The following is a 54864-nucleotide window of genomic DNA, read 5'->3' as shown; positions in this document are numbered from 1 at the left end:
GGAGCATCGGTAGGGAGGTGGAAAAGGGCCCCGGAGAGGCCCTTTTCATACATGATCGGGTCAGGCCGGATCAGTGCGCCCGGCGATAAGGCCGCGCGCTGTAGCGCTGCTGTTGACGGTGGTCATAGGCGCGCCGCTCGGACCGGCGGTCGCGCATGGCGTTGCGATGATCGTTATAGCCCTTGTGGTAAGCACGCTCGACAGCGCGTTGGCGGGGTCTCTGATAACGGGGTTTCTGATACCGAGGCTGCTGATATCGGGGCTGCTGATATCGAGGCTGGTAGACATGCTTGCGCTGGGGCTGATAATAGCGCGCCGCGCCGCGGCGCTTGTCCTTTTGCGCGTCATGGATAACGGCGCCGACGATGGCCACACCCGCGATGGCCGCAAGGGCGCGGGCAAGGTCCCGGTCGCCAGCTTGGGCAGGGGCGGCGGTCAGGCCGGTGACGGCGATCGAGGCCGCGATGATCATGGATACGAATTTGCGTGACATGGGGGCGATCCTTTCAGTGGATGATATGCAGTACCTCATCACGCTCGCCCGGCCCGACCGCGCATCGCAATATCGCCCTACTGCTATCCGATATCAGTCCCACGGCATGCGGTGGGATATTGTATAGCCGCACGGGCTTCGCCATGGTTGGCCCATGATGAAAATCCTGGTCCCCTTGGCCCTTGCGGTCCTGATCGCGGCTCCCGCCAGTGCAGCCTGTGTCGCTGAATACAAGGCCAAGCGGGACAACCCGCTTGAGCTGTTCTACGGCACCCACCGCTTTGACGGGCCGTGCACCCTGTCCGCGGCGCGGTCGCAGCTGCGCGGGCAACTGGCATCGCAGGGCATGACCCTGCTCAAGGTGCTTTCGGTGCGCCAACAATGAGGGGCGCTACCATCCTTGCCTCGGATGCACGGCGCTCGGGCGGCCGGGTGGTTCTTTTTGGCGTGGTGGCGATCGTCGCTATCCTCACGCTGGCAGCGGTTCTTCTGTTCATTTCCCTACCCGACGCCGGGGCATTCAACGCGCGCGTCGAGCAAATCTTTGTCGAGAATGATGCCCTGACCAGCGATGCCGAGATCAAGTTGCTCGAGATCCTCGCGCTCTCAGGCACCGCCTTCAGCGAGACGCTGGTCAGCTACCGCATGGTGATCTTCGTGCTGTTGGTCTTCAGTACCGCCCTTCTGATCGCCGCGCTGACCTTTCTGATCATGCTGACCCTGCTCAACCGGCGCATGGCCCAGATCGAGCGGTCGGGCATTCAGGTCAGCTCGCTCCTGATCAGCCGCGCGGAAAAGTCGGTCTATCTGAACAATATGGGGTTCAAGCTGACCGATGCCGCGATGGAGACCCTGTCGGTTCTGGCCGAGGCACGGCTTGACGGGGATATCCTGACCGGCGCCGAGATCGAAGGCATCGTCTCGGGACGGCCTGCCACAGACTGCGAAGAGGCAGCGGGAGCTACCCGTATCAAGCGCCTGCGCGACACGCTGGGCAACCAGATGGTCAGCGAACTTCTGGTGCGCAACATCGCGCGGCAGGGCTATGTGCTGGCCATCGACAAGGATGTCATCCGCGTCATCTAAAACGTGGTCGACCGGCGCCATAAACCCGCCCGCCGGCCATTGGCCGCGAACTGACAAATGACCCGGGCGCGGGGCCTATTTTGGCATCATGAAGAATTCTTCACGCACGATCTTGCGATTCTCGACAGTATATACAGCGATCTCGCGTAAGTTCATCTTCTTGCCGGTTTCCTTTTGCGTCACCTCGGCGTCGAAGCGCACTGCGAACCGGTTGGGCGGATGCACATAGGGCCCATCGGCCTCGATCTTGTGGATCTCGTGCGTCGACGACCAATCCTCACGTTTTGCCTTGATCGCGCCGCGGCCCTTCGCGATTCGCACATCGCGCCCTGGCGGAATAACCGCCTCGACCGATTCCGCGTTTTCTGCATAAAGCTCATCGACATGTTCAATGCCGCGCCCATCCTGCATCGCCTGAACGAAGTCACGTCCAAGTTTGACCAGATCATCCATGTGAAGCCTCCCTGTCACTAGCGCCAAGTGTGGCACGATTTGGCGAGGCATACTTTGACGGGGATCAAGCTGCGCGCGGAAATCCGCCTTGATGGGCGCCTGCCTCAGAGCGGTCAGAGCCGGTTTTAAGCCTTCTGCAGCCAGCCCTCCAGCGCCGCCAGCCCCTCATCCAGGCCCGTCCGGCCAAATCCGATTCGAAACCGATCCTGCGGCGTCTCGCCCAGATCCGAGCGATAGATCGTCGAGGGCAGCACCAGAACGCCCGCCTCCTCGACCAGCCGCCGGGCAAATTCGTCCACGCCCTCAGGCCCCAGATAGCGAGGATAGCCCATGCAGGAGCCATCGGGCCGACGCCATTCGAAAAGATCGGGATGCCGCGCAAAGAAGGCATCCCATTTCGGCAGGTTCGCGTCCACGATGTCATTGTTGCGGGCCAAGAGCCGATCCCGCGCCTTGAGCGCGATGCGCGCCAGATGCTCGGACGGGCCGGAATTGCAGATCGACAGGTAGTGCTTCATCCGCTCCATCCGGCTCAGAACATCGCGGTCCTGGCACGCGATCCAGCCGATGCGCAGCCCCGGCAGCCCATAGGATTTGGACATCACGCCCAAGCTCAAACCCCGCTCGTATTCGTCCGCGACGAACGGCAGATGCTGAGCGCCCGAGGGGCCCAGCCCGTTGAAAATCTCATCGTGAAGGATCCAGATGCCATGCTGACGGCACAGATCGATCAGCGCACGGTAGCGGTCCAGCGGCAGGATGGCGCCGGTGGGGTTGTGCGGGAAGTTGATCGTCAGAAGCTTGGTATTGGGGCGGATCGCGGCCCGGATCCGGTCGATGTCGAGCGACCAGTTGTCATCCGGGTCCAGCGGCACGCCCGTTGCCTCACAAATCATCGAGGGCAGCGTTTCATGCGATTGGTAATTCGGCGTGATGACGATGGCATGATCGCCCTTGGACAGCAGCACGTTTTTCGCGGCAAAGATACCCTCGCTCGCCCCGGCAAAGCAGAGGATGTTTTCCGCTGTTTGCCGCGCGTAAGTCTGCGCAATGGTCTCGCGCAGCGCGGGCATGCCCCATGTCTCGGTATAACCCAGCCACATCGTCTCGAAGGATTTGCGGTCCTCGTCGCTGGCCATCGCCAACAGGTCAGGCAGTGCCACGCTTTCGGCGTCGGATGCCGTCAGATGATACCGCGCGCTGAACTCCCATTTGGCGAAATGCGTCTCGAGGCGAAAATCGGGCAAACTGGTCATTAAGGCTCCTTTGCAGGCGATGATCCGCTGATACGGCGGCTCGGTATGTGATCCGGATGCCCGCGAACCGCGTATATTCTGATGTAGTCAAAACAAGGAAGGTTTGTCATGCGTTCTATCGCTTCCGCCGCCTGCGTATTGTCCGTAGGGCTTCTTACAGCACCCGTGGCCGCGCAGGCGTTCGAGCAAATCACCACCCGCGACGCCTTTGTTGCCGCAACATCCGGGCGCGATCTGATCCGGCTGGGCATTTCCGTCGCGGTGTCACCTTCGGGCGAAATCATGGGCCGCGCCTTTGGCTATCCTGTCACCGGGGCATGGAACTGGCAGGAAGGCTATTTTTGCCGTGACCTTTATTGGGGCGGCGACCGCCTTGATCCCAACTGTCAGGCCGTGCGGATCAAAGGCGACACGATCCGCTTCATCTCGGATCAGGGAAAGGGTCAGAGCGCGGATCTGACCCTCAGATAGGCTCTAATCCGTCAGCTTGTAAAAGTGATGGGTTGGGCCGTGGCCGTGTCCCACGTCCAGCTTGGCTGCCCCAGCGATTGCATTGGTGATATAGGCCTTGCTCCGTGCAACGGCGGTCTTCAGGTCATGCCCGGCCCCCAGATGGGCCGCAATGGCCGAGGACAGTGTGCATCCCGTCCCGTGGGTGCTCTGGCTCTGGATGCGTGGGCCCTCCAGCCACTCTGCGCCGCCGGAATGCAGTAGCAAGTCGGGGCTTTCCACGCCGCCCAGATGACCGCCCTTCATCAGGACCGCCTGCGCGTCCAGACCCATGAGGCGCAAGGCATGCTCCAGCATCATGTCCTTGTCCCTTGCCTCGCCGATTTGCAGCAGGTCCGCAGCCTCGGGCAGGTTCGGGGTGATCACCGCCGCCATCGGCATCAAGTGGCGGCGCAGTGCATCGACGGCCTCCGCCGCCAGCAGGCGGTCGCCCCCCTTCGCCACCATGACAGGGTCCAGCACGATAGGCGCGTCCAGACCGTCCAGCGCATCCGCCACCGCGCGGATGATCCCGGCATCGCCCAGCATTCCGATCTTGACCGCGTCGATGCGAATGTCGCTGCGGATGGCTGCGATCTGCGCGGTGATGATACCCGGCTCCATCAGGTGCACCGCCTGCACCCCGCGCGTGTTCTGCACGGTCAGCGCGGTGATGGCGGCCATTGCATAGCCGCCATTGGCCGAAATCGATTTGATATCAGCCTGAATGCCTGCGCCGCCCGACGGATCGGACCCCGCGATGGAAAGAATGTTGGGGATCATATCTGCCTCCACGCCTGGATCAAGGCGCGCGCCGCGCCCTCCATTTCATCCGCCCGCGAAATGGCCGAGACAACGGCGATGCCTGCTGCGCCCATTTCGCGCAGCGCCGCCGCATCGGCTTGTCTGATCCCTCCAATGGCGACGCAGGGGAGAGGCGCGGACGCGATCAGCCGCGCCATACCGTCCATCCCGAGGGGCTGCGCCGCATCAGGCTTGGTCGCCGTGGCGCGCAACGGGCCGGTGCCCAGATAATCGACACTATCCTGCGAAATAGAGCCGAGTTGTGCTTCGGTTTCGACCGAAAGGCCCAGGATCATCTTCAGCCCGATAGAGGCGCGAATGGCACGGGCATCTCCATCGCCCTGCCCCACATGCAGGCCATCGGCACCGATGCGCCAGGCAATCTCGACCCGATCATTGATGATCAAGAGCGCCCCCGCCGCGCGGGTGAGCTTCAGAAGGGCGCGCGCCTCGTCCTCGAAGGCGGCCTCGCTGGCGTCCTTGTCGCGCAGCTGGATCATCCGCACCCCGGCGGCGAGGGCCGCGCGCACCTGATCGGTAACAGGGGCCGAAGCCCCTGCATCCGTGACGAAATAGACGGGCCCAAGATCCCTAGCATTCAGCCTCATGCCGCCTCGATCCGCGCACCTGCGGTCACATCCGCGGGCGTTAGCGCATAAAGCGCGTCGATGAACGCGGTCTGAAAGCTGGCCGGGCCAGCGCCTTTTTCGCCCGCGATCTCGCCCGCGACCGCGTAATAGGCCAGCGCGGCGACGGTGGCGGGCAGCGCGGGCTGATCCACGGCAAAGGCCGCTACGATCCCGGTCAGCGAGCAGCCCATGACAGTGATGCGCGGCATCAGCGCGTGGCCTCCCGCAACACGGTAGGCGCTGTCCCCATCGGTCACGAAGTCAACCTCGCCCGTCACCGCCACGACGCCGCCCGTCTGCCGGGCCAACGCCCGCGCCGCATCTTCGGCATCACTGACGGCGTCGGCGGTATCAGCGCCCTTGCCCGCCGCCGCCGATCCGGCCAGCGCGATGATCTCGGACGCATTCCCGCGAATGATGCTGGGCCTCAGCGTCAAGAGCCGCGCACCCGCATCCCGGCGCAGCGCGGTTGCGCCCACGGCCACAGGGTCCAGCGCCCATGGCTTGCCCGCCGCGACCATCACGCTGGCGGCGGCCTCCATTGAGCGGAGCCAAGCTGGATCGAGGGTGCCGATATTGACGCTGAGCGCGTCCGCAATACCGGCGAATTCCGCCGCCTCGCCCTCGTCATGGGCCATGGCGGGACTACAGCCGGCGGCCAGCATGATGTTGGCCATGACATTCATGGCCACGTAATTGGTGATGTTCTGCACCAGCGGCGCACGGGCACGCATCCGGGCCAGATAGTCTCCGGCGTTCTTCATCGGGATCCCCTCTTTTACGGGCGGGGGCAGGCCATGAGCCGGGCGCGCATGGCCCGGTCTCAGCGCAACTTCCTCCGCCGGCATGATCCGGTTCAGGTTCGAAGGGTGCATCTCAGCCCGGCTGTTGCGGGCGCCCCTGTTACGCGGATCAGGATGATCGCCGATTGCGGTGGCGTCAACCCGTCAGAAGTCGATGGCGATGCCCTTCTTTTCCCAATCGCCATAGCGCACGGCCTCCAGCCCTTCCTTGCGGCCGCCCAGCTCTTTGGGCAGTTCGGTCTTCTCGGCCTTGAGGCGGCGCTCTTCGGCCTCGGCCAGCGCACGTTGCGCGGCGGGCGGAAGATGACGTGGCTGATCGGGGCGGGGATCGGTGCTGTCGGTCATGGCATGGGTTCCTTTGAAGCCGTGCCCCTGATATACGCCGCCCTCGCCATTCAGCAAGGATTTGCCATGACTGCCTCGTCCAAGCCCGCGTCGCCGCGCGCCGCCGCCGCCCACCTGCTGGACCAGATTTTGGGCGAGCATCGCCAGATGGCGGACCTGCTGGCCACCGGTGCGCTGGACCGGCTGGAGGCGCCCGATCGCGCCCGCGCCCAGCGCCTTGCCACGCAGACCCTGCGCAGCCTCGAGCGCGCGGACCGCATCCTTGCCAAACACCTGCGCAAGCCGCCGCCCCTGACAGTGCGCAACATCCTGCGCCTCGGCACGGTCGAGCTGTGCCAGGGCGGTGATGCGCATGGCATCGTCAATGAATGCGTCCAGATGACCGCCGGCAACAAGCGCTTTGCCAAGCTGAAGGGGCTGGTCAATGCCGTTCTGCGCAAGGTCGCCGCTGACGGGCCTGCCGAATGGGCGATCCTGCGCGTGCCGCACCTGCCCAAATGGCTGCGCAGTCCCTTGTCCGAGGCGTATGGCGCCAAGGCCGTCTCTGGCTTCGAGGCCGCGCATTTTGCCGGCGCCCCGCTTGACCTGACGCCCAGGGGCGATGCCGCCGCGCTGGCCGAGGCAACGGGCGGCACGCTACTGCCCACCGGATCGGTGCGGGTTGAGAACGCAGGCCAGGTCAGTGCCCTGCCCGGCTATGAGGCGGGCGATTGGTGGGTTCAAGACGCCGCCGCAGCAATCCCGGCGTGTGTGCTGGGCGCGACCACGGGCGAGACGGTGCTGGACATGTGCGCGGCACCCGGCGGCAAGACCCTGCAACTGGCGGTCACGGGCGCCGATGTCACCGCGCTCGATATCTCGGACGCGCGCATGGCGCGGGTGCGCGAGAACCTTGGCCGCACCAGCCTGAATGCCACCCTCGTCACCGGCGACGCGCTGACCCATGAGGGGCAATATGACGCGATCCTTCTGGATGCGCCCTGCTCGGCCACCGGCACGATCCGGCGGCATCCGGACCTGCCCCATGCGCGAGACGGTTCCGAAATCGGCGATCTGATCGCGCTGCAATCAGCCATGTTGGACCACGCGCTGAGCCTGCTGAAACCGGGCGGGCGACTGGTCTACTGCACCTGCTCACTGCTGCCAGATGAGGGCGAATGCCAGGTCGAGGACGCGCTGTCCCGCCATCCGGGCCTGACCGTGGACGCGGCCGCGCTGGACCTGCCGGGCATCGACCCCGCCTGGCTGACCGAAGAAGGCGGACTGCGCCTGCGCCCGGATTACTGGGCCGAGATCGGCGGCATGGACGGGTTCTACATCGCCCTGCTGCGCCGCTGACGCGATTTTCGCAATCCTTCGGTGACTTGGGCACCGCCCCGCGATAAGCTGCGCGCGAAAAGGCGCCGGTGAAGAGCGCCCGGAACCGAGGCGAGCATCGAGACATATGGCACCTGCGGGCACATTCCGCGCGAAATGGACGAGGCTGCAGAACCGCATTGCCGCGCGGCGTGCGGCATGGGCGCGGCCCGCCACGGCCTTTGTCTCATCGCCCGAACCGCGCACGATTGGCAGCTTTGCAAGGGGGCGTCAGCTCTCGGCGGGGAACTTCATGTTCGCGGGGCATCTGGTGCAGAAGCCGGATGTATCCATCTGGGACATCACCGCCCCCGATGCGGCCTTCGAAGCGGAAATGCACGGCTTCGGCTGGCTGGACGACTTGGCGGCAGCCGGCGACGCGGCGGCGCGCAAGGCCGCGCAGGACTGGACCCAAGGCTGGATCGCCCGCTATGGCGCGGGGCGCGGACCCGGCTGGACACCAGATCTGACCGGGCGGCGCGTGATCCGCTGGATCAACCACGCGCTTTTCCTGCTGGCCGGGCAGGACCGCGCGGCCTCGGACGCTTTCTATCGCTCGCTGGGTCAACAAACTCTGTTTCTGGGCAAACGCTGGCACGGGGCCTCGCCCGGTCTGCCGCGTTTCGAGGCACTGACCGGCCTCATTTACGCCGGGATCGCGCTGGAGGGGATGGACCGCTATACCGCCACCGCCGCTCGGGCCCTGGGACGCGAATGTGATGCGCATATCAGCGCCGAGGGTCATCTGGTCACCCGCAACCCCGAGGAATTGCTGGACGTCTTTACCCTGCTGACATGGGCCGCCGAGGCGCTGGCCGAGGCCGAGATCGACGCGCCCTCGCTGACGGCGGCCACGGCGCGCATCGCGCCCACCCTGCGCACGCTGCGCCATGTCGATGGGGGCCTTGCGCGGTTCCACGGCGGCGGGCGTGGGCTTGAGGGGCGGCTGGACACCGCGCTGGCCGCCAGCGGCGTCAAGACGCGGCGCGAGGGCGGGCTGGCGATGGGATACGCACGTCTGAGCGCCGGGCGCACGTCTGTCATCATCGACGCGGCGCCGCCGCCCACGGGTGCGGCCTCGACTGGCGCCCATGCCTCGACCATGGCGTTCGAGCTGACCTCGGGCCGCCGTCCGGTCATTGTGAATTGTGGCTCGGGCGCCAGTTTCGGCGCCGATTGGCGGCGGGCAGGCCGCGCCACGCCCTCGCACAGCACCCTTGTCGTCGATGGTGCCTCCAGCGCGCGGCTGGCCGCCCCCGGCGCGGAGGCCGAGTGGCTGAGCCAAGCCCCCCGCCACGTTCCTGTCCAGATGAGCCGCGCCTCGGATGGCGTGCGATTCGAGGGCGGGCATGACGGCTATGTCCGCCGCTATGGCCTGACCCATGCGCGCACGATCGAGATGACCTTCGACGGGCGCGGCGTCGCGGGCGAGGATATGCTGCTGGCCATAAGCCCCGAGGACAGGCGGCAGTTCGATGCCGCGATGGACCGCACGCGCATGCAGGGCATACCCTACCAGATCCATTTCCACCTTCACCCCGAGGTGGATGCCAATGTCGATATGGGTGGCGTGGCGGTCTCATTGGCCCTGCGCAGCGGCGAGATCTGGGTCTTTCGCACGGACGCGCGGGCGAAAATTACTCTGGAGCCATCAGTTTATCTGGAAAAATCGCGAATCAAGCCGCGTGCGGCCAAACAGATAGTTTTATCCGGGCGCACGCTGGAGTATGCGGGCCGCATCAGATGGTCGCTCGCCAAGGCTCAGGACACTCCGATCAGCATTCGCGATCTGGCGCAGGACGCGCCCTATCCGGAGCTGGACGGCGACCGGAATGACTGACACGCCATAACGCAGGATCGCACCATGACCGATATCGCTCCCATCCGCCGCGCCCTTCTGTCCGTCTCGGACAAGACCGGGTTGATCGATCTGGGGCGCGCCCTGTCCGAGCGTGGGGTCGAATTGCTCAGCACTGGCGGCAGCGCCAAGGCATTGCGCGATGCGGGGCTGGAGGTGCGCGATGTGGCCGATGTCACCGGCTTCCCAGAAATGATGGACGGGCGCGTGAAAACGCTGCATCCCGCCGTACATGGCGGCCTTCTGGCGCTGCGCGACAATGACGATCACGTAAAGGCGATGGACGAGCACGGCATCGGTGCGATCGACCTTCTGGTGGTCAACCTCTACCCGTTCGAGTCCACCGTCGCCGCCGGCGCTGACTATGACACCTGCATCGAGAATATCGACATCGGCGGCCCCGCGATGATTCGCGCCGCAGCCAAGAACCATGGGTTCGTCAATGTCGTGGTCGATACCGAGGACTACGCGCCATTGCTGGAGCAGATGAAGGCCAATGACGGCGGCACGACGCTCGCCTTCCGTCAAAAGCTGGCGATGACCGCCTATGCGCGCACTGCCGCCTATGACAGCGCTGTCAGCACATGGATGGCCGCGCAGCAGAATGACAATGCCCCCCGCCGCCGCACCGTCGCCGGATCGCTGGCGCAGGTGCTGCGCTATGGCGAGAACCCGCACCAGGCGGCCAGCTTCTATCTCGACGGCAGCGCGCGGCCGGGGGTCGCGACAGCCAAGCAGCTGCAGGGCAAGGAGCTGAGCTACAACAACATCAACGACACCGACGCCGCTTTCGAGCTGGCCAGCGAATTCGCCGCTGCCGATGGCCCCGCCTGCGCGATCATCAAGCACGCCAACCCCTGCGGCGTCGCCCGCGCGGCAACGCTGAAAGAGGCCTACACCCGCGCCTTCGATTGCGATCGGACATCGGCCTTCGGCGGGATCATTGCCCTCAATCAGCCGCTGGATGGTGCGACCGCCGAGGAAATCGCACAAATCTTTACCGAGGTCGTGATCGCCCCCGGCGCGGACGCGGATGCGCGCCGCATCTTCGAGGCCAAGAAGAACCTGCGCCTGCTGATCACGGAGGGCATGGCCGATCCAGCAGAGGCCGCGCAGACGATCCGGCAGGTCGCGGGCGGGTATCTGATGCAGGACAAGGATAACGGCCATATCACCGCGGATGATTTGAAGGTCGTGACCAAACGCCAGCCGACCGAGGCCGAATTGGCCGACATGCTCTTTGCCTGGAAGGTCGCCAAGCACGTCAAGTCGAACGCCATCGTCTACGTCAAGGACGGCGCCACCGTCGGCGTCGGCGCGGGCCAGATGAGCCGCGTGGACAGCTGCCGCATCGCCGCGCGAAAAGCCCAGGACATGGCCGAGGCGCTGGCCCTTTCCGAGCCGTTGACGAAGGGCAGCGTTGTCGCATCAGATGCGTTCTTCCCCTTCGCCGATGGCCTTCTGACGGCCGCAGAGGCAGGCGCGACCGCCGTAATCCACCCCGGCGGGTCAATGCGCGACGACGAGGTGATCGCCGCCGCCGACGAGGCGGGCCTTGCCATGGTGCTGACTGGAATGCGCCATTTCCGGCACTGATGCCGCTTCGGCCTCGAAAGGGCGCATGACATGAAGACAGTATTCTGGTCGGCCTTTTGGATCTTTCTGCTGGATCAAGCCACGAAATACCTCGTGGTCCATTGGATGAACTTGCGCACGCTGGGCGCTATCGACGTCTGGCCACCCTTTCTCAACCTGCGCATGGCATGGAATTACGGCATCAATTTCGGCCTTCTGGCCGGCGACGCACCTTATACACGCTGGATCCTGATCGCCGTCGCGCTCGTCGTTTCGGGCGCTGTCCTGTGGTGGATCCGCCACGAGCCGGGCGGAAAATGGCAGAAAATTGCCGCGGGCTTCCTGATCGGCGGCGCGCTCGGCAACGTGATCGACCGGCTGCTCTACGGGGCGGTCGCGGACTTTCTCAACATGTCCTGCTGCGGCTTTGACAATCCATACGCCTTCAACGTGGCAGATATCGCCATTTTCATCGGCGCCTTCGGGATGATCATTCTGAGCCCCGGCAAAAAGCCTGCGTGACCTCCCCGCGCGATTGCGTTAAACATCGCGCAACACTTTGCGAAAGAAGGGCCGATCCCATGCGCCGCAGCATCCTGGCACTTACCCTGATGACCCTCGCCATCGCTGCCTGCGGGCGCAGCGACGGCGCCCTGACGCGCATAAAGAATGACGGCAACGGCCCGGACGAGTTTGCCGTTTTGCCGACGGCTCCGCTGCAAACGCCCGAAAGCTATAACAACCTGCCCCCGCCCACGCCGGGCGCGGCCAACCTCGTCGACCCCAACCCGCGCGCGGCTGGTGTTGCGGCGCTTGGCGGCAATCCTGCTGCCACGGTCCCGGGCGGCCAGATCTCGGGTAGCGATGGCGGGCTGGTGAACCATGCCAACCGCTTTGGCGTCTTGCCGGACGTGCGCCGGGAACTGGCGATCGAGGATGCCCAGGTGCGCCGCCGTCATGGCAGGGTCAACATCTTCAATCTCGGCGCCAATGACGACTATACCGCAGCCTATAAGAAACAGTGGCTGGACAGCCAGGCCGAACAGCAGCGGCTGATGCAGCGTGGCATCGTCACACCGTCCGCACCACCAGCCCAGTAAGTCAGGCCCACGCCACGCATCAGCGCCCCGGCCCCAGGCACGGGGCGTTTCTTTTAGGACCCCGCGCCCGATCACGGATATGGCATCGCGGGTTGCGCAAGAGGCCGCGCAGCGTATCTATTTGCCAATAGCAGCCGACACCGCCCGGCACACAGCCATAACCGGAGACCGCATATGCGCGCTTTGATGATAGCCCTGATGACCCTGTTGCCCGTTGCCGTCTTTGCGGAGGATATCGCCGCGTCCGGCACCGATGATGTGACCAGCTACACGCTGGACAATGGCTTGCAACTGGTCGTGATCGAGGACCATCGCGCGCCCGTCGTCACGCATATGGTCTGGTATCGCGCCGGATCCGCGGACGAGCCGCCGGGCAGCTCGGGCGTTGCGCATTTCCTTGAGCATCTTCTGTTCAAGGGCACCGATACGCTGGCACCGGGCGAGTTTTCGGCCACGGTCGCGCAGCAGGGCGGCAATGACAACGCCTTCACCAGCTACGATTTCACCGCCTATTACCAGCGCGTCGCGGCCGACCGGCTGGAGCTGATGATGCAAATGGAAGCGGACCGCATGGTCAACCTCAAGCTGGACGAAGAGAATGTCGCGACCGAGCGCAATGTCATCATCGAAGAGCGGAACATGCGGGTCGAGAACAACCCCGGATCGCTCTTTCGCGAGCAGATGAGAGCGGCGCAATATCTGAACCACCGCTACGGCACGCCCATCATCGGCTGGCAGCACGAACAGCCTCAGCTGACGCTGCAGGACGCGGTGGATTTCTACACCACCTATTACGCTCCCAATGACGCCATCGTCGTGGTCGCAGGCGATGTCGCTCCCGAGGACGTGCTGGCCATGGCGAAGGAGCATTACGGCGCCATCCCCGCCAACCCCGACCTCCCCGAGCGGATGCGTCCCGAGGAGCCGCGCCAGATGGCCGCACGCCGCCTGACGATGGAGGACCCGCGCGTTCCACAGCCCTACATCACCCGCACCTACCTTGCCCCCGAACGCGACAGCGGCGATCAGGACAAGGCCGCCGCGCTGACCGTGCTGGCAGAAATTCTCGGCGGCGGCACAACGTCGCTTATGGCCGAGAAACTGCAATTCGACGCGCAGATCGCAGTGCAATCGGCGGCTTGGTATGACGGCGTCTCGCTGGACGAGACCACCTTTACCCTTCTTGTCGTGCCTGTGCCCGGTGTCACCCTGCCCGAGGCGGAGGCGGCCATGGACGACGTGCTGCAAGGCTTCATGAAGAACGGTGTGGATGCCGATCAGCTGGAGCGCATCAAGATGCAGATGCGCGCCGCGCAAATCTATGCGCGTGACGACGTCAACGGGCTGGCCAATCGCTATGGCGGGGCGCTGGCCTCGGGCCTGACCATCGAGGATGTGCAGGACTGGCCGAACGTGCTGCAGAATGTCACCACCGAGGATGTGATGCAGGCCGCCCGTGACGTCCTTCAACCCCGCAATTCCGTCACCGGCCACCTCAGCGCTCCCGAGGCCAATACTGCGGCGATAGGCGCATCGGGCGTCGCTGACGTCACCCCCGCCATTACCGACACTGCACCCGACACTGCCACGACGGAGGCCACTCAATGATCCGCAGCACAATCGTCCGCTTTGTCCTGCCTTGCCTGACGGCGCTTGCCTTTGCCCTGCCCGCCGCCACCCTTCCGGCCCATGCCGAAATCGAAGTGCAGGATCTGGGCACGCCTGGCGGCGTAGATCTGTGGCTGGTCGAGGATCACACCATCCCCTTCGTCGCGCTGGAAATGCGGTTTCGCGGCGGCGCCTCGCTGGATCAGCCCGGCAAGCGCGGCGCGACCAACCTGATGACCGGCCTTCTGGAGGAGGGCGCGGGCGACATGGACAGCCGCGAATTTGCCCGCCAGGCCGAGGCGCTTGCCGCCTCGTTTTCCTACGGGACCGGTGATGACGCGATCAGCGTCTCGGCGCGGTTCCTCAGCGAAAACCGCGAGGCTGCGGTCGAGCTCCTGCGCCAGAGCCTTGTCGAGCCTGCCTTCAACCAGAAATCCATCGACCGCGTGCGCGGTCAGGTCCGCGCGAATATCGAAGGCGACGTGAAAGATCCGCGCTCCATCGCGGGCCGCACGTTCGATGCGCAGACCTTCGGTGATCACCCCTATGCCACGTCCAAGGATGGCACGCTCGGAAGCATCGCCGGCCTCACGCGGGGCGATATCGTCGCCGCCCACCGTGCCGCTCTGGTGCGCGACCGTCTCTATGTCGCCGCCGTCGGTGACATCACCGCAGAGGAGCTGACCCAGCTGGTCGAAACCCTGACAGAGGGGTTGCCGCAATCGTCGGATATCCCGCTACCCGGCCCCGCCGACGTCGCCCTGCCCGGCGGCATCAAGGTGGTCGAATACGACACGCCCCAATCCGTGGTGACCTTCGCGCAGCCCGGCATCGACCGAGATGATCCCGATTTCTTTGCTGCATATCTGCTCAACCAGATCCTCGGCGGGGGCGGCTTTGAAAGCCGCCTTATGAACGAGGTGCGCGAAAAACGCGGGCTGACCTATGGCGTCTATTCCTACCTCGTGGACCGCGACGGCGCGCAGCTCTGGATGGGGCAGGTCGCCTCGGCCAATGATCGCGTGGCGACGGCCATCGAGGTAATTCGCGACGAATGGGCCAAGATGCGCGATACCGGCGTTACCGAGAAAGAGCTGGATGACGCCAAGACCTATATGACCGGCGCCTACCCGCTGCGCTTTGACGGCAACGCGCCCATTGCCAACATCGCCGTCGACATGCAGACCGAGGACCTGCCAACCGATTATATCAAGACGCGCAACGATCAGGTGAAGGCGGTCACGCTGGACCAGATCAACCGCGTTGCCCGCGAATTGCTCGATCCCGAAAAACTGAGCTTCGTCGTCGTCGGCAAGCCCGAGGGCCTGTCCGAATAGGGCGCCCCTTCAGGTTTTTTCTTGGGAAAAATACCCAAAAACCCGCAGTTGGTACTGGGTCTAGACGCCCAGATAGCGCGCCGCCATTGATCTGTCGGCGCGCAATTCCGTTGCCGAAAGGATAGCGCCGCCACGCCCGTTCTCGATGAAGGCCACGCGGTCCGCGACCTCCAGCACAGCCTCCATGCGCTGCTCGACCAACAGGACGGCCACGCCCTCGGCCCGCATGCGCACTACCACCTCCTGGATCGCACCCACCATCGAGGGTTGAAGCCCCTCCGTCGGCTCATCCAGCAAGAGCGCCTTAGGCCGCAAACAAAGCGCGCGGGCGGTAGCCAGCATCTGCTGCTCGCCACCCGACAGGGTCTGCGCGGGCTGGCGATACCGCTCGCGCAGACGCGGGAAAAGCTCCAGCACCTCCTCCAGAACCTCTGGCGGGCTTTGCCGTGCATGCATCCCGATTTCAAGGTTCTGCGCCACCGTCAGCCCGGCAAAGAGCCGCCGTCCCTGCGGCACATAACCGATCCCCGCACGCGGCACATGATGCGCGGGCAGAGAGCTGACCTCAGCGCCGCCCAGCATCACGCGCCCGCCCATCAAAGGAATCAGCCCCATGATGGCGCGCATCGCCGTCGTCTTGCCCGCGCCATTGCGGCCCATCAGGCACAGGATCTCGCCGGCCGCCACGTCCAGCGACAGCTCGCGCAGCACCTGTGCCCCGCCATATCCCGCACTGATCCGCTCCAGCGCCAGCATCACGGCCCTCCCAGATAGGCGGCCTGCACGGCCAGATCGCCGCGCACCTCGTCCGGTGTCCCCTCGAACAGCAGCGCCCCGGCCGACAGCACGCTCACCCGGTCCGCCAGTGCCATGACAACGTCCATGTTATGCTCGATCAGCAGGATCGTGGTCGCCCCGGCCAGTTTGCGCACCAGCTCCTTGAACGCGGCGATCTCGGGCTCGGACAGACCCTGCGTCGGCTCGTCAAGGATCAAAAGGCGCGGCGCGCCGACCAACCCCATTGCGATCTCGACCAATCGTTGATGGCCATAGCTCAGATCGCCCGCCAGGGCATCGCGATACTGCGCCAGGCGCACCTGCGCCAATGTGGCCGCGACGGCGCCGGGAACCTTGCCCGGCTCCATATGCGGACGCGCGGCCAGCGCAATGTTCTCGGCCACGGGCAGGCGCGCATAGATGGATGTGAGCTGAAACGTATAGGCCATGCCCAGCCGCGTGCGTCGATGCGCGGGCATCGCGGTGATGTCCTGTCCATCAAACATGACGCGCCCCGCACTGGGTGCAATACGCCCGCAGATCATGCCGACCAGTGTCGTCTTGCCCGCGCCATTCGGCCCGATCAACGCACGTACCTCGCCGGGAGCAATGTCGAGGCTGACATCATCGACCGCGCGCACGCCGTCATATGTTTTGGTCAGACCCTTGATGGACAAGAGGCTCATGGCAGCCACCTCCAGAGCCGGCGGCGGAACTCGCCCATCATGCCCTGCGGCGCGAAAAGCGTCAGCAGCACCAACGTCACGCCTGCGATCAGCATATAGGCCGTGGTCACGCCCGAGCTGAGGTCGATCAGGTAGAACATGAAGAGCGTGCCGATGAACGGACCCAGCACCGTCCCGGCGCCACCGAGGAGCACCCAGAGAAGCGGCAGAATGGAATATTCGACCCCCGCGAAACTGGCCCCCACATAGCCGAATAGCAGCCCATAGGCCGCGCCTGCCGCGCCTGAAATGGCGCCCGAAACCGTGAAGGCGATCAACTTGATTCGGAACGTGTCATAGCCCAGCATCCGCGTGCGCGCCTCATTCTCGCGGATGGCAACCAAGGTCCGTCCAAAGGGCCCGCGCACCAGCGCAAGGCAGATCGCCAAGACAATGGAAAAGAGCGCCAACGCCGCCAGATAACGGCTTCCCGCGTCGCTGAGATCGACCCCCCAGAGCATCCGGGCACCGCGCGCCAAGACAAAGCCCTCGTCGCCACGCGTCCACTGCGTAAAGTAAAGCACTGCGAGGTATCCGGCTTGTGCGAACATCAGCGTCACGATCATGAAGGCGACTCCTGCCGTGCGCAGTGCCAACGCGCCCAGCGCTGCGGCAACCAGTGCACCGACGGCAACGCCCAGCAGCAAGGCCGGCGCTGCGCCCAGCCCCAGATGTTGGACACTCAGCCCCATGCCATACATGCCCGCCCCAAAAAGCAGCGCATGCCCAAGGCTGAGAAGGCCGGTATAGCCAAAGACGATATTGTACCCGATCGCGTAGCTGGCCAGCACCATGATCCGCGCGAGGTTGCCGTGATGATAGGCCGGAAGCACGAAATGCCCCAGCAGCAGCAGCGCCAAGAGCCCGCCATGCAGCAGGGTGATCCGTGCGCCTGCGCTCATGCGCTGCGCGTGCCGAAAAGGCCCTGGGGCCGGAATACCAGCACCAGCGCCACCAAAAGCGTCGCGATGATCTTGGCCAGCGTGGGCGAGAAGAAGACCGAGATGATGCCGTCGCTCAGCCCGATCAGGACGGCCGCGACCACCGTGCCCGGCAGACTGCCAAGGCCGCCGATGATGACTACAGTAAAGGCCAGAAGGAGTGGGTCAGCCCCCATCAAGTAATGCGCCTGGCTGATCGGCACGACCAGCACGGCGGCCAGGGCCGCCAGCGCCGCGCCGATGCCAAAGACCATCGCATAGACCCGCTCGACAGGAATGCCAAAGGCGGTCGCCATGTCGCGATCCGCCTGCACTGCGCGCATCACCAGCCCGATACGCGTGTGCGCCATCATCGCCCAGACGCCCAGCAGAACCGCCGCGCCCGCGCCGATCACCGCCAGCTTGTAGCTGGTCGTCGCCAGCCCCCAGGGCCAGTAGAGCGCCAGCGCGCCGTCCTTGATCTCGACCCACGGGATCGCCAGCCGCGTGTTGAACGGTGCCTCCACGGGCCGCGCCTCGGGGCCGTAGCCCATAAGGGTCAGTTGCTGGATGATGTAGAGCAGGCCGATCGTTGCGACGATCGTGCGCTCGGGGTCATACTCGACCCGCTTGAGAATGGTCATGTCGGCGGCCACGGCGATGGCGCCCACGATCAGCGGCGCACCGACAAGGGCCACAGCAAAGCCCAGCGCCGGCGGCCCGCCGACCATCTCGGCAATAAACCATGCCAGGACCGCGCCCAGCATGAAGAATTCGCCATGCGCGATATTGACCACCCGCATAACACCGAACACCAAGGATAGCCCCACCGCCGTAAGCGCCAGCACCGACGCAATGACAAGCCCCTCCAGCGTGGCCAGGATCAGGTAGGGGCCCAGCTCCACCTCGGGTCAGCCCGCCAGCTCGGCGCGGTGCGCCTCTACCAGATCAGCCATCGAATGGAACATCATGTCATAGCTGGGCATGTCGCCCGGATTCATCGTGGCGCCGAACCCGTCCTTGTCATGCCGCCTGTAGATCCAGCAATTGGCAAGGCCGTGCCGGTTGGCGGGGCCGTGATCATGAAACATGCTCTCGGCAGTATGGAGGATATCACCTTTGGTAAGGCCGAGGCGTGCCATCTGTTCGATCATATAGTCAAAATTGCGCGAATCGGGTTTGTAGCTGCCCACATCCTCGGCAACATATGTGGCGGTAAAGGGATGTCCAAGCTTGGCGTCGCTATGCGCGAAACTGGCATTGTCGACATTCGACAGCACGATCAGCTTGAAGTGATCCTTGAGATAGTCCAGCGCCTCGGCACTGTCGGGAAAGGCGGGCCAATGCTCGACCGAGCGACCATAGACGCAGCATTCCTCCCAGGATGCACTCAGCCCCCATTCCTCGGCCAGCCGCTTGTAGACGGTGGCCAGCACGTCGCGGTAGTTCTTGGCCGGGGTCAAGCGCTGGCACGTGCTTTCGTGAAAGGCATGCGCCTCGAGGATCGCATCCCGGCTGAGGGTCAGCTGATCGGTCAGCGGCGCCAGCCCCGCCATCATGCCACTCTCCCAGTCGATCAGCGTGCCATAGACGTCGAATGTCAGCGCCTTGTAGTCGCTCAACTGCATGGTGACCCTCTCTGTCGGACGTCCGGCGCCCATGTGCTACCTGCCGAAGACGCGCCGCAAGCGGGCGGCAGCGCCCCCTTCCTAGAATGGCCGCTGCGTGTAGTCCACCTCATCGGGATAGAGCCCGGCATCGATGCCTGCAGTGTGCACCCGCACCAGCCGCCCGTTCTCGACGCGGCTGACATGCTGCTCGCTGAACACCTGGTGCGTGCGCCCGTTGAAGCGCATCGGCCCTTGCGGCCATTCGCGGCTATGCGGAATGTCGGTCATCGCCTCGACCGCCTCTATCAGCGCGGTACGATCCTGCGGCCCCCGGTAGCCCGACACCTCCATGCCGGCCTTGATCGCACTCAGCGTGGTCCAGCAACCAAACATATGCCCGTAGGCCGACACGTCGCGCGGATCGTCAATCGCCGCGCCCTCGTCATTGACGCCGACCGCCGCACGGTAGAAGGCCTGCGCTTCGGTCTGGTCCGGCTGCGCATAGCGGCACATGCCTTCCCAGAAATGCGACCCTTCCAGAAAATCGAGACCCGGACTGCCGATATCGATCGCCTCCAGACTGTCGACAAAACCAAAAAGCTCAGGCCCCGCGCCGCCGAAAAACTCGCCCATTTCCTTGACGAAAGTCAGGACCGAGGGGCCAACCATGACGTGATAGACCACCTCGGTCTCACGCGGGATCTTGGGGAAATGGCGGGTAAAGGACGTCTCGGTCGGAGGTATGGCGATCTGCGCCAGAATTTCACCGCCCTGCCTCTCAATCGCCTGGCTGAAGAAGTCGCGATGATCGTGCCCGAAGGCGTAGTCGGGATAGATCATCGTGACCTTCTTGCCCAAATTCTCGGCAACAAAAGGTGCTACCGACAGAACCTGGCTCTTCACATCCGTAATGCCCGGCTGGATCGTGTAGCGGTTCAGCATGCCACTGGCGACGTGGTGCCCCTCAGAGACCACGAAATACGGCAGTTTCAACTCGCCCGCGCGCGGGGCCGAGCCGATGACAACATGGCTGAAGAGCGGACCATAGGCGATATCGCATTTATGCTGGTTGGCGAATTTTTCGATCAGTTCGGCGCCGCGCTTGGGGTCGGTCCCGTCATCCTCGGGCACCAGCTCGACCATGCGGCCATTGATGCCGCCATTGTCGTTGATGAACTTGGCCGCGGCGATGCCCGTCCGCTCGTACCAACGGCCATAGGCGGCGCCTACGCCGGTGCGGTGGATCTGAAATCCGATCTTGATCGGCTCGGCCGTCTGGGCATGAGTGTAGCGCGCCCAAAGAGGCAGCGCCGCCGCACCGCCCGCCAGTGTTGTCAGCGCCTTGCGGCGTGTCAGGCTGTTTGTGATCTTGGTCATGGCGGCGTCCTCATGCTGCAGCAGGCTTCCTTGTCATCCTAGCGCGATCCTGCGAAGCCTCGCCCAGATTGTCCAGATGTTTGCACCTGACAATGATACTAAGAAAGGCAGCAGGGTGCTTTTTCTTGGGGAAAATACCCAATACTCCAACCACTGGGCAAGAACGCCTATTTGGCGAAGACGCGATTGTAGAGCCAATCGGGCCAGATACGGCTGAGCCGGAACAGATAGCTGAAGAGACGCGGGAAGTGGCGCACAGTTGCGCCGTCATCATTCATCATCTCGAACATCTCCTGCGCCGCCTCTTCGGGGCTCATCAGGAAGGGCATGTTGAAGTCGTTCTTGTCGGTCAGCCGCGTCTTGATGAAGCCCGGATTGGCGATCTGCACGCGCACGCCGGTCTTGTAGAGATCGCATTGCATGCTTTCGCCCAGCGCCATCACGCCCGCCTTGGACGCCGCGTAGCCAATCGCCCCTGGCAGCCCGCGAAATCCAGAAAGCGATCCGGTCAGCACGATATGGCCGGCGTCCTTGGCGACCATCTTGGGCACGACCACCCCGCAGGCCCGCAGCGCGCCGACAAAATTGATGTCGCCCATCGCCTCGGCCTGCTCGGCATCCCAATCCTGCGCTGCAAAGGGCCAGTAGACGCCTGCGGTGTAGACCATTCCGTCAATCTCGCCCACCTGCTCGGCGGCGGCCCGCACGCTTTTGAGGTCCGAGACGTCCACGGTCACCACATGGGCGCGGCCCGGCAGTGCCTCTGCCACCTTCTTCAGCTTGCCCTCGCTACGAGATGACAGGATCAGCTCGGCGCCTGCACGGCTGAGCTTGTGCGCCAGCGCCTCGCCCAGGCCTTCGCTGGCCCCGATCATCCAATAGCGTTTTCCGGTCCAGTCGGTCATTCGGCGTCCATCCTTTTCATCGTGGCGACCAGCTCGGCCACCTTGATACCGTATTTACGAAACTGGCTGCGATTGACGATGGTTCCGCCGGGGGCGAGGTACATCCAGTCCGTCACGCTCAGCACATGGCCCCCGGCCTCAACCGGCAGGCGGATGCGGTAACGCAGCATCAGGGACGCGCCGCTGAGCTGGCCGTGCCCTGTGCCAACCAGATCATCGGCCTGCGCCGTCAAGGCACCATCCGGCCCGAGTGACAGGCGCCATTCGCGGTCCTGCGTGGTGCCGCTGTCATAGACGAAATGCTCGCGCAGCGTGCCGGCCTTGCCCTCCCATGCGCCGACGAATTCCGCGTCAAAGCGCGAGGCCAACCGCCCCAGCGGGCCGAAGATCACGCCATGACAGGCAATCCGTCCCGACAGATGTTGCCGCAGGTCCAGCACGGGCAGCGTGTCCGCGTAATCGCGCGGCGCCTGCGCGGCAAAGCTGCCCAAACGGTACCGCAGCCACAGCAGAAAGCCGCAGGTCAGCGCCCCTGTCAGCATCCAGCCAAGCGCGCTCATGCGGCCTCCTCTTGCGGCACGGGCGTCGTCGCCAAGAGGGCGATCGCCACCAGTTTCAGCCCGCAGGGCACCGCGCAATACAGCAGCGTCAGCAGAACCAGCGCCGCCTCGTCATTCTGCAGGCCTGCCTCGAAGCCTCCCGCCTCGAGCGCGGGCAGCAGGGCAACGGCAGCCACCGCCAGCGTCAGTTTCGACACGAAGGACCAGAGGCCGAACCCCTCGCTCGCTCCCGGCGCGATCTCGGCCATGCGCCGGGCAAAGATCGCGGGCAGCAGCGTCAGATCGGCCCCCACCGCCGCGCCCGACACCACGCAGACCACCGCAAAGGCCCAGACATCTCCCGTGCCCAGCAACGCGGCCCGGCCGAAGGCGGCGATGGCCAGCACCATCGCGGACAGGAGTGTACGCTTGGGTCCCCACCGCTCGGCTGCGCGGCTCCAGAACGGTGCGGCCAAGGCGGCCGACAGGAAGAAGACCAGCAACAAGGGCCCCTCCCATCCCGGCGCGCCAAGGCGGCTTTCGACGAAAAACAGAAAAAGGGTCGAACTGACAGCGACCGGCGCCGCATTGACCAGCGCAATCAGCAAAAGGCGGCGCGAGATGGCATCGCGCAGGATCGGGCCAAAGCCTTCGGACGGGATGGATGCGCGGCCCCACTCCCCCCACATCGCGGCCAATGCCGCCGCCGCCAGCAGCGCAAAAGCCACCGCAAATCCGCTATATCCGCCGATCAGCATCGGCGCGACCGAGGCCGCACAAATGCCTAAAAGCGCGCCCGTCTCGCGCCAGCGAGCCAATCTCAAATGCCCCGATTGTAGCAGGGCCGCTGCGCTGGATACGCCCTGGGCGTAGAAACAGATTGTGAGATAGCTGAAACCGGAAAAGACGATCGTCAGCGTCAGCGCGAACCACCAGACCGGCGCAATGGGCGGCTTCACAGCGAAAAGGCCGATCATCGCCAATGCCATCGCCGCACCCGCGACAGAGGCGCTTGCCGCGCGCCAGCCTTGGGTGCGCGCCGCCAGCCGGCCCAGCAGCGGGTCCTGCACCACGTCGATCAGGCGCAGCGCGAAAAGGACGCTGCCCAGCAGGCTCAGTGACACGCCATATTCATCGACGTAGAATTTCGGCGCGTGGATGTAGATCGGCAGACCCGCCGCTGCCAGAAATGCCGCGAAGAGCGAGAAGGCAGGCAGGCGGGGCGCGGCTGTGTTCACCGCGAGACCTCACTCTCGGGCGGCTCGGGGCGTGAGCGGAATTTCGCGCCCTTCCACCACAGCTTGAGCGCCTGCCAATGGATCAGCGCCAGCACCCGGCGCGAGCCGAAGGGCCTCCGCACCATCGCGGTGATGAGCCCCCGATTGGTCAGCGCCCGGCGCGGCCCGGTCAGCGTGGCGACAAGACCACCATCACCGCCTGTCAAATCGATCCAGATGCCGATCCGGTCACCGCGCAGATCGAACCGGAATTCATACCCGCCATCGACCTTCTGAAAAGGCGAGACGTGGAAAATCTTGTCCGATCTCAGCCGGTCATCCCGCGCAATTATCGAGCCGTCGGGTTTGTGGCACAGATAGCTGTGCCGGTCGCCGAATGTGTTGCTGACCTCGGCGATCACCTGCCGCAAACCGCCGCCCTCATCGCGGCAAAGCCAGAAGGACACCGGATTGAAAACATGGCCCAGCATGCGCGGCTGCGCCAGAAGCTCGACCGTCGCGGGCTGCGGCAACTGGTAGCTGTCCAGTACCTGCCGCACCCATGGCGCGCCGATGCCCTGATGCGGCGGTCCGCCATGATCGACGTCATGCAGGCTCGCCAGCCCGCCGCGGTTGCGCCCGAAAAGACGGGGGGCATCGACCTCGGCTTCGGCATCCAGCAACACATAGTCGACGGAATAGCGAAACGCGTTGCGCACCGCTCCTTTGCGACCATGCCAGGTGTGGCCCGCGATATGATCGACCCGGCTCATGCCGCCGCCATCGCTCCGCGGGTGGCAATCGCTTCGGCCACCTCGACGGCGCTGCCCAGCCCGTCCTCGTGAAAGCCGTTCTTCATCCATGCGCCGCAGTACCACGTATTCTGCGCGCCGTTCATCGCGGCGATGCGCCCCTGCGCGGCCAGCGCGGCATGGTCATAGACCGGATGGCGCAGCGTCACACGGTCGTGGATCAGCTCTTCGCGGATATGCCGCGTCGTGTTCAGCGTCACGAAATGAGGATCATCCATCGGGATCGGCTGCAGCTTGTTCATCCAGTAGGTCAGGTCTATGCGGCTGTCGGTCTTGGCCCGGTCCTCGGTATAGTTCCACGAGGACCAGACGGCGCGTCGGCGCGGCATCATGGTTGCATCCGAATGCAGCACGATGTCATTCGGCTGATACGCGATGGCCCCCAGATTGCGCCGCTCCTCGGCGCTGGGATCGTCCAAAAGGCGCAGGGAATCGTCGGAATGCGTGGCCATGACGACCTCGTCGAAATGCTCCCAATCGCCCATCGCCTTGATCTGAACGCCCGTCGGCGTGCGCCGCACGGCCTGAACCGGGCAGCCGGGGCGCAAGGTGGCACCAACGCGGCGCAGATAGGACTCCAGCCGGGTGACGTATTGCATCGACCCGCCCTCAACCGTGTACCACTGGTGCTGACCTTCATAGTTCAGTAGCGCGTGATTCTCGAAAAAGCGCATCATCGCTTCGGCGGGAAAATCCAGGATCTTGTCCTTCGGCGTCGACCAGATCGCGCCAGACAGCGGCGACAGGTAATATTCGCGGAACCAGCTGCCAGTGCGCAGATGCAGCAGCAGATCGCCGATACTCATGTCACTGCCGCGCGCCGCGCCCAGCGCATTGGCATTGAAGTGAAAGATATCCCGCAACATCCGCAGGAACGCCGGATGCGCCGCATTGCGCCACTGAGCAAAGGTCGCGCCAAGCCGCTCGGTCCCGTACTCGATCCGGCCCCCGTCGATCGACGCGCCGAAGCTCATGTTACTTTTGACCACCGGCACGTCCAGTTCGGCAAAGAGATCGGCCAGATGCGGATAATTGGCGTAATTGAATACGATAAACCCGGTATCCACGGGCTGATCCCCCCGTTTTCCCGCCATGATGGTGCGCGCATGACCGCCCAGCCGCGGCTCGGCCTCATAAAGGGTGACATCATGATCGGCGCTCAGACGGTGGGCCGCGCCCATACCGGAAATGCCGGCTCCGATAATCGCGATCTTGCGCCTCGGGGCGGGCTGCAACTCAAATGGCATATGGGCAGGTGTCCGTTTTAATAATCAACATACAGACCATTACGCTTCGAGCGAAGGATCGGATGCATATTGTTTTGGCTCGCGCCCATTTTGCACATTTTTGTTTGGCGGAGGTGATCCGAGGCGGCGCGAGATCCGTAATAGGCATATGTTTTGTGCGATTGACACCTCCTGCGATAGCTTGGCATCCTTCCGTGGCACGGCTGCTGCGATTGCAGCACAGCCGCGCGCGCTGAAAAAACAGACGTCAGGACTTCGCGCATTGCCCCCAGACCGGCTTGAAACCAACCGGAACATCGAAAACAGCCGCTGGACCGACCTCATCGCGCGCATCCGCGATGATGCCGACGAGAGAGCTTTTGCAGAGCTGTTCGACCATTTCGCGCCACGCGTGAAAGGATTTTTGATGAAATCCGGCGCCAGCGCGACCGTGGCTGAGGAGTGCGCGCAGGACGTCATGGCGACGCTTTGGCAAAAGGCGCATCTCTTCGATCCTTCGCGTGCCAGTGCCGCGACCTGGATCTTTACCATTGCGCGCAATCGCCGCATCGACGCATTGCGCAAGGACCGCAGGCCCGAGCCCGAGGACATCAACTGGGGCCCCGAAGAGGCGCCGGACCAGTCCGATATTCTCGCGCTGGAGCAGGAAAGCGCGCAGCTCTCGCAGGCCATCGCCGGCCTGCCGCCAAAACAGAAGACACTGATCGAGGCCGCGTATTTCGGCGACCTCACCCACACGGAAATCGCCGAAAAGACAGGCTTGCCGCTCGGCACGATCAAATCACGGATCCGGCTGGCGCTGGACCGACTGCGTCACACGATGAAATGAAGATGACAATGACCGACAATATCGCACATCACCTGACCGACGCCCTCTTGATGGCCTATTCCTCGGGCAGCCTGCCGGAAGCGTTCAGCCTGACAGTTGCGGCGCATGTATCGCTCTGCGACGAGTGCCGGGCGCGGTTGGGTGCGTTCGACAGCGTGGGCGGAGTATTGCTGGAACAGAGCGAGGCACCGCAGATGGCAGATGGCAGCATGGCGGCGGCGCTGGCAGCGGCCAAGGGGATGCGCGCCTCCCCTGCTGCGCCCAGACGCGCGCCCGGCATCCTGCCCGCGCCGCTGCAGGATTATGTCGGCGGCGATCTGGACGCGGTGAAGTGGCGCCCCGTCGGCATGGGCGTGCGCCAGGCGATCCTGCCCACCAGCGGCGGCGCCACCGCGCGGCTTTTGCACATTCGCGCCGGGGCCGCCGTGCCGGATCACGGCCATCGCGGGACCGAGCTGACGTTGGTCCTGCAAGGCGCCTTTATGGACGAAAGCGACCGCTTCGCGCGAGGAGATATCGAGATCGCCACCGAGGACATGCAGCACACGCCGATCGCGGATATCGGCGACGATTGCATCTGCCTTGCCGCTACGGACGCGCCGCTCAAGTTCCAAAGCTGGATCGCACGCGCCGCCCAGCCGTTCCTGCGGATCTGACGGTGCGCGCCGTCAGACGCCCACATCCGGGCCTGGGCAGATCAGGGGAGTCGGACTGCGCCCGACCTCGTATAGCTCCAGCGCGCTCGGGTCATTCTCGAACTTCGCGACAAGACCCCCGTTGCCCTTGCGAAAGCTCCAGCACTGCGGCTCGGGCTCAGTCTCATAGACAAAGCAGATCAGGCCATCTTCTTCGTACCATTCGCCCTCTTGGCAAGTGCCCTCGGCGAACGACCAGCGCACGCGGCGATTGTCCAGATATTGCTCAATGCCATACGGTGCGCCCTGAAAGCCATAAGTGAAGGTCTTGCCCTTGGTATAGGTGTCGAATTCATCGGCTGTCATCAGGTCCGCGGCCAGTGACGGCGCGGCGACAAGGGTAAGGATCAAGGCAAGAATACGCATGTCGCGACTATGCCACGGCCCGCTGCGCGCGGCCACAGGTTTCAGGCTGCAGGACGCGGGATGTCGCCCGTCTGGTCAAGTCGCTGCTCCCACCGGTCGAGGCGCCGGTCCATGACCCTGCGCCACAGCGTCGGCGTCAGGGATAGTGCCGCCATCGCGGGTAGCGGATAGGGCAGCATCGGCATGTCCTGCCGGGTGAGGCAAAGCGCGGGGAACTCGGTGCCCGGCGCCACATGATGATGCGAATGGCGCGGCGCGTTCAGCGTCAGCGCGGACGAGAACCGATGCGGCGCATTCCACGAATGGCCCGGTCCCACAGGCTCGAGCGTGCCATTCGGACGGCGCTCGCGCCGCAGGCCGTAATGCTGCACGTAATCCGACATCAGGATCTGCATCTGCGCGTAAAGGCACATGGCGACATAGGCGATCACGCCCCCGATACCGCCCAGCGCGGCGGCGATTCCAAGACAGCCAATGCCGACCGCAACATAGAGACCATAGGGATGCCGCCACAGCGGCCGCGCGGCACGCCGCAGCATCTCGGCCTCGGCCCGCCAGCCCGCCCTCAGCCCGCCGAGACCTGCGCGCAAGGCAAAGCGATAGAACCCCTCGCCACGCCGCGCGCTGTTCGGATCGCTGTCGCTGGCCACATGAACATGATGCACCAGCAGATGCGCGCTGGCGTGATGCCCGACAAGCAGGCTGCTATAGACCAGCCGCCCCAGAAGGCGCAGCGCACGCGGCCGCTTGTGGATCAGCTCATGCGCGGCGGGATGCCCGATCTGGCCAAAGACCAGCCCCGCCGAGATCCCGAGGCTGATGCGCGCGGGCCAGCTGAGTCCCGCCTGCCCCGCCACGGCCCAGACCGCGGCGCCGAGGACGATGAAATGCAGCACACCCAGCAGCGCCAGCAGCCGGGGCGCGCCGGGAAACTCGGCCCCCTCCCCGGGACTGTCCGGCGCAGAGGCGATGAGGCGGTCCACGACGAAGGAGAGGGCCGTCATATAGGCCAGTGTCGCATAGGGCCACGCACCGCCCCATACGGTCCCGGCGAGGATCATCACCATAGGCGCCAGCGTTGCGCAAGCAAAGAAGATCATTCCGCTGCCTTCCGGAGGGGTTTGCCAAGTGTTAGTTGCCAGACGTTAACACTTCGCTTTCGCCATTGGAAAACCATATCGCGCTCGCGCGTCCCGCGTCCCTTCCATCTTTGCGCCAAGGCGATTAGATGGGTGGGACCGGCACTCAGGCGGAGGCATCATGGCCTTTTTCAAGAAGCTCAAGGACAAGCTTTTCAACTCGTCGTCCAAACTGGACGAAGGGCTGGACGCCATCGTCAAGGATGGCGGCGAGGCAGACACGCCGCCCCCCGCACCCGAGCCGCCTCGGCCCGAGCCTGCCCCACAGCCCACGCCTCGCCCCGAGGAGGTGCCGACCCCGGTCAGCGAAACGCCCGCTCCCCCGCCGCAGGAAATCCCGGCAGAGCCCGAGCGCCCGGCGCCCACCCCGACGCCCATCGAGATCCCCGTCGAGGACACGCCGCCCAGCGCCGAAGCCGAAAAGCCCGGTCTCCTGGGGCGTCTTTTCGGCCGCGAGCCCGACCGCGCCCCCCGCCGCGTTCTGGATGACGACATGCTGGAGCAACTCGAAGAGCTGCTGATCACCGCCGATATGGGCGTTGACACCGCGCTGCGCGTCACCGCCAACATGGCCGAAGGCCGCATGGGCAAGCGCCTCTCGGCCCGCGAGATCAAGGAGCTTCTGGCACAAGAGATCGCCCGGATCATGGGGCCGGTGGCCACCCCGATGCCGCTTTATCCGAAAAAGCCGCAGGTTGTGCTGGTCGTGGGCGTCAACGGCTCGGGCAAGACGACAACCATCGGCAAGCTGGCCAGCCAGTTCAAGGCAGCGGGCAAGACGGTGGTGATCGCCGCGGGCGATACCTTCCGCGCCGCCGCCGTCGAGCAGCTGCAGATCTGGGGCGACCGCGCGGGCGTGCCGGTGATGACCGCGCCCGAGGGCAGCGATCCCGCGTCGCTGGCCTGGGACGCGATGGAGCAGGCCGAGCGCGACGGCGCCGATCTTCTGATGATCGACACGGCAGGGCGCCTGCAAAACCGCGCCGATCTGATGGAAGAGCTGGCCAAGATCGTCCGCGTCATCCGCAAGAAGGATGAAACCGCCCCGCACAACACCCTGCTGGTGCTGGATGCGACCACGGGGCAAAACGCCCTCAGCCAGGTCGAGACGTTTCAGAAGCTCGCGGACGTGTCGGGCCTCGTGATGACCAAGCTCGACGGCACGGCGCGCGGCGGTGTGCTGGTGGCGCTCGCTGACAAGTTCGGCCTGCCGATCCATGCCATTGGCGTAGGCGAGCAGATCGACGATCTGTCCCCCTTCGACCCCGAGGAATTCGCGGCAGCCCTCACCGGACTGGACACGAAATGATCACTCTTCCTTGTGCCCGATGCCGCGCTCCAGCATGCCGATCAGGCCCAGCACGGTGACAACGATGCCCGTCGCCATCGCAGCGAGGGGCATCTGTCCAGACCCACAGGCAAGGCCGATCGCGCCCGCGAGCCACATCGAGGCACCGGTCGTCGTGTTGCGTACTTTGCCACCCGAGGTAAAGATGATGCCCGCGGCCAGAAACGCGACACCGGCGGTCACCGCCTCGATCAGGCGCAAGGGATCAACGCGCAGCGCATCGGCCGCACCAAAGGGCATGCTGGCCAATTGCTGGCTCACGATGATGAAAAGGCAGGCTGCCATCGAGACCAGCATATGCGTGCGCAGACCCGCAGGCTTGTGCCGCCACTCGCGTTCGATCCCGATGAGCCCACCTAGAAGCAGCGCCGCCGCCAGGCGGATCCCCGCGATCAGGGGCGGCACAGCGGCAAAAGTGCCGTTCACCTCACTCAGGATCGTCTCCATCATTGCGCGCGCCCTCCTTTTGCAAGACAAATCCGGCAGATCAATGCCCGGTTACCGCTCCTTCGGATGAGCGATTGGCTCATCTCCCTCGAAGGCACGGCGGCAGGTCATCACCTGGCCCTTGCCCTCGCCATCATGGCCGCCATCCTACATGCTGCCTTCGGCGCGATCCAGAAGGGCCGCCACGATCCATGGCTGACACGGGGCGCGGTCGATATCAGCTATGCCGCGATGGCCGCGCCCTTCGCCCTCCTCATCGTCCCGTGGCCTGAACCGCATATGTGGATCATCTTTGTCGGCGCCTGGGCCATCCATACCGGCTACAAGATCCTGCAGGCGATGGCCTACTCGCGCGGCGCCTTCACCGTAGTCTATCCGGTGGTGCGCGGAACCGGGCCGCTCTTTGCAGTGATCGGCGCCTACCTGATCTTTGGCGAGACGTTCAACCTCGTGCAATGGGCGGGCGTTGCGGTGCTCCTCTCGGGCATCTTCGGCTTGGCCATCTATAACCTGATATTTCTCGAAACCGCGCGCGACACGCTGCCGGCGGCGCTGACGCTGGCGGTGATGACGGGCCTTCTGGTAGCAGCCTATACCACCTATGACGCCTACGGCATCCGGGCCACTGCCGATCCCTTTACCTTCCTCGCGTGGTTTTTTCTGATCGACGGGCTGACGATGCCGGTGATCGCCGCCCTCCGCTGGCGCCGCATGGAGGCGCCCCCTGCCCCTGCGGGACTGATGCTGCGCGGCGTCATAGGCGGCGCTGTTGCGCTCATGTCCTTCGGGGCAATCATGCTGGCCACCCGCCTCGACAGCGTGGGCGAGGCGGCGGTCCTGCGCGAGACATCGGCCGTTTTTGCCGCCCTCATCGGCTGGCTTTTCCTGGGCGAGACGGTAGGACCGAGGCGTACCGCCCTGATGGCATTGATTGCGGCGGGCGCCGTAATAGTTGAGATGGGCGGATAAGCCCCCAAGGAGGAAACATGAGCGAAAGACAAATCAGCGGCGGGCTGAAAACCGCGCTCGAACTGGGGCCGATTCTCGCCTTTTTCGTTGCCTATATCTGGCTCAAGGACCGGGTATTCACCATCGGCGGCACCGAGTATGACGGCTTCATCATCGTCACCGCAGGCTTCATCCCGGTGTTCCTCGTCTCGATCGGCATCCTCTGGGCGCTGACCGGGCACCTGTCGAAGATGCAAGTGATGACGGCGATCCTCATTACCGTCTTCGGCGGCCTCAGCATCTGGTTCAACGATCCGAAGTTCTTCAAGATGAAGCCAACGATCATCTACCTGCTTTTCGGCGGCATCCTCGGCGTGGGCCTTCTGCAGGGCAGGTCCTACCTGCAGACGATGATGGACACGGTCATGCCGCTGACGCGGCAGGGTTGGATGATCCTCACCCGTCGCCTCATGCTCTTCTTCTTCGGCCTCGCCCTCCTCAATGAAATCATCTGGCGCACACAAAGCGAGGAGATCTGGGTCTATTTCAAGACATTCGGCCTGACCGCGGCCATCTTCGTCTTCTTCATCACCCAGTCCAAACTTTTCGAAGAGCACAAGTCCACGCCCGAAGAGTGACCGTCCATTCTTCTTGCTGCAAATATCCCCGCCGTAGGCTCCACCAGTTGACGCAGGCACGGCGCAGGAGTATCTGCGCAGCGTGGTGATTTGTTACCGGATTGCGGGCCACGTTAAACAATTCGCTAAAAGGTCACGGGAAAGGCCCCCCTTTTCGCATGACCGGCTCGGGGGTTTTTTAGGGGCGATGGCCCGGAGGTCAAAGACATGACAGATGATTGGAAAACACGCACGGCGCTCGTGCATGGCGGCACCGCGCGCAGCCAGTGGGGCGAGGTCAGCGAGGCGATCTTCCTCACCCAAGGCTTCGTTTACGACAGCGCCGAGGCCGCCGAGGCGCGCTTCATCCAGACCGGGCCGGATGATTACATCTATGCCCGCTACGGCAACCCGACCACGGCAATGTTCGAAAAGCGCATCGCGATGATCGAGGGCGCCGAGGATGCCTTTGCCACCGCCAGCGGCATGGCTGCCGTGTCGGGCGCACTGACGTCCACGCTCAAGGCGGGCGATCATGTTGTCGCCGCGCGCGCTCTTTTCGGCTCATGCCTTTATGTGCTGAGCGAAGTGCTCACCCGCTACGGCGTCGAGGTGACCTTCGTCGATGGCACCGATCTGGAGCAATGGAGAAAGGCGATCCGCCCTGACACCACCGCCGTCTTTTTCGAGACAATCGCCAATCCCACACTGGAAGTGGTCGATATCGAGGCGGTGACGAAGCTGGCCCATATCCATGGCGCGACGGTGATCGTCGATAACGTCTTCGCAACGCCCGTTTTCTCCCGTGCCATCAAGCAGGGCGCCGACGTGGTCGTCTATTCCGCGACCAAACATATCGACGGTCAGGGCCGTGCGCTGGGCGGCGTGATCCTTGGCACGCGCGAGTTCATTCGCGGCACGGTCGAGCCTTACATGAAGCATACCGGCGGCTCGATGTCGCCCTTCACGGCCTGGGTCATGCTCAAGGGGCTCGAGACGATCGACCTGCGCGTGCGCGCGCAGGCCGCCACCGCGCTGGCGTTGACCGAGGCACTGCAGGACCACCCCAAGGTCAAGCGTGCCATCTATCCCGGCCATGCCAGCCATCCACAGCATGATCTGACCACGCGCCTCATGGGCAAGGGCGGCACTGTCGTCGCGTTGGATCTGGGCGGCCAGCCCGAGGCGTTCCGCTTTCTCAACGCGCTGAAAATCGTGCTGATCTCGAATAATCTGGGCGATACGAAATCCATCATCACCCACCCCGCGACGACAACGCATCAGCGCCTTCCCGAGGATCAGCGGATGAGCCTTGGCATTACGCCGGGCCTTGTGCGTCTGTCGCTGGGGATAGAAGATACGGATGATCTGATCGCGGATATCCGGCAGGCGCTGGACGCGGTGTAACCCTTTGCGAAAGCTGGCCCCAATGACCGACCGCCTGACTGGTATCGTCACGCCCCTGCTGACACCCTTCAAAGATGATTTCAGCGTCGCGGATGATCTCTATCTGGATCACGCGCGCCACTGCCTTGCTCAAGGCTCGCATTACCTGTCTCCCTTCGGGACGACCAGCGAGGCGCTCAGCCATTCGGTGGCCGAGCGGATGCGGCTGGTCGAGTTGCTGATCGAGAGCGGCGCCGCGCGCCCAGATCAGCTGATACCGGGCACCGGGCTGTGCAACCTCGACGAAACGGCCGCGCTTTGCAGCCATGCCGTTGATTTGGGCTGCCGGGCGGTGATGACGCTGCCGCCGTTCTTTTTCGTCACCGCCAGCGACGAAGGACTCTACCGCTATTTCAGCCTGCTGATCGAAAAGGTCGGCAGCGAGACGCTGACCATCTGCCTCTACCACATCCCGCAATATGCCGGGATCGGGTTCACCCCCACTCTCGCCGCACGGCTCAATCAGGCATTCCCCGAAGTCGTGACCGCGCTCAAGGACAGTTCCGGAAATTGGGACAACACCCGCGCCGTGATCGAGGCCGCGCCCGGCATTTCCGTCTTTCCCGGTAGCGAAGGCGCGATGCTGGAGGCGATGGCGCTGGGGGGCGGCGGCTGCATCTCGGCCAGTTGCAATTCGAATGCGGCCGGGATTCGCAGGCTCTACGATCTGGCGCGCGCTGGCGATACCGAGGCCGCAGCAGCCCTGAAACCGCAGATCGATGCGCATCGCGCTGCGGTTTTTTCGGGTGGGCTGATTCCCGGCCTCAAGGCGCTGAAGGCGCAGGAAACCGACGACGCGCGCTGGCTGAACCTGCGCCCGCCGCTGATGAACGCGGCGCCCGATCTGGCCGCGCCTCTGGCCGAAACCGTCTGGCGCGGTTGAGTCTAATCAGACAGGAAAGGAATGGGTGCGCTTGACGGTCTTTGCGGACTGCGTTGAGGATTTGGCGATATCTCTCGCCGAAACCCGATCACCCGCTCTGTCTTTCGGTGCGCTGAACATGGCGGCGTTGCTGGCCAGCGCGGCCGCGCCAAACAATTGGGCGATACGCATCTGTTGCTCGAACATCTGGCCCATCATCTGAATGCCGACGGCAGAATAGTGAGGCGGAAGATTCTTGTGAGTCATTGTAGTCTCCCTTGGCAGAGGGTTGCACTAGGAAGACTATCGCATAGCGTGTGACTTCGCTCCAAGGATCATCTTGTCGCGCCCTTGCCATGCACATGAATCCGCCGATGCATGCTCACATCCCGAACACCCGCGCAGCTTCACCCCCCATGAACGAGGGTTGAAAATAGTTTGGGATCCAGACTTTGCGCGGCAAAAGTGTCACCTTCGGTCAGGACGCTGACGGCATCGTGGCTGTGCAGGCTTTCCTGGTGACTGGCGACAACGCGGAAATCACCGATTCGCCCATCGGACAGCAGCCTTTCGCAAAAGAGGCGGGCTGCGTCCTCGACAAAGATCGGATTCGCCGCGTTCAGCTCGGCAAAGGCCTGTTCATCCTCGCGCTTGACCATGACCTGCGTCTCGGTCGGAACGGCGGCGCGGGCCAACTCGATCAGGTCTTCGAACCAGAGGCAATCATTGCAGCACACCTCGACCGAAATCCGCGCGACGGAGCGCTGCGAATGGGGTGTGGCAAGCTGCCCGCGCGCCTGCCGCGCATGCTCGCTCAGCTCCAAGGAGCAGGGGCAGGTCGAGGAATAGACATAGTCGAGATGCATGAACTTGCGCCGTGTCCCACTTGTCTCGACCAACTCCAGCGCGATGTCGTAATACTGATACCCTTCCAGTCCGGACCGCAGCGAACGGACCTTGGCCGGATAGGAAAACCGCATCTGGATACGCGCATCGACGCTGCCCAGATCGGCGATGTAATCGTCCAGCGCCGCCTCGATCACTTCGAAACTGAAGGTCTTTTCGGCATGCTTGTAAAAGCTGCGCATGATCCGGGACATGTTGATGCCCTTCTTGTTCGCCTCAAGGCTGACGGTGCCCGTCACGGAGGTCTCAAGCGTCAGATCGCCATTGTCGCGCGTGTGAAAACGGATCGGCAGGCGGAAGTTGGAAATGCCCACATGCTGCAGCTGCTGACGCGCCCCCCTGATCAGCGATGCCGGCCCGTTCTGTAGATCGGGCATGGTGGCGCGATAGCTGGAATCCGCTGCGAAATCATCGGGGTAGCTGCGCGACAGGGAGGGATAGTTCGACACCTCGCCGCGCGGCAGAAGACGCGCGATCGCCGGGTCCAGATCCGCGACCTCCTCGGGGGTGGCCGTCGCCGCCCAGCGCCGCAGGACCGCCAGCGCGCCCGAGGCATCCTCGCGGTCCGGAGCCGCCTGCATGTCAGCAGTATGATGTGTCATTCCACGGCTCCTTGCCTGAGGGACTGGGACGGATCGCGCACCGCATCAATGCATGTGCCCCGCGCGCCTGTGACCCATATCTAGGACGGGCCGCCACGATTGCCATACCAATCAAAACGCCCGTCATGCTGATGACGGGCGCTGCTTGCCGGTACAAGGCGATCAGCTGTAGACGGCTTCCTTGCCGAAATGCTTGGTCAGCATGTAATAGACTACCGCACGATACTTGTTCCGCTCCGAGTGGCCATAGATCCGGAGCACCTCCTGGATCCCGCCCATCAATTCGGGCCCATCAGCGAGGCCCAGTTTCTTGATCAGGAAATTGTTCTTCACTGTTTCCAGCTCTCCGGTCTGGCTGGAGGCAACGGTGGATGCATCTGCATCGTAGATCGACGGACCGCATCCGATGGTGACCTTGGTCAGCAGGTCCATGTCCGGCGTCATCCCGCATTTATTCTTGAGGTCGTCCGCGTAGCGCGCGATCAAATCGTCACGTTTGCCCATCTGAAATCTCCTTTTGTCGCGGTTTGCCCGCCAATCAATGTCCCAAGCCGCAAAGCGGCTGGCCAAAGACTATCGGCTGCAGACCATTTAACAATGAAAAAATCCCGTGGGCCATTCGCGTGCGCTGAAACGCAAAAACCCCCGGCACTTGAGCCGGGGGTCGATTTGCCTCTAACGAGGTAGGACCGGATTATTCGGTCTTCTGCTCTTCGGCTTCCACTTCGCTTTCGGTCGTCAGTTCAGCATCTGCCGCGCCTTCGGTCGTCGCTTCTGCCTCGGCATTGCCTTCGGTCGTCGCCTCGGTGTCAGCACCTTCGGCGGTGTCGGCATCCGGTGCATCGGACTCGCTGGACATTGAGCTATCGGTCTCTTCCGTGCTGATGTCCGTCGCCGCGTCGCTCGATGCAGCGTCGTCCGTGGTGGCCGCATCGCCTGACATGCTATCCGACGACATGCTGTCGCTGGAAGTTGCTGCGTCACCCGTTGTCGCCGCCGGATCGGCGCTGTCGTTGCTTGCCATCAGATCGGCCAGGGGCGTCTCGTCCGGCAGGCTTTCGGCATTGGACTCGTCGAACTCAGGCAGCTCCTTGAGGGCGTCCTTGGTGGTGTCCAGCTTGATCATCTGCTGATCAGCGTCGTAGGTGAAGTCGCTCAGCGGCAAGGCGACGGTGTATTCACCCAGACCCAGAAAGCCACCAATTCCGATCACAGCATCGGCACTGTCTCCGGCGCCGACAACATAGTCGATGTCACCGATGGTATCGCCGTTCGGCTCGTAAACGTTCTGGCCGACGATATCGCCCACGGTCATTTCCTCGATCGAGGTGAAGGCGGGCGTCGCCGCAGGCGCATCTGCCGACATTTCGGTGCCTACGGCCGTATCTGCTTCAGTGGTCGCGGTATCTTGTGCGATTGCTCCGCCTGCGATCAGTGCGGAAGCGGCGGCTGTCATCATGAGTGTCTTGAGTGTCATTTTGGATCTCCTCCTTGGCTCCAAGTTATGACCAGACAAGTCGCGATGAGGCGCACTGGTTCCGGGGCGCTCAGCCCCCGAAACGCAAAGCAGGCAGAAACCCGCCAAGGGCCCTGCCTGCATCGGCGGAAACCTGTCGGTTCCCGTTGTTTTTAGGAAAAATCAGTAGCGATAATGCTCGGGTTTGAAGGGACCCTCGGGTGTGACGCCGATGTAATCCGCCTGATCCTTGCTTAGCGAAGTCAGCTTAACCCCGATGCGATCCAGATGCAGGCGCGCGACCTTCTCGTCCAGATGCTTGGGCAGGATGTAGACCTCGTTCTCGTACTGATCACCGTTCTTCCACAGCTCGATCTGCGCCAGAACCTGGTTGGTGAAGCTCGCGGACATGACAAAGCTGGGGTGCCCCGTGGCATTGCCAAGGTTCAGCAGGCGCCCCTCGCTGAGCAGGATCAGACGGTTGCCCGAGGGCATCTCGATCATGTCCACCTGTTCCTTGATGTTGGTCCATTTGTGGTTCTTCAGGCTCGCGACCTGAATTTCATTATCGAAATGGCCAATATTGCCGACGATCGCCATATCCTTCATCTCGCGCATATGCTCGATGCGGATGACGTCCTTGTTGCCAGTCGTGGTGATGAAGATGTCGGCGGTGCCCAGCACATCCTCGAGCAGCACCACCTCGAACCCGTCCATCGCCGCCTGAAGCGCGCAAATGGGGTCCACCTCGGTCACCTTCACGCGCGCACCCGCGCCGCGCAGAGACGCGGCCGAACCCTTGCCGACATCGCCATAGCCCAGCACGACAGCGACCTTGCCGGCCATCATCGTGTCGGTCGCGCGGCGGATACCGTCGACGAGGCTTTCCTTGCAGCCATACTTGTTGTCGAATTTCGACTTGGTCACTGAATCGTTCACATTGATCGCCGGGAAGGGCAGCAGGCCTTTCTTGTGCAGATCATAAAGGCGATGCACGCCAGTCGTCGTCTCTTCCGAGACGCCCCTGATCGCGTCACGCGTCTTGGTGAACCAACCGGGGCTTTCCTTCATGCGCTTCTTGATTTGGGCGAAAACGGCCTCTTCCTCTTCCGAGGTGGGCACTTCGATCAGGTCCGTCTCGCCGGCCTCGACGCGCGCGCCCAAAAGAACATAGAGGGTCGCGTCGCCGCCATCGTCGAGGATCATGTTCGCGCCTTCGGCAAACTGGAAGGACCGGTCAAGGTAATCCCAATGCTCGACCAGTGTCTGGCCCTTCACGGCAAAGACGGGGGTGCCGCCCTCGGCAATCGCCGCCGCTGCGTGGTCCTGCGTGGAAAAGATGTTGCAGGACGCCCAGCGCACATCGGCGCCCAGCGCATTCAGCGTCTCGATCAGCACCGCGGTCTGGATCGTCATATGAAGCGAGCCGACGATCCGCGCGCCCTTCAGCGGCTTTTGCTCACCGAATTCCTCGCGCAGGGCCATCAGGCCCGGCATCTCGGTCTCGGCGATGTCCAGTTCCTTGCGGCCATAGGCGGCCAGATTGATGTCCTTGACGATATAGTCCTGTGCCATGGTTGTTGGCTCCTTCGGAATTGAGGCGTTGCCGGGCAGATAGCACCGGGCGGCCAATGCGGCAATGCTGGAACACACTTACGCCGGGCGCTATGCAGGGCGGCAACGAAACTCCGGAGGCGATGATGCCCAATACCCCCGCTTCGAAACCGCGAGCCACCGCCGCAAGGGCGTGGCAAAAGATGCTCTCGGGCCGCAGGCTGGATCTGCTGGACCCGACCCCGATGGATATCGAGATCACCGATATCGCCCACGGCCTCGCCTTCGTCGCCCGCTGGAATGGTCAGACGCTGGGGGATTACGCCTATTCCGTGGCCGAGCATTCCTTGCTGGTCGAAGAGATCTTCCGCCGCATCTCGCCCCGTGCGCCCGCCAAGTGGCAACTGGCCGCCCTTCTGCATGATGCGCCCGAATACGTGATCGGTGACATGATCTCGCCGGTCAAGAACGCAGTCGGCCCCGGCTATGACGAGATGGACAAGCGCCTGGCTGCCGCGATCCATATCCGCTTTGGCCTGCCCGCCGCCATCCCTGCCTCGGTCAAGAAACAGATCAAGAAGGCCGACAGGGTCAGCGCATGGATGGAGGCGACCCAGATTGCCGGGTTCGATGTGTCCGAGGCCGACCGCTTCTTTGGCCGCCCCGATCAGTCCCTGATCGAGGGGCTGGCAATCCGCCTGCGCCCCCCGCTGGAAACCCGTAGCGAGTTCACCGCGCGCACCGATACGCTGCTGGACCAGATGACATGATCACCGTACGCCGCGCCACGCCGCTGGATGCGCCCCCCATGGCCGAGCTGTTGAACCAGATTGTCGCCAAGGGCGGCACTACCGCCCGCACCCAGCCCGTGACCAGCCGCGACATGAACGGCATGATGAGCAGCGCGCCCGACCGCTCGGTCTGGCATGTCGCGCTGAACCGCGCGGGCGAGCTGCGCGGTTTTCAATATATCGAGCCGTCGGGCCATCTGCCCCCCGAGGCCTGCGACATCGCCACTTTCGTGCAGGTCGGGCGCACCGGTCTTGGCATCGGCTCGGCCCTCTTTGCGGCGACGGCCAAGGCTGCCAAGGCGCTGGGATATGTCTGGATCAACGCCAATATCCGCGCTGACAATGAAGGCGGGCTGATCTATTATCAAAGCCGAGGCTTTCGCGATTATGCAAGGCGCACCGATGTCCCACTGGCTTCCGGTCAGCGCGTTGACAAGATCCTGAAACGCTACGACATCTGACAGCAGCTCATCACTGCTTCTCACCCTTGCGTGAGCCTGTGTTGCGACGGGTTGGCGGGCGCGCATCCGTGCGCCATGCTGCATCGAACCCTAGGGAGGATCCTGCGTGACCCAAGTGATGACCAATCTGAAAACTCTGCTTCTGGGCGGCCTGATCGCCGTAGGTTTTGCCGCTCAGGGCGACCGCGCCCATGCGGCCGAGACGCAAACACTGACCGTCGCGGGCGGCTGCTTCTGGTGCGTCGAGGCCGATTTCGAAAAGGTCAAGGGCGTCAGCGAGGTCGTCTCCGGCTATACCGGCGGCACGACCAAGAACCCCACCTACAAGGATGTCACGCGCGGCGGCACCGGCCACTTTGAGGCGGTCCAGATCATGTATGATCCGGCGCAGGTCACGCGCCCCCAGCTACTCAACATGTTCCTGCGCTCGGTCGACCCCACGGATGCGGGCGGCCAGTTCTGCGACCGCGGCGAAAGCTATCGCACGGCGATCTTCGCGGATGGCGCCGCGGCACAAGATGCCCAGCAGGCCATCACCAGCGCCCGGCAGGCTCTGGGCCAAAATATCGTGACCCCCGTTCTGCCCGAGCAGACCTTTTATCAGGCAGAGGATTATCACCAGGACTACTACAAGAGCGACTCGCTGAAAGTGACCCGCTTTGGCATCAAGAGCTACGCCGAGTCGTACAAGCTCTATCGCGACGCCTGCGGCCGCGATGCGCGCGTACGCGAGCTGTGGGGCGACGCGGCCCCATTTGCCCAGAAGTGACCCTTGATGGGGCGGCTCCGCGCGGCCCCACGCGAGGTGTTTCCGGTGCGCAGTTTTTTCTTGGCTTCAAATACTCATTCGCGACAGACGCGACCGACCCGACGTCAATCGCATAATCCTGCGGCCCGGCCCAAGGCCACCAAGCCGGCATGCCACGCGCCACTGCGCGGCACAGCCTCGGCCATCACGCCCTGTAGCGCCAGAGCCGGCGCATAGGGCGCAGCCGTGCCGATGATGCGCAACTCCTGGCCCAACCAATAAGGCCGCATCGCCGCCAGTTCTGCACCCAGCAGATGCCCCAGTATCGCAGGGGCATCTTCGGTCAGTGCCGCTGCATTCAACTGCGCGGCCAGCCGCTCGGGCCGTGACATCGTATCGCCCAGGGCTCCCTCGTCGAATTCCGCTCCGCTTGCGCCCAGTGCGCGGGCCAAACGGCCGGTAACCGCCCCTTGAAAGCTGACAACCTCACGCGCGCTGACATGCACCCAATGCGTCACCTCCACCTCGGGCAAGAGCATGATGCCATCCCACTCCGGCTGCGCCGCCAAGGCCCCTGCGATCAGGATCCGCGCCTCGGGCGGCAGGACAGCGGCAGGCGCCGCCTGCTGAAGCGCGCCCAGCGGGCCGAGGCCCGCCGGCAAGATCCCGGCAGGGGGCGCGGACCGCTGCGCAGGATCGAGCGTGATCAGCCGCCCCGGGGCGATCCCCGTGCTGCGCGCCGCTTCTTCGGGCGATGCGAAATCATGCGCCTGAGCGGTGCCGTCCTGCACGGCATATAGCGTCACACATCCGCCCTCGGGCAACAGCGCGCCCCATGCCTCGCCCATCAGCGGCGCCCGGACATCTGCGCCACGATACCGCGCATGTCATAGCCTGCCCCCGCGGCAGCCGAGACGATCTGGTCATCAGGCATCTGGCCGACCTGCACGATGCTCCAAAGGGTGGTGCAGCGCGTGCCGCTGCGGCAATAAGCCAGCACGGGCTGCGGCAGATCATCCAGCGCGGCCTTGAAATCGGCCACGTCGCCCTCGGTCAGCTGGCCTGAGATGATCGGCACCGCGCGAAAGGCCAGACCCGCATCCTCGGCCGCCGCTTGCACCTCGGCGATATCGGGCTGGCCTGCATCCTCTCCATCCGGCCGGTTGCACATGATCGCGAGAAATCCCGCCTCCTTGATGGCTGGCACGTCACCCGGTGCGATCTGGGGTGAGACGCTGAAACTATCCGAAATCTTGCGCAGGTCCATGGGGCCGCTCCTATGTAAACTCGCCCGCAATATGGCCGCAAAAGCAGGCCGATTTCAATGCCGCCCTGGCCTGGCAAGCCGCGCTCCAGGCGCAAAACCCCATCATCCTTAACCAGCCGTTAATCAATCTCGCTCAATCATCACCCGTATGAGCGGTTATTCCCATTTCAGCGAGGCGGCCCTGCCCCTCTTCGGCGGTGACGAGGCACCCTCGGTGGCGCTTGCCCCCGGCGCCCCACAGCCGTCCTATATTCGCGATCACCGCGCCCGCCTGCGCGCACGGTTCATGCAGGGCGGCGCGGCGCCGATGCCGGATTACGAACTGCTCGAGCTGGTTCTTTTTCGTGCCATCCCCCGGCGCGACGTCAAACCGCTGGCCCGCGCCCTTCTTGATCAGTTTGGTGATTTCAACGGCGTCATCTCCGCCCCGACCGCGCGACTCGAGGCAGTGAGCGGCGTGGGCGAAGCCGTCATCGTCGAGCTCAAGATCGTCGAGGCCGCCAGTCAGCGCCTGTCACGCGCACGCGTGATGCAACGCCCTGTCATCTCCTCCTGGGACGCACTCCTTGACTATTGCCACACAACCATGGCCCATCGCGACACCGAGCAGTTCCGCCTCTTTTTCCTCGACACGAAAAACGTCCTGATTGCCGATGAGGCACAGGCCAGCGGCACGGTCGATCATGTTCCTGTCTATCCGAGGGAGGTGGTCAAACGCGCGCTCGAACTGAATGCCTCCGCACTGATCCTGGTCCATAATCATCCCTCGGGCGATCCCACCCCCAGCGAGGCCGACATCGTCATGACGCAAAAGATCAAGTCGGCCGTCGAGGTCATGGGCATCACTCTGCACGACCACCTCATCATCGGAAAATCCTGCGAGCTCAGCTTCCGCAGCGAAGGCTATCTTTAGTGATGACTGGCCTTTAGCGCCCACCCCTTAGTCGAAACTACCTACGAGGTTCGGGGCGAAAACTTGAGAGGGTCAGAGCATTTGTCGTTTGGCCCGCCGAGTTTGGTGAGTTTCCATGTGACAAAACGACGAAACAACCAACTTCATTCGATCACCTTACGGTCAAACGGAGTCAAGGACGGACCGAACGTCTCGGGAGCGTCAAACCAGCCCGCCCATTGCGATTGATAGCTATTATCCCAATCACTACGCGCCCCTCATCGACACGATGGCACACCATGTCTCTTCGGAAAATCGGCTGCGACCGTAAAATCTGATTCTCGCGCAGCCAGTACGGATTATTTATACAGCCCGTCAGTTCGGGAGGTTGAAACGGCGGCTCTTGATTGGGCCGGTCCGGTTTTCCTGCCGCGCCAGACGCTCGTTTCCGGTGCTGGATCATCGTGGGTTGCACGCCAGATCGATTAGCCAGTTCGCAGATAGTCTTCTCATCCTCCAAGGCTTCCACCGCGACCTTCGCCTTGAATGCCGGGTGATGTCGCTTTCGCTTCGACATCGCTGATGTCCTTCGGTTTGAAGATCAGTCGACAGTAAAGCGCAGTTAGCGCCAATGTCCAAACTTCCGGGAGTAGCTCAATGCTTTAGCCGTGCAAACGGTCCATTCGCCGGACCTTCGCTTCTGTCGCGTCAGGAATTGATCAGGCACGATACACCACTTGATCTGCATCAGTGCAGCCACACGCGTAGGACCTTAGCGTAATCACAATACCGGAGATCGGAGACCTACAATGGCCATCGCTGTCGGCGCCGTACTCATCTTCGCGGTTGCTCTTGTGACACTGGCGATTTTTGTCATGCTGGACCGCCTGGCAGAGCAAGACGAATGGCAAAGACTGGAAGCGTTACAGCCATCAGATCCGGCGCAATTCTCGGAGCGTATGGTGGCCGATCTGCCAGAACCCGCCCGCCGCTATTTCAGCTATGCCATTAAGCCAGGCACCCCTCTTTGGACTGTTGCGGTCATCGAAATGACGGGAAAATTCAGCTTGGGGACAAAGGAGGCGCCAGGCTATCAGCCCATGGACGCACGCCAGATCCTTTGCGCGCCGGACGGCTTCGTCTGGTCCATGCGCACCACCGGCACATTGCCGCTCTCAGGATCGGATACGGGCCGCTGGACGCGGTTTCGGGTCCTGGGGCTGTTACCGGTCGCGCGGTTGGGCAGCGACAGGAACCACACGCGCGCGGCCTTCGGACGCCTCGTGGCCGAGGCCGCGATCTGGTCGCCCGCCGCACTCTTGCCCGGTCCGGGCGTAGCCTGGACAAGTGCGGATGAGCACACCGCCCGCGTGACCGTGCGCCACGGCGATCTAAGCCAAGAGGTGGATGTGACAGTCGATGGTGACGGCCGGCCGGTTGTCGTTTCCTTCATGCGCTGGAGCAATGCCAACCCGGAGAAGGAATATCGCCTGCAACCCTTCGGCGCGGTCATGTCGGATTTCCGCAAGGTCGGAGGGTGTCGCCTGCCGTTCCGCATCGAGGCGGGCAACATGTTCGGCACCGAGAGCTACTTTCCGTTCTTCATCGCAGATGTGAGCCGCATCCATTTTCCGCCACCTGCGGTGTGACGTTGTGCTCTTGGCCCCGACAATCTTGCTCTTGCCCGGGCCGAAAGATGGAGCACCACACGCGGATGGGCGCCGAGGCATGCCAATCCCGATGACAGGGGACCGGACAGCGGTCGCGCCTTCCACCCGTTTCTTGCGCACATGAACAATGCCGTACTTTTGCAAAATGGTCATCTGGCAGTGCTTGCTTTTCCTCTGCCAAACCTCAATTCTCGCGTCCGATAAAAGGGAGCGAGAACCAATGACATTCATGAAATCCATCGGTGCAGCCGCGGCTGCTGCCTTGATGATGACCGGCGCCGCATCGGCCGAGACGCGCATCACCTACAAGTCGGCCAAGGCCGGATCGTCCTATTTCCAGATGGCGGTGCAGATCGCCGAGGCGATGAAGGCCGGCACCGACGGCGAGATCGCCGTGACAGTCGAGGAAAGCCAGGGCTCAGTGCAGAACGTGATGGAAGTGCGCGCGCGCGGCGCCGACTACGTCTTTACCACACCCCCGGCGCTGGTCGGGCTGGCACAGGGTGGAAAGGCGATGTTCGAGGACAAGGGCGATCCAGCCTTTGACGACATTCGCGCACTTTTTCCGATCCCGTCGCTGACCATGCATTTCGTCATGTCCGAGGCAAGCAATGTGACGACCTTCGAAGGCATGGAAGGCAAGACGATCCTTCTGGGCAGCGGCTCGTTCGGGGCGACGGAGGGTGAGAAATACATCTCGCTTTTTGGGCTGGAGGGTAAGGTGAACATCGCGGATTCCGAGCTGTCGAACGCGGTGAACGCGCTGAAGAACGGCCAGATCGACGGTTTCGTCACCGCAGGCAGCTTTCCGGCGCCCAATGTGATCGAGGCAGCGGCATCGACTCCGGTCAACGTTCTGTCGCTGACCGATGAGCAAATCGAGATGTCCAAGCGCACGCGGCTGACGATTCCCGCAGGCACCTATACCGGGCAGGACGAGGATATCACCACCACCTCACTGCCCGTTGTCGCCTATTCCACCACCAAGATGGACGATAAGACCGCCTACACCCTGACCAAGATCTACTGGGAGACGCGCGAGAAGATGGCGCAGGATGCTGCCTGGTGGGCGGGCGTCTCGACCGACATGCTGAGCAACATCACCACGCGGATCCACCCCGGCGCGATCCGCTATTACGATGAAATTGGCGCGGCGCTGAGCGACGCGCATATATAAAAGCCTTGCCTCGTCCGGGCCACACGCTAGGGCGAGGCACCCCTACATGATGACACCCTCCCCCATTTCCGCCGGTATCTGGATCGCGCTCGGCGCGCTTTCTGCGGCGTTTCATATCGGGCTGATCTTTTACGGATTGGTGCCGAACCTCGTCGCGCGTCCGCTGCACATGGCGCTGATCCTACCTTGGGTGTTCCTTTATGCCGCCAAGACGCGGGCGGGATGGTGGTTGGGTCTGGTCTTGACGGGGGTCGGCATCGCTGGCTGCCTCTGGATTGCGTTCAACCACCAGATGCTGCGCGATCAATACGGTTTTCTGGAGGATGGATTCCAGGTCGCGCTGTCGCTCGCGCTATTGCTGATCGCGATGGAGGGCGCGCGCCGCATGATCGGCTGGCCCTTGCCGCTGGTGGCGTTCAGCGCGCTGCTTTACGGTCTCTATGGCCAGCATATTCCGGGTGAATTCGGCCATGCGGGCACGCCCTTGCGCAGCTTCCTCGGCACGCTCGTCATTGCCGAGGGCGGGCTCTGGGGTAGCCTTACGGGCGTATCGGTGGGCGTCGTCGCGATTTTCGTCATCTTCGGCGCTGTGCTGAATGCGGGCGAGGCGGGGCAGGGCTTCATGAACGTCGCCTCCGCCGCCGCAGGGCGCCTGACGGGCGGGGCGGCCAAGGTGTCGGTTCTGTCCTCTGCGCTCTTCGGATCGATCTCGGGCTCGGCCTCGGCCAATGTCGCGTCGACCGGGGCGATCACCCTCCCGGCCATGACCAAGCTGGGCTACCCCAAGCGCCTTGCCGCCGCAGTCGAGGCTGTCGCCTCCTCGGGCGGGCAGATCATGCCGCCGCTGATGGGCGCGGGCGCCTTCGTGATGGTCGAGCTGACGGGCGTGCCATACACTCAGATCATGATGGCTGCGCTGCCGCCCGCCATCCTTTATTTCCTGACCGTCTGGATGGGTATCAATGCTTACGCGCAGCGGTTTGACCTGCAATCGGTGCCCGAGGACGAGCGCCCGGACCGGCGCATGGTGCTGATCACCTCGGCTTTCTTCCTCGTGCCCTTTTCGGTCCTGCTGATCGCCATGTTCGCGCTGGGGTTCACGCCGCAATATGCCGCCGTTCTGGCCATCTTCGCGGGTGGGGCCGCGCTCTTCTTTGATGCGACACCGCGGATGAACCTCGCGCAGGGCATCCGCCGCATGGGCAGCGCCATGATCGCCATCGGTCAGCAGGTCGCGATGATCGCCGCCATCATCATCTGCGCGTCGATCATCATCGGCGTGCTGGGCGTCACGGGCCTCGGCATCAAGATCACCTCGATCATTCTTTCGGGATCGGGCGGCGCGCTCTGGCCTGCGCTGCTGCTGACCGCTCTGGCCTGCCTTCTGCTGGGCATGGAGGTGCCCACGACCGCCGCCTACGTGATCTGCGTGTCGGTCGCCGGCCCCGCCCTGACCGAACTGGGGCTGGAGCCCTTGCAGGCGCATCTCTTCGTCTTCTGGTTCGCCCTGCTCTCGACCATCACACCGCCCGTCTGCGGCGCCGTCTTCATCGCGGCAGGGATGATCGGGGAAAACTGGCTGAAGGTCGCGCTGACGGCGATGGCGCTGGGCCTCGGGCTTTACGTCATTCCACTGGCGATGATCGCCAATCCCGATTTGCTGCGCCTCTCGACCCGCACAGCGGGCGCATTGCTGGCCTTTGCCATGATCGGCCTCGGCCTGTCATGCCTGTCCTACGCGCTGATCGGGCGGACCGGATGGGTGCGGCGGCTCGTGCTGAGTGCCATCGGCGTGGCGGCCTGCTTTTCTGGGGTTCTTTTCGCTTAGCGCGGTCCGGGGCCATGCCGCACGAGGGCGCCACCGCCAGAACCGCTAGGCCTCCCCGAAGCCGCCGGCGGTTGGCGTGACCACCACAACCGCATCTCCGGCGCTGATCTTGACCTGATCGGCGGCCTTCAACCGCTCGACCTCGCCATCGGCTCGGTGAATTTCCGTGCGGCCGCATCGCCCTTCGCGGCCCCCCGCGACGCCTTGGGGCGGGCGGGCACGATGGGACGACAGGATCGCAAGGTCCATATCCTCGAGGAAGCGGATGCGCCGCGTGGTCCCGTTACCCGCGCTCCATTTGCCGCCGCCCCCTGACCCCGCATCGATCCCGAAGGACTCCAGCACGACCGGATAGCGCAGCTCCAGAATTTCGGGATCGGTCAGGCGCGAATTGGTCATGTGCACATGCACGCCGTCGGTCCCGTCAAAGCCGCGCCCGTCATTCATCCGCCCCGCAGGACTGCCCGAGCAGATCGTCTCGTAATACTGGTGCCGCGCGTTGCCGAAGGTCAGGTTGTTCATGGTGCCCTGGGAATTGGCCATGGCACCCAGCGCGCCGAACAGCGCGTTGGTCACATGCTGGCTGGTCTCGACATTGCCCGCGACCACGGCAGCGGGATATTCCGGCGACAGCATGCAGCCCTTTGGGACGATGATCTTGACGGGGCGCAGGCAGCCCGCGTTCATCGGGATGTCCGCCTCGACCATCACACGAAAGACATAAAGCACGGCGGCCCGCGTCACCGGCTCGGGGGCGTTGAAGTTGTTCTCGCACACGTCAGAGGTGCCGGTGAAATCGACCGTCGCCTCGCCTGCCTCACGATCAACCGTCAGCTTGACGCGGATTTCCTGCCCGGTGTCGGTGGGATAGACGTACTCGCCATCGGACAGCCGCCCGATTACGCGGGCAACCTCGGCTGCGGCGTTGTCCTGCACATGGCCCATATAGGCCTGCACCACGTCCAGCCCGAAATCCCCGATCATGCGGCGCAGCTCGGCCACGCCGCGTGCATTGGCAGCCACCTGCGCCTTGAGATCGGCGGTATTCTCGTCCGGGTTGCGGCAGGGATAGGCGTGATCGGTCAGCAACTCCCGCAGCGGCCCGTCGCGGAACCGACCGTTCTCGACCAGCTTGAAATTGTCTATCAGAACACCCTCTTCGTCCACCTTCGTGGCGCGCGGCGTCATCGAACCGGGGGCGATCCCGCCCACATCCGCATGGTGCCCGCGTGAGGCGACCCAGAAGAGGATGTCTTTTTCGGCATCGTCGAACACCGGCGTGACGACCGTGATATCAGGCAGATGGGTGCCGCCGTTATAGGGCGCGTTCAGCGCATAGACATCCCCGGGCCGAATGCTGCCCTCGTTGAGGCGGATGATCGTCTCGACACTACGATCCATGGAGCCGAGATGCACCGGCATATGTGGCGCATTGGCAACCAGCGCCCCATCCGCGTCGAAGACCGCGCAGGAAAAATCGAGCCGTTCCTTGATGTTGACTGAGCGCGCGGTTTTCTGAAGCGCGACACCCATCTGTTCGGCAATGTTCATGAAAAGGTTGTTGAACACCTCCAGCAGCACTGGATCGGCCTCGGTCCCGACGGCGCTGTCGCGGCGCGCGGCCTCGCTGCGCGTCATGACTATATGGTCATGCGCCGTCACCTCGGCGTTCCAACCGGGTTCAACCACGACGGTCTGGTTGGCCTCGATCACCAGCGCGGGGCCTGAGATATACCGACCCGGCGTCAGCGCCTCGCGGCGCACGACGGCGGCGTCATGCCATGCGCCACCGGAAAAGACAGGCACCGTTGCCACGGTCTCGGCCTCGGCGCGCTCGGGGCTGGCCTCGGGTTCGGGATCGGCGGCCGGTTCGGCGGCCTGGCCCTCGATTTCGGCCGACTCGATCACCAGGCGTGCGTCCGGATCGGCAAAGCCGAACTCGGCTTCATGTGCGGTCTCAAACGCGGCGCGGGCCTTGGCCGCGTCTCCGTCCCAGGCGATCGGCAATGCGGTGTCGGTACCCGCATAGCGCAAATGCAGACGCCGCGCGAGGCTCATGTCACCGTCGCTGACGCCTTGCGCGGCCAAGGCCGAGCGCACCTCATCCGAGAGGCGATACAGCGCCTCTTCGACCATCCCGGTCTCCTTTGGGTCCAGAGCCACCTCAAGCCCCTTCTGGCGCGCCTCGGTCACGCGGGCGAGGCCGATGCCATAGGCCGACAGCAAGCCCGAGAGCGGGTGGATCAGCACCCGCTCCATCCCCAGCGCGTCGGCAACGAGGCAGGCATGCTGACCGCCCGCCCCTCCAAAAGCGTTCAGCAAGTAGCGCGTCACGTCATAGCCGCGCTGCACGCTGATCTTCTTGATCGCATTGGCCATGTTCTCGACCGCGATGCGCAGGAAACCTTCGGCCACGACTTCGGGGCGTTTGCCCTCACGCTCGGCGATCTCGCCGAATTGCGCGGCCACGGTATCGCGGTCCAGCGGCTGGTCCTGCCCTTCGCCGAATATGGCCGGGAACCAGTCAGGGTTGAGCTTGCCCAGCATGACGTTCACATCGGTAACGGTCAGCGGCCCGCCCCGCCGATAGCAGGCCGGCCCCGGATCGGCGCCCGCGCTGTCCGGCCCGACGCGAAATCGCCCCGGATCGGCATGCAGGATCGAGCCGCCCCCGGCGGCGACGGTATGGAGCTGCAACATCGGCGCGCGCATGCGCACCCCCGCGACCTGCGTCTCGAACGTGCGCTCGAAAATGCCATCGAAATGGGCCACATCGGTCGAGGTGCCGCCCATGTCAAAGCCGATCACCCGGTCATGCCCGGCAATCTGCCCGGTGCGCGCCATGCCCACCACGCCGCCCGCCGGGCCGGACAGGATCGCATCGCGCCCCTTGAAGCGGTCGGCAGCGGTCAGCCCGCCCGAGGACATCATGAACTGCAGGCTCGGCCCCTCCTCGTCCGGCGGCGTGGCTCCCAGCGCATCCGCAACCTGCTGAACGTAGCGCGACAGGATAGGGGTGAGATAGGCATCCACCACCGTGGTATCGCCGCGCCCGACCAGCTTGATCAGCGGCGACACCTCGTGGCTGACCGACACCTGCCCGAATCCCGCATCGCGCGCCGCCTGCTCCAGTGCCAGTTCGTGATCGGGGGCGGTCCAGGAATGCATCAGCACGATGGCGACCGCGTCGATCCCGTCGGCCTTGGCCTGGCTCAGCGCCTTAGCGACCGTATCAGTGTCGAGCGCGCGTTCCACCGTGCCGTCGGCGCGCACGCGCTCGTCCACCTCGACCACCCGGTCATAGAGCATTTCGGGCAGGATGATCTCCTTGGCGAAAATGTCGGGGCGATCCTGATAGGCGATGCGCAACGCATCGCGAAAACCCTTGGTAATCAGCAGCAACGTGCGGTCGCCCTTGCGCTCCAGCAGCGCGTTGGTGGCGACGGTCGTGCCCATGCGCACGGTGCCCACACGCTCGGGCGGAATGGCGCCCTCGACGCCCAGCAGCCGCCGGATGCCCTCGATCGCCGCATCCACATAGGCTTCGGGGTTCTCGGACAGCAGTTTTTTCGCGGAAAGAGTCCCATCCGGCGCCCGGCCGATCAGGTCGGTAAAGGTGCCGCCACGGTCGATCCAAAAATCCCAGCGTCCTGCATCCGGATGCGTTGCCATCCCGTTTCCTTCCCGTTGCTGCGATTGAATCACAAAATGTTGACAAATTAACAACGTCCAGTCAACCTGACTTGGCCGGTGCCCAAGGGTGGACGGGGCCGGCCCCGTCCAGATGTCTGCCCGACAATGACAGGGAACCCCGCAATGAGCTTTCAATTTACACGACCTCTTGCCACGGCGCTGGCCGGCGCGATCGCCGCCGCTGCCTTCGCGCTACCCGCCGCTGCCGCAGAGTGGGACATGCCCACGCCCTATGGCGACAGCGTGTTCCACACCCAGAATATTCAGAAATTCGCCGAGGACGTCTCGGCCGCCACCGATGGCGGGCTCACGATCACGGTGCATTCCGCCGGATCGCTTTTCGGCCATCCCGAGATCAAGGACTCCGTCCGCCGTGGCCTCGCGCCGATTGGCGAGACGCTGATGTCCCGGCTGGCTAACGAGGATCCGATCTTCGGCATCGATTCCGTGCCGTTCCTGGCCAGCAACTACGACGAGTCGCGCGCGCTCTGGGAGGCTTCGCGCCCGGTGGTCGAACAGAAGCTGGCCGATCAGGGGCTGACGCTACTCTATGCCGTGCCGTGGCCGGGCCAGAGCATCTATACCAAGGAGCCGATCACCTCGACCGCCGATCTGGAAGGCGAGAGTTTCCGCGCCTACAACACGGCAACCGAGCGTCTGGCGCAGCTTATGGGCGCGGTCCCGACCCAGCTGGAAACCGGCGATATCCCGACCGCTTTCTCGACCGGGCGTGTCGCGGCGATGATCACTTCGCCCTCGACCGGCGTTTCAAGCCAGGCTTGGGATTTCACCAATAACTACACCGATACGCAGGCGTGGTTGCCCAAGAACATGGTGATCGTGAACACCGCCGCGCTGGACGGTCTGCCCGAGGATCAGCGCAGCGCGCTGATGGAGGCCGCCAAGGCCGCCGAGACCCGCGGCTGGGAGATGAGCCGCGCCGAGACCGAAGAGAAGATCGCGACGCTGAAGGAAAACGGTATGACCGTGTCCGAGCCCAGCGAAGAGTTGTCGCAGCAACTCTCCGAGATCGGTCAGACCATGACCGACGAATGGCTGGCCGAGGCTGGCGACGAGGGCGGACAGGTCGTCGAGGACTATCGCGCGTCGATCAAGTGATCCGGGGCGGCGCGGGGGCAAACGGCATTCCGCGCCGCTTTACCTCCGCAACATATCCCGAGGGGAAGCGCGATGCGCCGTTTTCTTGACCGCGTGCATGATGGCGCGCTGGCGCTGGCCGCCGCCGCCCTCGCCGCCATTGCGGTGCTTGTGCTGGTGCAGATCACCGGCCGGCTGATTGACCGGGCCGCGCGCGTATTGGACATACCCCCGCCGGGTCTGACCATACCGTCGCTCGCCGAGATTGGCGGCTTCCTCTTTGTATCCGCCGTATTTCTAGGCATGGCCGGCACCCTGCGCGCGGGGGGCCATGTTCGCGTTACGCTGCTGACCCGTGCCTTGCCGGATGGCCCCGCACGCTGGCTGGGCGCACTGGTGGCTGCCGGGGCTACGGCGCTGGCCTCATTCGCCACATGGTCCAGCCTGCTTCAGACACTGGACAGTCACGCGTTCGGCGCGGTCAGCTTCGGCATGGTCAAGGTGCCGCTCTGGTGGCCGCAAGGCGCGATGACGTTGGGGCTATGTCTGCTCACGCTGGCGCTTGCGCAGGCCACCCTGCAGCTGATCATCGGCCAGCGGCCTGATTTCGATATCGCCGAGGCCGAGCGCGAGGAGCCGAGCTGATGGAAATCGCCACCCTTGCGCCGCTCCTTGTTCTGGTCCTCTTCGCCACCCTCGCCGCCGGGCTCTGGGTTGGGTTTGCGCTGGTCGCGGTCGGCCTTCTGGCCATGATCACCTCTGCCCCCGCGCCGGCCTCGCTGGTCTTTGCCACCAAGGTCTGGGGCGGGCTGACGGTCTGGGATCTGACCGCGCTGCCGATGTTCATCTGGATGGGAGAGATCCTCGTGCGCTCGCGGCTGTCGTCGGACATGTTCTCGGGGCTTTCGCCTTTCACGACCCGCCTGCCGGGGGGCCTTTTGCATGTCAACGTGATGGCCTGCGCGCTTTTTGCCGCTGTCTCGGGCTCATCGGCGGCCACGACCGCCACGGTGGGCCGCATGTCTGTGCCCGAACTCGGCGCACGGGGCTATGACGACCGCATGATCATCGGCACGCTGGCCGGGTCCGGAACCTTCGGGTTTCTCATCCCGCCCTCGATCATCCTGATCGTCTACGGCGCCGCGACCGAGCAATCCATCGCGCGCCTGTTCCTTGCCGGGGTGGTGCCGGGGCTGATGCTGGCCGCGTTATTTTCAGGCTATATCATGCTCTGGGCCGCGCTGAACCGCAGCCGGATGCCCGCGCCGGAACCGGCGACGTCCCTGGCCGAGGCACTGCGCGCCGCCGCACGCCTCTTGCCGGTTCTGGTGCTGATCGTGGCCGTCATCGGCTCGATCTACGCAGGGGTTGCCAGCCCGACCGAGGCGGCAGTGATCGGCGTGGCGGGCGCGCTGCTGCTGGCCTGGGCCACCCGCGCGCTGAGCATGCGCGGCGTCTGGGACTCGCTGCGCGCGGCAACGATCACCACCTGCATGATTTCCTTCATCCTTGCCGGGGCGGCATTTCTGACCGTGGCGATGGGCTATACCGGAATCCCGCGGCAACTCGCCGCCTGGATCGGCGCGATGGAGCTGTCGCCCTATGCGCTGCTGGCGGCGCTGACGGTGTTCTTCATCATCATGGGGATGTTTCTCGACGGGATCTCGATCGTCGTGCTGACTGTGTCGATCATCCTCCCGATGGTCATGACAGCGGGGATCGACCCGATCTGGTTCGGCATCTTCCTGGTGCTCGTGGTCGAGATGAGCCAGATCACGCCGCCCGTCGGCTTCAATCTCTTTGTCCTCCAGACGATCACCGGGCGCGACATCTTTACCATTGCGCGCTATGCGGCTCCGTTCTTCGGCCTGTTGGTGCTGGCACTGGCGATCCTGTCGGTGTTTCCTCAGATCGCGCTCTGGCTCCCCGGGACCATGCTGAACCGATGAGCGATGGCGACCGCGATACGCCCCCTATCGGGCCCGTGGTCAGTTCGGCGCATCTGGCCGCGTCAGACTTGCCGGAGCTGTCCGAGCTGGAATTTGCCATCACCATGTCGAACCACGCCTTTCAGCGCTGGATTACCCGCTGTATGACCGCCGCCGGCGCGCCTGGCATGTCGCCGCTCGAGGTGCTTGTTCTTCACCTCATTCACCACCGGGACCGGCCCAAGACCCTCGCCGATATCTGCCTGGTGCTGAATATCGAGGACACGCATCTGGTCAACTATGCCCTGCGCAAACTGGCCGAACGCGGCTTGGTTGAGACCGGTCGCAAGGCCAAGGAAAAAACCGTCGCCATCACGGACCAGGGTGCCAAACTCTGCGCCCGCTACGCGGAAATACGCGAGGCTCTGCTGGTGCGCGGGGCGCAGGCTGCCGGGATCGACGTGGCCGAGATTTCACGCCTCTCGGCGCTGCTGCGCACATTCTCGGGCAGCTTCGATCAAGCGGCGCGGGCGGCGGCGGCGCTGTGAACCGCGCGCTGGGCTGGTGTGCACTTCATGGCCGCTGGCTGCTGATCGCCGGGTTGGTCATTGGCATCGCACTGCCGGGATTGGCGCGCGCCATGGCCGGCGCCATCGTGCCGCTGATCGCGCTTTTGCTGTTCCTTTCGGCGCTGCGGATCGGCGCGCGCGCCGCCATGCCGCGCCGGGCAGCCCTGCCCCGCGCGCTGGGCCTGACGCTGGCGCTGCAGCTGGTC

The 54864-nt window shown here is 64.0% G+C and carries 59 protein-coding genes and 2 riboswitches (2 of these 61 running past the window's edge); of the genes, 30 read left to right on the top strand and 29 right to left on the bottom strand.

Annotated elements, in window-relative coordinates:
- Positions 1–13, top strand: partial view of a YqfO family protein gene (locus tag ACEWPM_RS07875; protein ID WP_393961114.1) — the 3' end only. It extends 431 nt beyond the left edge of the window; 13 of the gene's 444 nt are visible here — the last part of the coding sequence; its start codon lies beyond the left edge, outside the window; its stop codon occupies positions 11–13.
- 57 nt (positions 14–70) lie between these two features.
- On the opposite strand, the gene ACEWPM_RS07870 is transcribed toward ACEWPM_RS07875, so the two are convergent.
- Entirely contained in the window at positions 71–493 is a 423-nt protein-coding gene (locus ACEWPM_RS07870) for a hypothetical protein (protein WP_393961113.1), read from the bottom strand.
- Positions 494–647: 154 nt separating this feature from the next.
- On the opposite strand from ACEWPM_RS07870, the gene ACEWPM_RS07865 reads away from it, so the two are divergent.
- On the top strand, positions 648–878 hold the full coding sequence (locus ACEWPM_RS07865) for a hypothetical protein (protein ID WP_393961112.1): 231 nt from the start codon (positions 648–650) through the stop codon (positions 876–878).
- Entirely contained in the window at positions 875–1579 is a 705-nt protein-coding gene (locus tag ACEWPM_RS07860) for a hypothetical protein (RefSeq protein ID WP_393961111.1), read from the top strand. The genes ACEWPM_RS07865 and ACEWPM_RS07860 overlap by 4 nt, the downstream gene beginning before the upstream one ends.
- A 75-nt stretch (positions 1580–1654) precedes the next feature.
- Here the strand turns inward: ACEWPM_RS07860 and ACEWPM_RS07855 are convergent, their stop codons facing one another.
- Positions 1655–2032: a SnoaL-like domain-containing protein gene (locus tag ACEWPM_RS07855; RefSeq protein WP_393961110.1), complete on the bottom strand. Its 378-nt coding sequence runs from the start codon at positions 2030–2032 to the stop codon at positions 1655–1657.
- Between the two features lie 125 nt (positions 2033–2157).
- Complete coding sequence (locus tag ACEWPM_RS07850; RefSeq protein WP_393961109.1) at positions 2158–3288, bottom strand: aminotransferase class I/II-fold pyridoxal phosphate-dependent enzyme; 1131 nt, start codon at positions 3286–3288, stop codon at positions 2158–2160.
- Positions 3289–3396: 108 nt separating this feature from the next.
- On the opposite strand from ACEWPM_RS07850, the gene ACEWPM_RS07845 reads away from it, so the two are divergent.
- Entirely contained in the window at positions 3397–3759 is a 363-nt protein-coding gene (locus ACEWPM_RS07845; RefSeq protein WP_393961108.1) for a dihydrodipicolinate reductase, read from the top strand.
- A gap of 3 nt (positions 3760–3762) precedes the next feature.
- Here the strand turns inward: ACEWPM_RS07845 and thiD are convergent, their stop codons facing one another.
- From thiD to ACEWPM_RS07825, 4 genes are all read right to left on the bottom strand, one after another.
- Complete coding sequence (thiD, locus tag ACEWPM_RS07840; RefSeq protein WP_393961107.1) at positions 3763–4560, bottom strand: bifunctional hydroxymethylpyrimidine kinase/phosphomethylpyrimidine kinase; 798 nt, start codon at positions 4558–4560, stop codon at positions 3763–3765.
- Positions 4557–5189 carry a thiamine phosphate synthase gene (gene thiE, locus ACEWPM_RS07835; protein ID WP_393961106.1) on the bottom strand — a complete coding sequence of 211 codons (633 nt, stop codon included), beginning with the start codon at positions 5187–5189 and terminating at the stop codon, positions 4557–4559. Before thiE ends, thiD begins: the two co-directional genes overlap by 4 nt.
- On the bottom strand, positions 5186–5974 hold the full coding sequence (thiM, locus tag ACEWPM_RS07830; RefSeq protein ID WP_393961105.1) for a hydroxyethylthiazole kinase: 789 nt from the start codon (positions 5972–5974) through the stop codon (positions 5186–5188). Before thiM ends, thiE begins: the two co-directional genes overlap by 4 nt.
- A 52-nt stretch (positions 5975–6026) precedes the next feature.
- A riboswitch (TPP riboswitch) is annotated at positions 6027–6122 on the bottom strand.
- A gap of 35 nt (positions 6123–6157) precedes the next feature.
- Positions 6158–6358, bottom strand: coding sequence for a DUF1674 domain-containing protein (locus ACEWPM_RS07825; RefSeq protein ID WP_393961104.1), 201 nt, complete (start codon positions 6356–6358; stop codon positions 6158–6160).
- A 66-nt stretch (positions 6359–6424) separates the two neighbouring features.
- Between ACEWPM_RS07825 and ACEWPM_RS07820 the strand changes: the two genes are divergently transcribed.
- The 7 genes from ACEWPM_RS07820 to ACEWPM_RS07790 all read left to right on the top strand — a co-directional run bounded on the left by ACEWPM_RS07820 (position 6425) and on the right by ACEWPM_RS07790 (position 15192).
- The gene (locus tag ACEWPM_RS07820; RefSeq protein ID WP_393961103.1) at positions 6425–7696 is read left to right on the top strand and encodes an RsmB/NOP family class I SAM-dependent RNA methyltransferase; all 1272 of its coding nucleotides are present in this window, start codon (positions 6425–6427) and stop codon (positions 7694–7696) included.
- Positions 7697–7802: 106 nt separating this feature from the next.
- Entirely contained in the window at positions 7803–9554 is a 1752-nt protein-coding gene (locus ACEWPM_RS07815) for a heparinase II/III family protein (protein ID WP_393961102.1), read from the top strand.
- Positions 9555–9578: 24 nt separating this feature from the next.
- Complete coding sequence (gene purH / locus ACEWPM_RS07810; RefSeq protein ID WP_393961101.1) at positions 9579–11168, top strand: bifunctional phosphoribosylaminoimidazolecarboxamide formyltransferase/IMP cyclohydrolase; 1590 nt, start codon at positions 9579–9581, stop codon at positions 11166–11168.
- A 30-nt stretch (positions 11169–11198) separates the two neighbouring features.
- Entirely contained in the window at positions 11199–11669 is a 471-nt protein-coding gene (gene lspA / locus ACEWPM_RS07805) for a signal peptidase II (RefSeq protein WP_393961100.1), read from the top strand.
- 59 nt (positions 11670–11728) lie between these two features.
- Complete coding sequence (locus ACEWPM_RS07800; RefSeq protein WP_393961099.1) at positions 11729–12247, top strand: DUF3035 domain-containing protein; 519 nt, start codon at positions 11729–11731, stop codon at positions 12245–12247.
- A gap of 198 nt (positions 12248–12445) precedes the next feature.
- Positions 12446–13855 (top strand): M16 family metallopeptidase, encoded by a 1410-nt coding sequence (locus ACEWPM_RS07795; RefSeq protein ID WP_393961098.1) that lies wholly within the window; start codon positions 12446–12448, stop codon positions 13853–13855.
- A complete protein-coding gene (locus ACEWPM_RS07790; protein ID WP_393961097.1) occupies positions 13852–15192 on the top strand; it encodes a M16 family metallopeptidase in 1341 nt (446 codons plus the stop codon). Before ACEWPM_RS07795 ends, ACEWPM_RS07790 begins: the two co-directional genes overlap by 4 nt.
- Positions 15193–15252: 60 nt before the next feature.
- Here the strand turns inward: ACEWPM_RS07790 and ACEWPM_RS07785 are convergent, their stop codons facing one another.
- The 11 genes from ACEWPM_RS07785 to ACEWPM_RS07735 form a co-directional block, all read right to left on the bottom strand.
- Positions 15253–15948 carry an ABC transporter ATP-binding protein gene (locus tag ACEWPM_RS07785; protein WP_393961096.1) on the bottom strand — a complete coding sequence of 232 codons (696 nt, stop codon included), beginning with the start codon at positions 15946–15948 and terminating at the stop codon, positions 15253–15255.
- Positions 15948–16655, bottom strand: a complete 708-nt coding sequence (locus ACEWPM_RS07780; RefSeq protein ID WP_393961095.1) for an ABC transporter ATP-binding protein — start codon at positions 16653–16655, stop codon at positions 15948–15950. The genes ACEWPM_RS07785 and ACEWPM_RS07780 overlap by 1 nt, the downstream gene beginning before the upstream one ends.
- Positions 16652–17596: a branched-chain amino acid ABC transporter permease gene (locus tag ACEWPM_RS07775; protein ID WP_393961094.1), complete on the bottom strand. Its 945-nt coding sequence runs from the start codon at positions 17594–17596 to the stop codon at positions 16652–16654. Before ACEWPM_RS07775 ends, ACEWPM_RS07780 begins: the two co-directional genes overlap by 4 nt.
- The gene (locus ACEWPM_RS07770; protein WP_393961093.1) at positions 17593–18519 is read right to left on the bottom strand and encodes a branched-chain amino acid ABC transporter permease; all 927 of its coding nucleotides are present in this window, start codon (positions 18517–18519) and stop codon (positions 17593–17595) included. The genes ACEWPM_RS07775 and ACEWPM_RS07770 overlap by 4 nt, the downstream gene beginning before the upstream one ends.
- A gap of 6 nt (positions 18520–18525) precedes the next feature.
- Complete coding sequence (locus ACEWPM_RS07765) at positions 18526–19242, bottom strand: haloacid dehalogenase type II (protein ID WP_393961092.1); 717 nt, start codon at positions 19240–19242, stop codon at positions 18526–18528.
- An 81-nt stretch (positions 19243–19323) separates the two neighbouring features.
- Positions 19324–20601 (bottom strand): ABC transporter substrate-binding protein, encoded by a 1278-nt coding sequence (locus tag ACEWPM_RS07760; RefSeq protein WP_393961091.1) that lies wholly within the window; start codon positions 20599–20601, stop codon positions 19324–19326.
- A gap of 167 nt (positions 20602–20768) precedes the next feature.
- A complete protein-coding gene (locus tag ACEWPM_RS07755; protein ID WP_393961089.1) occupies positions 20769–21506 on the bottom strand; it encodes an SDR family NAD(P)-dependent oxidoreductase in 738 nt (245 codons plus the stop codon).
- Positions 21503–22066 carry a DUF3833 family protein gene (locus ACEWPM_RS07750; RefSeq protein WP_393961088.1) on the bottom strand — a complete coding sequence of 188 codons (564 nt, stop codon included), beginning with the start codon at positions 22064–22066 and terminating at the stop codon, positions 21503–21505. The genes ACEWPM_RS07755 and ACEWPM_RS07750 overlap by 4 nt, the downstream gene beginning before the upstream one ends.
- Entirely contained in the window at positions 22063–23283 is a 1221-nt protein-coding gene (locus tag ACEWPM_RS07745; protein WP_393961087.1) for an MFS transporter, read from the bottom strand. Before ACEWPM_RS07745 ends, ACEWPM_RS07750 begins: the two co-directional genes overlap by 4 nt.
- Complete coding sequence (locus tag ACEWPM_RS07740) at positions 23280–24035, bottom strand: DUF1365 domain-containing protein (RefSeq protein WP_393961085.1); 756 nt, start codon at positions 24033–24035, stop codon at positions 23280–23282. The genes ACEWPM_RS07745 and ACEWPM_RS07740 overlap by 4 nt, the downstream gene beginning before the upstream one ends.
- The gene (locus tag ACEWPM_RS07735; protein WP_393961084.1) at positions 24032–25321 is read right to left on the bottom strand and encodes an NAD(P)/FAD-dependent oxidoreductase; all 1290 of its coding nucleotides are present in this window, start codon (positions 25319–25321) and stop codon (positions 24032–24034) included. The genes ACEWPM_RS07740 and ACEWPM_RS07735 overlap by 4 nt, the downstream gene beginning before the upstream one ends.
- Before the next feature lie 295 nt (positions 25322–25616).
- Between ACEWPM_RS07735 and ACEWPM_RS07730 the strand changes: the two genes are divergently transcribed.
- Both ACEWPM_RS07730 and ACEWPM_RS07725 read left to right on the top strand, forming a co-directional pair.
- A complete protein-coding gene (locus ACEWPM_RS07730) occupies positions 25617–26150 on the top strand; it encodes a sigma-70 family RNA polymerase sigma factor (protein WP_393961447.1) in 534 nt (177 codons plus the stop codon).
- 8 nt (positions 26151–26158) lie between these two features.
- On the top strand, positions 26159–26806 hold the full coding sequence (locus ACEWPM_RS07725; RefSeq protein ID WP_393961083.1) for a ChrR family anti-sigma-E factor: 648 nt from the start codon (positions 26159–26161) through the stop codon (positions 26804–26806).
- A 12-nt stretch (positions 26807–26818) separates the two neighbouring features.
- On the opposite strand, the gene ACEWPM_RS07720 is transcribed toward ACEWPM_RS07725, so the two are convergent.
- Positions 26819–27211 carry a hypothetical protein gene (locus tag ACEWPM_RS07720; RefSeq protein WP_393961082.1) on the bottom strand — a complete coding sequence of 131 codons (393 nt, stop codon included), beginning with the start codon at positions 27209–27211 and terminating at the stop codon, positions 26819–26821.
- A gap of 41 nt (positions 27212–27252) precedes the next feature.
- Complete coding sequence (locus ACEWPM_RS07715) at positions 27253–28311, bottom strand: alkane 1-monooxygenase (protein WP_393961081.1); 1059 nt, start codon at positions 28309–28311, stop codon at positions 27253–27255.
- A 160-nt stretch (positions 28312–28471) separates the two neighbouring features.
- Between ACEWPM_RS07715 and ftsY the strand changes: the two genes are divergently transcribed.
- Positions 28472–29659: a signal recognition particle-docking protein FtsY gene (gene ftsY / locus ACEWPM_RS07710; RefSeq protein ID WP_393961080.1), complete on the top strand. Its 1188-nt coding sequence runs from the start codon at positions 28472–28474 to the stop codon at positions 29657–29659.
- On the opposite strand, the gene ACEWPM_RS07705 is transcribed toward ftsY, so the two are convergent.
- Positions 29660–30148 carry an MgtC/SapB family protein gene (locus tag ACEWPM_RS07705; protein WP_393961079.1) on the bottom strand — a complete coding sequence of 163 codons (489 nt, stop codon included), beginning with the start codon at positions 30146–30148 and terminating at the stop codon, positions 29660–29662.
- Between the two features lie 63 nt (positions 30149–30211).
- On the opposite strand from ACEWPM_RS07705, the gene ACEWPM_RS07700 reads away from it, so the two are divergent.
- The 4 genes from ACEWPM_RS07700 (at position 30212) to ACEWPM_RS07685 (ending at position 34039) form a co-directional block, all read left to right on the top strand.
- Entirely contained in the window at positions 30212–31114 is a 903-nt protein-coding gene (locus tag ACEWPM_RS07700) for an EamA family transporter (RefSeq protein ID WP_393961078.1), read from the top strand.
- A gap of 17 nt (positions 31115–31131) precedes the next feature.
- Positions 31132–31731 carry an inner membrane-spanning protein YciB gene (locus ACEWPM_RS07695; protein WP_393961077.1) on the top strand — a complete coding sequence of 200 codons (600 nt, stop codon included), beginning with the start codon at positions 31132–31134 and terminating at the stop codon, positions 31729–31731.
- A gap of 72 nt (positions 31732–31803) precedes the next feature.
- Positions 31804–31880: riboswitch (SAM riboswitch) on the top strand.
- 58 nt (positions 31881–31938) lie between these two features.
- Complete coding sequence (metZ, locus tag ACEWPM_RS07690) at positions 31939–33117, top strand: O-succinylhomoserine sulfhydrylase (RefSeq protein ID WP_393961076.1); 1179 nt, start codon at positions 31939–31941, stop codon at positions 33115–33117.
- 22 nt (positions 33118–33139) lie between these two features.
- The gene (locus ACEWPM_RS07685; protein ID WP_393961075.1) at positions 33140–34039 is read left to right on the top strand and encodes a dihydrodipicolinate synthase family protein; all 900 of its coding nucleotides are present in this window, start codon (positions 33140–33142) and stop codon (positions 34037–34039) included.
- A gap of 6 nt (positions 34040–34045) precedes the next feature.
- On the opposite strand, the gene ACEWPM_RS07680 is transcribed toward ACEWPM_RS07685, so the two are convergent.
- The 5 genes from ACEWPM_RS07680 to ahcY form a co-directional block, all read right to left on the bottom strand.
- Complete coding sequence (locus ACEWPM_RS07680) at positions 34046–34225, bottom strand: hypothetical protein (protein ID WP_393961073.1); 180 nt, start codon at positions 34223–34225, stop codon at positions 34046–34048.
- Between the two features lie 200 nt (positions 34226–34425).
- A complete protein-coding gene (folE2, locus tag ACEWPM_RS07675) occupies positions 34426–35526 on the bottom strand; it encodes a GTP cyclohydrolase FolE2 (protein ID WP_393961072.1) in 1101 nt (366 codons plus the stop codon).
- A gap of 162 nt (positions 35527–35688) precedes the next feature.
- On the bottom strand, positions 35689–36030 hold the full coding sequence (locus tag ACEWPM_RS07670) for a DUF2853 family protein (RefSeq protein ID WP_393961071.1): 342 nt from the start codon (positions 36028–36030) through the stop codon (positions 35689–35691).
- A gap of 190 nt (positions 36031–36220) precedes the next feature.
- Positions 36221–37003 (bottom strand): PRC-barrel domain-containing protein, encoded by a 783-nt coding sequence (locus ACEWPM_RS07665; RefSeq protein ID WP_393961070.1) that lies wholly within the window; start codon positions 37001–37003, stop codon positions 36221–36223.
- A 162-nt stretch (positions 37004–37165) separates the two neighbouring features.
- Complete coding sequence (gene ahcY / locus ACEWPM_RS07660) at positions 37166–38557, bottom strand: adenosylhomocysteinase (protein ID WP_393961069.1); 1392 nt, start codon at positions 38555–38557, stop codon at positions 37166–37168.
- A gap of 125 nt (positions 38558–38682) precedes the next feature.
- Between ahcY and ACEWPM_RS07655 the strand changes: the two genes are divergently transcribed.
- The 3 genes from ACEWPM_RS07655 to msrA all read left to right on the top strand — a co-directional run bounded on the left by ACEWPM_RS07655 (position 38683) and on the right by msrA (position 40557).
- On the top strand, positions 38683–39306 hold the full coding sequence (locus ACEWPM_RS07655) for an HD domain-containing protein (RefSeq protein ID WP_393961068.1): 624 nt from the start codon (positions 38683–38685) through the stop codon (positions 39304–39306).
- Complete coding sequence (locus ACEWPM_RS07650; RefSeq protein ID WP_393961067.1) at positions 39303–39788, top strand: GNAT family N-acetyltransferase; 486 nt, start codon at positions 39303–39305, stop codon at positions 39786–39788. The genes ACEWPM_RS07655 and ACEWPM_RS07650 overlap by 4 nt, the downstream gene beginning before the upstream one ends.
- Positions 39789–39906: 118 nt before the next feature.
- Positions 39907–40557 (top strand): peptide-methionine (S)-S-oxide reductase MsrA, encoded by a 651-nt coding sequence (msrA, locus tag ACEWPM_RS07645; RefSeq protein ID WP_393961446.1) that lies wholly within the window; start codon positions 39907–39909, stop codon positions 40555–40557.
- Between the two features lie 104 nt (positions 40558–40661).
- Here the strand turns inward: msrA and ACEWPM_RS07640 are convergent, their stop codons facing one another.
- Together ACEWPM_RS07640 and ACEWPM_RS07635 are read right to left on the bottom strand one after the other, a co-directional pair.
- On the bottom strand, positions 40662–41384 hold the full coding sequence (locus ACEWPM_RS07640) for a 2-dehydro-3-deoxygalactonokinase (protein WP_393961066.1): 723 nt from the start codon (positions 41382–41384) through the stop codon (positions 40662–40664).
- Complete coding sequence (locus ACEWPM_RS07635; RefSeq protein WP_393961065.1) at positions 41384–41803, bottom strand: protein tyrosine phosphatase family protein; 420 nt, start codon at positions 41801–41803, stop codon at positions 41384–41386. Before ACEWPM_RS07635 ends, ACEWPM_RS07640 begins: the two co-directional genes overlap by 1 nt.
- A gap of 148 nt (positions 41804–41951) precedes the next feature.
- Between ACEWPM_RS07635 and radC the strand changes: the two genes are divergently transcribed.
- The 4 genes from radC (at position 41952) to ACEWPM_RS07615 (ending at position 47370) form a co-directional block, all read left to right on the top strand.
- Entirely contained in the window at positions 41952–42716 is a 765-nt protein-coding gene (gene radC, locus ACEWPM_RS07630) for a RadC family protein (protein ID WP_393961064.1), read from the top strand.
- Between the two features lie 788 nt (positions 42717–43504).
- Positions 43505–44344, top strand: a complete 840-nt coding sequence (locus ACEWPM_RS07625; protein ID WP_393961063.1) for a DUF6544 family protein — start codon at positions 43505–43507, stop codon at positions 44342–44344.
- 241 nt (positions 44345–44585) lie between these two features.
- Entirely contained in the window at positions 44586–45542 is a 957-nt protein-coding gene (locus ACEWPM_RS07620; RefSeq protein ID WP_393961062.1) for a TAXI family TRAP transporter solute-binding subunit, read from the top strand.
- Positions 45543–45588: 46 nt separating this feature from the next.
- Entirely contained in the window at positions 45589–47370 is a 1782-nt protein-coding gene (locus ACEWPM_RS07615) for a TRAP transporter permease (protein ID WP_393961061.1), read from the top strand.
- Positions 47371–47415: 45 nt separating this feature from the next.
- Here the strand turns inward: ACEWPM_RS07615 and ACEWPM_RS07610 are convergent, their stop codons facing one another.
- Positions 47416–51042, bottom strand: coding sequence for a hydantoinase B/oxoprolinase family protein (locus ACEWPM_RS07610; RefSeq protein ID WP_393961060.1), 3627 nt, complete (start codon positions 51040–51042; stop codon positions 47416–47418).
- Between the two features lie 144 nt (positions 51043–51186).
- Here ACEWPM_RS07610 and ACEWPM_RS07605 point away from each other — a divergent pair, with 144 nt between their 5' ends.
- The 5 genes from ACEWPM_RS07605 to ACEWPM_RS07585 form a co-directional block, all read left to right on the top strand.
- Positions 51187–52182 (top strand): TRAP transporter substrate-binding protein, encoded by a 996-nt coding sequence (locus ACEWPM_RS07605; RefSeq protein ID WP_393961059.1) that lies wholly within the window; start codon positions 51187–51189, stop codon positions 52180–52182.
- 72 nt (positions 52183–52254) lie between these two features.
- The gene (locus tag ACEWPM_RS07600) at positions 52255–52806 is read left to right on the top strand and encodes a TRAP transporter small permease (RefSeq protein ID WP_393961058.1); all 552 of its coding nucleotides are present in this window, start codon (positions 52255–52257) and stop codon (positions 52804–52806) included.
- Positions 52806–54110: a TRAP transporter large permease gene (locus ACEWPM_RS07595; RefSeq protein WP_393961057.1), complete on the top strand. Its 1305-nt coding sequence runs from the start codon at positions 52806–52808 to the stop codon at positions 54108–54110. Before ACEWPM_RS07600 ends, ACEWPM_RS07595 begins: the two co-directional genes overlap by 1 nt.
- Positions 54107–54637, top strand: coding sequence for a winged helix DNA-binding protein (locus tag ACEWPM_RS07590; protein ID WP_393961056.1), 531 nt, complete (start codon positions 54107–54109; stop codon positions 54635–54637). The genes ACEWPM_RS07595 and ACEWPM_RS07590 overlap by 4 nt, the downstream gene beginning before the upstream one ends.
- Positions 54634–54864, top strand: partial view of a GumC domain-containing protein gene (locus ACEWPM_RS07585; protein ID WP_393961055.1) — the 5' portion only. It continues 702 nt past the right edge of the window; 231 of the gene's 933 nt are visible here — the first part of the coding sequence; its start codon is at positions 54634–54636; its stop codon lies beyond the right edge, outside the window. The genes ACEWPM_RS07590 and ACEWPM_RS07585 overlap by 4 nt, the downstream gene beginning before the upstream one ends.

It is taken from the genome of Roseovarius maritimus, assembly GCF_043355895.2.
GTDB lineage: Bacteria > Pseudomonadota > Alphaproteobacteria > Rhodobacterales > Rhodobacteraceae > Roseovarius > Roseovarius maritimus.
This window is presented reverse-complemented; position numbering and strand designations above follow the sequence as displayed.

Coding starts and splice junctions, on each gene's coding strand:
- ACEWPM_RS07870 (WP_393961113.1), bottom strand. CDS start 493: ATGTCACGCAAATTCGTATCCATGATCATCGCGGCCTCGATCGCCGTC.
- ACEWPM_RS07865 (WP_393961112.1), top strand. CDS start 648: ATGATGAAAATCCTGGTCCCCTTGGCCCTTGCGGTCCTGATCGCGGCT.
- ACEWPM_RS07860 (WP_393961111.1), top strand. CDS start 875: ATGAGGGGCGCTACCATCCTTGCCTCGGATGCACGGCGCTCGGGCGGC.
- ACEWPM_RS07855 (WP_393961110.1), bottom strand. CDS start 2,032: ATGGATGATCTGGTCAAACTTGGACGTGACTTCGTTCAGGCGATGCAG.
- ACEWPM_RS07850 (WP_393961109.1), bottom strand. CDS start 3,288: ATGACCAGTTTGCCCGATTTTCGCCTCGAGACGCATTTCGCCAAATGG.
- ACEWPM_RS07845 (WP_393961108.1), top strand. CDS start 3,397: ATGCGTTCTATCGCTTCCGCCGCCTGCGTATTGTCCGTAGGGCTTCTT.
- thiD (WP_393961107.1), bottom strand. CDS start 4,560: ATGATCCCCAACATTCTTTCCATCGCGGGGTCCGATCCGTCGGGCGGC.
- thiE (WP_393961106.1), bottom strand. CDS start 5,189: ATGAGGCTGAATGCTAGGGATCTTGGGCCCGTCTATTTCGTCACGGAT.
- thiM (WP_393961105.1), bottom strand. CDS start 5,974: ATGAAGAACGCCGGAGACTATCTGGCCCGGATGCGTGCCCGTGCGCCG.
- ACEWPM_RS07825 (WP_393961104.1), bottom strand. CDS start 6,358: ATGACCGACAGCACCGATCCCCGCCCCGATCAGCCACGTCATCTTCCG.
- ACEWPM_RS07820 (WP_393961103.1), top strand. CDS start 6,425: ATGACTGCCTCGTCCAAGCCCGCGTCGCCGCGCGCCGCCGCCGCCCAC.
- ACEWPM_RS07815 (WP_393961102.1), top strand. CDS start 7,803: ATGGCACCTGCGGGCACATTCCGCGCGAAATGGACGAGGCTGCAGAAC.
- purH (WP_393961101.1), top strand. CDS start 9,579: ATGACCGATATCGCTCCCATCCGCCGCGCCCTTCTGTCCGTCTCGGAC.
- lspA (WP_393961100.1), top strand. CDS start 11,199: ATGAAGACAGTATTCTGGTCGGCCTTTTGGATCTTTCTGCTGGATCAA.
- ACEWPM_RS07800 (WP_393961099.1), top strand. CDS start 11,729: ATGCGCCGCAGCATCCTGGCACTTACCCTGATGACCCTCGCCATCGCT.
- ACEWPM_RS07795 (WP_393961098.1), top strand. CDS start 12,446: ATGACCCTGTTGCCCGTTGCCGTCTTTGCGGAGGATATCGCCGCGTCC.
- ACEWPM_RS07790 (WP_393961097.1), top strand. CDS start 13,852: ATGATCCGCAGCACAATCGTCCGCTTTGTCCTGCCTTGCCTGACGGCG.
- ACEWPM_RS07785 (WP_393961096.1), bottom strand. CDS start 15,948: ATGCTGGCGCTGGAGCGGATCAGTGCGGGATATGGCGGGGCACAGGTG.
- ACEWPM_RS07780 (WP_393961095.1), bottom strand. CDS start 16,655: ATGAGCCTCTTGTCCATCAAGGGTCTGACCAAAACATATGACGGCGTG.
- ACEWPM_RS07775 (WP_393961094.1), bottom strand. CDS start 17,596: ATGAGCGCAGGCGCACGGATCACCCTGCTGCATGGCGGGCTCTTGGCG.
- ACEWPM_RS07765 (WP_393961092.1), bottom strand. CDS start 19,242: ATGCAGTTGAGCGACTACAAGGCGCTGACATTCGACGTCTATGGCACG.
- ACEWPM_RS07760 (WP_393961091.1), bottom strand. CDS start 20,601: ATGACCAAGATCACAAACAGCCTGACACGCCGCAAGGCGCTGACAACA.
- ACEWPM_RS07755 (WP_393961089.1), bottom strand. CDS start 21,506: ATGACCGACTGGACCGGAAAACGCTATTGGATGATCGGGGCCAGCGAA.
- ACEWPM_RS07750 (WP_393961088.1), bottom strand. CDS start 22,066: ATGAGCGCGCTTGGCTGGATGCTGACAGGGGCGCTGACCTGCGGCTTT.
- ACEWPM_RS07740 (WP_393961085.1), bottom strand. CDS start 24,035: ATGAGCCGGGTCGATCATATCGCGGGCCACACCTGGCATGGTCGCAAA.
- ACEWPM_RS07735 (WP_393961084.1), bottom strand. CDS start 25,321: ATGCCATTTGAGTTGCAGCCCGCCCCGAGGCGCAAGATCGCGATTATC.
- ACEWPM_RS07725 (WP_393961083.1), top strand. CDS start 26,159: ATGACCGACAATATCGCACATCACCTGACCGACGCCCTCTTGATGGCC.
- ACEWPM_RS07720 (WP_393961082.1), bottom strand. CDS start 27,211: ATGCGTATTCTTGCCTTGATCCTTACCCTTGTCGCCGCGCCGTCACTG.
- ACEWPM_RS07715 (WP_393961081.1), bottom strand. CDS start 28,311: ATGATCTTCTTTGCTTGCGCAACGCTGGCGCCTATGGTGATGATCCTC.
- ftsY (WP_393961080.1), top strand. CDS start 28,472: ATGGCCTTTTTCAAGAAGCTCAAGGACAAGCTTTTCAACTCGTCGTCC.
- ACEWPM_RS07705 (WP_393961079.1), bottom strand. CDS start 30,148: ATGATGGAGACGATCCTGAGTGAGGTGAACGGCACTTTTGCCGCTGTG.
- ACEWPM_RS07700 (WP_393961078.1), top strand. CDS start 30,212: ATGAGCGATTGGCTCATCTCCCTCGAAGGCACGGCGGCAGGTCATCAC.
- ACEWPM_RS07695 (WP_393961077.1), top strand. CDS start 31,132: ATGAGCGAAAGACAAATCAGCGGCGGGCTGAAAACCGCGCTCGAACTG.
- metZ (WP_393961076.1), top strand. CDS start 31,939: ATGACAGATGATTGGAAAACACGCACGGCGCTCGTGCATGGCGGCACC.
- ACEWPM_RS07685 (WP_393961075.1), top strand. CDS start 33,140: ATGACCGACCGCCTGACTGGTATCGTCACGCCCCTGCTGACACCCTTC.
- ACEWPM_RS07680 (WP_393961073.1), bottom strand. CDS start 34,225: ATGTTCGAGCAACAGATGCGTATCGCCCAATTGTTTGGCGCGGCCGCG.
- folE2 (WP_393961072.1), bottom strand. CDS start 35,526: ATGACACATCATACTGCTGACATGCAGGCGGCTCCGGACCGCGAGGAT.
- ACEWPM_RS07670 (WP_393961071.1), bottom strand. CDS start 36,030: ATGGGCAAACGTGACGATTTGATCGCGCGCTACGCGGACGACCTCAAG.
- ACEWPM_RS07665 (WP_393961070.1), bottom strand. CDS start 37,003: ATGACACTCAAGACACTCATGATGACAGCCGCCGCTTCCGCACTGATC.
- ahcY (WP_393961069.1), bottom strand. CDS start 38,557: ATGGCACAGGACTATATCGTCAAGGACATCAATCTGGCCGCCTATGGC.
- ACEWPM_RS07655 (WP_393961068.1), top strand. CDS start 38,683: ATGCCCAATACCCCCGCTTCGAAACCGCGAGCCACCGCCGCAAGGGCG.
- ACEWPM_RS07650 (WP_393961067.1), top strand. CDS start 39,303: ATGATCACCGTACGCCGCGCCACGCCGCTGGATGCGCCCCCCATGGCC.
- msrA (WP_393961446.1), top strand. CDS start 39,907: ATGACCAATCTGAAAACTCTGCTTCTGGGCGGCCTGATCGCCGTAGGT.
- ACEWPM_RS07640 (WP_393961066.1), bottom strand. CDS start 41,384: ATGGGCGAGGCATGGGGCGCGCTGTTGCCCGAGGGCGGATGTGTGACG.
- ACEWPM_RS07635 (WP_393961065.1), bottom strand. CDS start 41,803: ATGGACCTGCGCAAGATTTCGGATAGTTTCAGCGTCTCACCCCAGATC.
- radC (WP_393961064.1), top strand. CDS start 41,952: ATGAGCGGTTATTCCCATTTCAGCGAGGCGGCCCTGCCCCTCTTCGGC.
- ACEWPM_RS07625 (WP_393961063.1), top strand. CDS start 43,505: ATGGCCATCGCTGTCGGCGCCGTACTCATCTTCGCGGTTGCTCTTGTG.
- ACEWPM_RS07620 (WP_393961062.1), top strand. CDS start 44,586: ATGACATTCATGAAATCCATCGGTGCAGCCGCGGCTGCTGCCTTGATG.
- ACEWPM_RS07615 (WP_393961061.1), top strand. CDS start 45,589: ATGATGACACCCTCCCCCATTTCCGCCGGTATCTGGATCGCGCTCGGC.
- ACEWPM_RS07610 (WP_393961060.1), bottom strand. CDS start 51,042: ATGGCAACGCATCCGGATGCAGGACGCTGGGATTTTTGGATCGACCGT.
- ACEWPM_RS07605 (WP_393961059.1), top strand. CDS start 51,187: ATGAGCTTTCAATTTACACGACCTCTTGCCACGGCGCTGGCCGGCGCG.
- ACEWPM_RS07600 (WP_393961058.1), top strand. CDS start 52,255: ATGCGCCGTTTTCTTGACCGCGTGCATGATGGCGCGCTGGCGCTGGCC.
- ACEWPM_RS07595 (WP_393961057.1), top strand. CDS start 52,806: ATGGAAATCGCCACCCTTGCGCCGCTCCTTGTTCTGGTCCTCTTCGCC.
- ACEWPM_RS07590 (WP_393961056.1), top strand. CDS start 54,107: ATGAGCGATGGCGACCGCGATACGCCCCCTATCGGGCCCGTGGTCAGT.